This is a genomic window from Myxococcus sp. SDU36 (assembly GCF_030168875.1).
GTDB lineage: Bacteria > Myxococcota > Myxococcia > Myxococcales > Myxococcaceae > Myxococcus > Myxococcus vastator.
In genome coordinates this window covers 7,310,038-7,366,937 of record NZ_CP077414.1, presented here as the reverse complement: position 1 = coordinate 7,366,937, position 56,900 = coordinate 7,310,038, and the positions used below count along the sequence as shown (strand labels likewise).

Here is a 56,900-nt window from a genome sequence, read left to right as displayed (position 1 = left end):
AGATAAATAGGGCGCAATTGAATTGTACGCAATCAAATCGGACACGAAAAAGCTCCCGGCACCTGGGCACCGGGAGCGCTTCGCTGCGTCACGTCAGGGCTGGCTCAGCGCCCGGCGACCGTGGTGTCGTCCTCGGTGAGGGTGGCCTCGGCGGCGGCGACGGCGGCCGCGATGTCCAGCTTGCCGCTGGTGCTCACCTTGCCCTTGAGGTCGGCGTCCACTTCCACCGTCTGGACCAGCAGGTCACGCACCTGCGCGGCCGTCAGCTCGGGGTTGGCGGCGAACATCAGCGCCGCGGCGCCCGCCACCGTGGGGGTGGCCATGGAGGTGCCGCTCATCTCCTCCCAGCCGCCGCCCGGGACGGTGCTCAGCACGTCCTCGCCCACCGCGGCCAGCTCCACGACCTTGTCCCCGTGGGAGGAGAACCTGGCGAGCTTGTCGTTGTGCTTGTCCATGGACGCCACGGTGATGACGTTGGGCAGGTCGATGTTGGCGGGCATGTCCGGCACGTCGTTCAGGTTGCTGCCGTTGCCGTTCGCCGTGGCCGCGACGAGGAGGATGTCCGCGTCGGCCAGCTTCTGCACCGCGTCCGTCCAGCGCTTCACGTCCGCGGGGTTGCGGTACTCGTTGCCGAAGCTGGCGTTGACGGCGCGGATGTTCACGCCGTGCTCGGTCTTCATCTTCACCATGTAGTCGACGCCGCGCTCGAAGTTCGTGAGCAGGTCCGCGCCGTTGTACAGGCCGCCCAGGCTCATGATCTTCGCCTTGCCCGCGGCGACGCCGGTGTTGCCCTCGCCGTTGTCCTCGGCGGCGATGATGCCGGCCACGTGCGTGCCGTGGTCCGTGCCGCTGCCGCGCAGCACGTCGCCGCTGTTGTAGCCGACGTTGTAGCCGTAGATGTCGTCCTTGACGCCGTTGCCGTCGTTGTCGATGCCGTCACCCGCGATTTCGTTCGGGTTGACCCACATCGCGTCATCCAGGTCGGAGTGCTTGAAGTCCACGCCGCCGTCGAACACGGCGATGACCGGCGGGCCGGAGAGCGGCTTCTGCGGCTCCTCGATGGGGCCCGGGCCCGTCGTCTGGCCCGCGGCGTCCAGGCTCCAGCTCTTCAGGGTGCCCGTGTCGCGGCGCGCCTTGTCCTCGACGGAGAGCGTCCAGGTGCCCTTGGTGGACTCGCCCTTGAAGGCGGCCAGGTCGAAGCTGCCCTTGATGTTGTCCGCGCTGCCGCCCGTGCGGTTGTGGAGGGTCTCCGTCTTGCCGGAGGGGCTGGTCAGCTTGACGACCAGGTCACCCTTGTAGGTGTGCGCCAGGTCCAGGTTCAGCTTCAGCGAGTCCAGCTTCACGTCCTGGTCGAAGGACACGGTGGACGTCGTCGTCTGGAGGTCGTTCACCTTCGCGTTGGGCGTGGCGGACGCCTGCAGCGTCACGGGCGCGCGGGCCGCGCTCTCCGCGAAGGGCCGCACGGCGACGTGGCCGGAGCCGAAGGTGAAGGCCGAGGCCGGCAGCGCCGACGGGGTGCCCGGGGGCAGGCCCGTGGGGCGGTCCACGAAGTTGCCCTTCGGGCGGTCCACGAAGTTGGAGCCCCTCGCGCCACCCGTGGGCGCCGAGTCGAAGCCGTCCTTCGCCGTCTGGACCGGCGCCTTCTCCACGGGCCTGGCCGCGGCGGCCGGCTTGGCCGTCTCATCCGCGCGGGTGGACTGCGACACGGGCGACTTCGGCTTGCGAGAGATTTCCATGGTGGGGGTGCTCCGTGGGGGGCAGAAAAAAACGCCGATAAATGATTGTCGCATTGTGTCGGACAAAGTTTCCAGTGGTCGGCCATAAGCGGCGTCAGCGCCTCCCACCCCCGGCCGACATGCTACATGCCGCGACGCGGCCCGGCGCCCCTGGGACGGCGTCAGCGGAGAGGATGGGAGGTCTGGAATGCCAAGGACGGTCACCGCCACGCGCTACGTGACGCCATTGAGGGAGGGGGGCTCACTGCCCGCCATCATCGAAGCGGACGACGCGGGGCTCTACGTCGTGAAGTTCCGGGGCGCGGGCCAGGGCGCCAAGGCGCTCATCGCCGAGCTCATCGCCGGTGAGCTGGCCCGGGAGCTGGGACTGCGGGTGCCAGAGGTCGTACTGGTGGAGCTGGACCCGGCGCTGGGGCGCAACGAGCCGGACTCCGAGATTCGCGAGCTGCTCAAGGCCAGCGCGGGCCTCAACCTGGCGCTGGACTACCTCCCGGCGTCGGTGACGTTCGACCCGGTGGCGGACCCCGTGCCCACCGCGGCGGAGGCGTCCGGCATCGTCGCCTTCGACGCGTACATCACCAACGTGGACCGCACGCCGCGCAACCCCAACATGCTGACCTGGCACCGGAACCTGTGGCTCATCGACCACGGGGCCTCGCTGTACTTCCACCATTCTTGGGACGACTGGGAGGCGCGCAGCCAGGGCCGCTTCGCGCCCATCAAGGACCACGTGCTGCTGCCCTGGGCCACGGCGCTGACGGAGGCCGGAAGGCACCTGGGCGCGCGCATCACCCGGGACGGGGTGGAGCGAATCGTCGGGGCCATTCCGGAGGCGTGGCTCACGAGCACCGAGTCCCCCTTCCCCACCGCCGAGGCCCACCGCGCCGCCTACACCACCTGGCTGCTGCGCCGGCTGGAAGCAGTGCCCGCGTTCATCGAGGAGGCGGACCGTGCCCGCGCCCAGCTCGTTTGATTACGCCATCATCCGCGTCGTCCCGCGCGTGGAGCGCGAGGAGTTCATCAACGCGGGCGTCGTCCTCTTCTGCGCCACCCAGCGCTTCCTGGGCGTGCGCGTGGAGCCGGACGAAGCGCGGCTGAAGGCGCTGTGGCCCGACGTGGACGTGGACATGATTCGCGGCCACTTGGAGAGCTTCCACCGCGTGTGCGAGGGCGGGAAGGGCTCGGGGCCCATTGGCCGGTTGTCCCAGAAGGAGCGCTGGCACTGGGTGGTGGCGCCGCGCAGCACCATCATCCAGACGGGGCCGGTGCACTCCGGGCTGTGCACCGAGCCCCAGGCGGCGCTGGAGCACCTGCTGGACACGGTGGTGAGGCTGAAGCGCGCTACTCCGTCACCCGGCGGCCGGTGAAGCGGACGGCGGAGGCGCAGCCGGAGGCCAGCGTGGAGCCGGTGACGGGGTCTCGCTCGACGTGTTCGTTGCGGACCCAGAGGGTGCCCTGGATGGCGTCGTCCAGCTTCTTGGTGTCGATGGCGATCCGGAACGCGTGCTCGTTGCCCAGGGCGGACAGCTTGTGCTCCTCATCCAGGCGCGTCTGGATGTGGAGGAAGTGGTAGCCGCCGTCCGCGCCCACCGAGCCCATGAGGACGTCTGGCGCGCCGTCGCCGTTGATGACGTAGGCGTTGTTAGGCGTCTGGAAGTCGATGTCGGGGACCTCGAGGAACATCGAGTCCAGCTCCCCGCGGCGAATGGTCCACCGCTGCTGCGCTTCGAGGCCGACCGCGGGGCCTTGCGCCGGTTGGACGTACTCGGAGCACTCCGTGGGCACGTTGGCCAGCGTCTCCGTGTCCAGCGTCACGTCGTACACGTAGGTGTCATCGCCGCCGCAGGCCATCAGCCCCATCGCGGCGGCCATCAGGCGCCATGTCGCTCCGCGCATGCGCATTGCCTCTCATTCGAGAAAGACGGGTTGGGCCCGGGATGAAACCACATCTCCGGCTTGGGCAGGCGCTCTCTCGCTTGCACGCCGCCAAAGCGGCCGGGCAGGCAGGCCCCCGAAGTGTCGTCCGCCCGACGCCGTCCCAAGCCAGAGCGCCTGGCGGTTAGTAGTTTCCTCCCAAGGCCCACCGGAGGGAGCCTTCACGCTGCCCATGAGTCCATCCCCGCTGCGAATCGTCACCTACAACGTCCGCTACTTCGGCCACATGCTCCGCGGCCTGGCGAGCACCGTGGGCCCGAAGCGACGGGTCGCCGCGGCGTTGGCGTCACTGGACCCGCTGCCGGATGTCGTCTGCCTGCAGGAGGTGGAGACGTCCTCGCTGCGCAGCAACATCGTCGACCGGCCCAAGCAGCCGGGCGAGACGCAGCTCACCGCCTTCATGGGCCGGATGGTGGAGACGTTCGACATGTTGGGACGGGAGATGCCCTACGAGGCCTTCTACTTCCGCGCCCACCACTACAAGCTCGGCGAGGTGTCCCTCTACACCACCGGCCTGGCGGTGCTGGTGAACACGCGCAAGCTGGAGGTGGCCACGCACAACGTGGACGCGCCCCAGGCCATCACCCACCACCACGTCCAGCGGCTCAAGGACCGGAAGCAGAGCCGCATCTGCGCGCACATGCGCCTGCTGCGCCGCGAGGACGGGCACCCCTTCCACATCTTCAACACCCACTTCAGCCTGCCCACGCCCTTCGCCCGTGAGTTCTGGGCCACGCGCGACAAGATGGGCTGCGGCGTCAACCAACTCCACGAGGCCCGCAAGCTGACGGACTTCATGCACGGGCTCACCGCTGACGAGCCCTCCATCGTGTGCGGAGACTTCAACTCACCGCCCGCGTCGCCCGTGTATCGCTACCTCACCACCGACGGCCGGCTCACCTGCGCGCAGGCCGCCGTGGGACAGATTGACCCGAACGTGTCGCGCGGCTTTCCCACCGCCGGCTTCATGCACATGCGGATGCACCTGGACCACGTGTTCTCCGGCGCTGGCGTGCGCTGGCTCGACACGCAGGAGACGTCCCCTTTCGGGGACCTCCGCAGCCGCTTCCACGGCCTGTCCGACCACATGCCCATCGTCGCGCGCTTCGCCTTGGAGAGCGGCCGGTCGCTCATCACGCCCCCGCCGGGCTCGATGCCGCTGTAGTGGCGGGCTCACGTCCCTTCGGACAGTGCCCGCTCCACCTCGGCCCACGCGTCCAGGAGCTCTCGCGTGCGCAGCTCGGCGAGCGCGTGGAACTCCGGCGCCAGGTGCGCCACCTTGTCCGGGTGGTACTGCACCACGAGCGCCCGGAAGGCCTTGCGCGCCTCACCCAGGGGCGTCCCGGGCGCGATGCCCAGCACCGTCCACGGGTCCTTCTTCGGCGGCTCGGGCGGAGGCGCGCGCGTCCCGCGAGGCGGCGTGGTCTCATCGTCCCAGGCGGTCCGCTCCCGTGGGCCCGTGGCGCGGGCGTTCGTGCCGCTGGCGGGCCTGGGCGGTGAGCGGGGCGCGGGCTCCGCGCGGCGACGTCCCGGCCGCTGGGCCGGGTCCGGAGGGGGCACGCGCGAGCTGAGCTTGCTCAGGGCCTCCTGCAGGAACCAGAGGTCCTCGAACGGTGTCCCCTGCTTGCGCACGACCGCCGCCGGACGGCCGTCCCGAAGCAGCAGGTAGCCCGTGGCCGCCGCGTAGGCGTCATCCCGGCTGCCAGGATGGAGCCGGTCGCCCAGGTCCCCCAGCGGGTCTCTCCACATGCCATCCGTGGTGCCCTCGTCAGCCACCAGCACCTGCGACAGCACGTCACCGTGGAGCCGCTCCAGCGTGGCGAAGGGCTCGCGCGTCTCAGGAGGACGCATGGCCGCGCCGTGACGCACGCCCGTCACCAGCAACAACCCACGCGTCGCGTCCACCCGGGTGAAGAGCTGCTCACGCACCTGCCTGTCGGAGAAGAAGAGGACCCACTGCACGGTGGCCAGAGCCTACCCGGTCGACGCCGTTCCGCGTGGGTTCAGGTGCATGTCATGAACGCCCCAGTGGGGCGGAGCGCGACCCTGACGTCATCTTCATGACTTCGTCGATACACGACGCTCGTCGGCCCCCAGGTGCACTCCTCCTCGACGGTGGCGCGGGCTTGCGGAAGAGTCCCGATGCCCATGCGCTGCTGCCACCGTCACGCCTCCGAGTCCATCCCCTCCGGCCCCCGCCCGTTCTCCCTCCCTGGCGCCACCGAGCACTACGCCGCCGAGCGGCCGGTTCGCGCCGAGCACGTCCGCATCGAAGTCGACCTCGACTTCGACACCCACCGCATCACCGGCCTGTGCACCACCCGCGTCTCCGCCGTCCGGCCCGTCCACATCGTCACCTTCGACGCGGTGGACCTCGACGTGTCGGACGTGCAGGTCGACGGTCGCGCCGCGCGCTTCTCCAACTCCGGCGCCCATGTCCGCGTGGAGCTGTCCGCGCCGCTCGCCGCCGGACGGGCCTGCGAGGTGGCCATCCGCTACACGGCCCAGCCTCGCCGTGGCCTCTACTTCTGGGCTCCGGACGCCGCCTATCCCCACCGTCCCCGGCAGGCCTGGACGCAGGGCCAGGACATCGACGCGCGCGCCTGGTTCCCCTGCCTGGACACGCCCGCCCAGAAGGCCACGTCCGAGGTCATCGCCACCTTCCCGGAGGCGATGACGTCCCTGTCCAACGGCACGCTGGAGAGCGACCGCGTCCACGACGGGCGCCGCACCCAGCACTACCGGATGGCGCAGCCGCACGCGCCGTACCTCGTCACGCTCGTGGTGGGTGAATTCGAGGAGGCCACCGACACCGCGGGCACGGTGCCCCTGCGCTACCTCTTCCCCAGGGGCCGCAAGGAGGACGCGCTGCGCTGCGTGCGCCGCACGCCGGAGATGGTGCGCGTCTTCCAGGAAGTCACCGGCGAGCCCTACCCCTGGAGCAGCTACGCCCAGGTCTTCATCACCGAGTTCATCATGGGCGGCATGGAGAACACCTCCGCCACCAGCCTCACCGACACCGTCCTCCACGACGCGCGCGCCCAGCCGGACTACAACGCCGAGCCGCTCATCTCCCACGAGCTGGCCCACCAGTGGTTCGGTGATTTGCTCACCTGCCGAGACTGGCCCCACGGCTGGCTCAACGAGGGCTTCGCCACCTGGTTCGAGCTGCTCTGGAAGGAGCGCGCCGACGGGCAGGACGAGGCCGACCAGCACCGGCTGGTGGACCTGGAGGCCTACCTGGGCGAGGCGCGTGAGCGCTATGCCCGTCCCATCGTCGCGCGGCGCTTCCACGCCCCCATGGATGTCTTCGACCGGCACCTCTACGAGAAGGGCGGGCTGGTCCTCCACGAGCTGCGCCGCCGGCTGGGTGACGACCTGTTCTTCAAGGGGCTGCGCCACTACGTCGCGCGACACCGCCACGGCTCCGTGGAGACGGTGGACCTGGCCCGCGCGTTCGAGGACGCCACGGGCCACAACCTGGACGCCTTCTTCGACCAATACGTCTTCGCGCCCGGGCACCCCGAGCTGAAGGTCGACGTCCGCTACGACGCAGAGGAAGCGCGGCTGCGCCTCCAGGTGCGCCAGACGCAGTCCACGGCGGACGGCGTGCCCCTCTTCCGGCTGCCGCTGGAGGTGGCGCTCACCGTGGAGGGCCGCGACTCCGTCCACCGGCTGGAGGTGACGGACGCGGAGCACGCGTTCCACCTGCCCTGCGCCAGCGCGCCCTCGCAGGTGCGGGTGGACCCTCGGCGCGGGGTGCTCGGCACGCTGGCGGTGGACAAGTCCGCGGGCCTCTGGATGGAGGAGCTGCGGGCCGCGCCGGAGATGCGCGCACGCACCGAGGCCGCCGTGGCGCTGGGGCGCGACGGCAGCCCCCGCGCAGTGGACGCGCTGGGCACGGCGCTGGCGGACGCGCGGCTGTTCTGGGGCACCCGCGCCGCGTGCGCGAAGTCCCTGGGCCGTATCCGCACCCCCGAGGCCCGCGCGCGCCTCCTGGCCGCGCTGTCCACCGAACATCCCCGCGTGCGCCGCGCCGTGGTGGCCGCGCTGGGCGAGTTCCGCCGCGACGCGGAGGTGGCAGCCCGCCTGCGCGCCCTGGTGAACGGCGGTGACGCCAGCTACTTCGTGGAGGCGGAGGCCGCCCGCAGCTATGGCCGCGTGCGCGCGCCGGACGCGCTGGGCGTCCTGGAGGCCGCGAGCACCCGGCCGTCGTACCAGGACGTCATCGCCGTGGGCGCGGTGGATGGGCTCGCCGAGTCTCAGGACCCGGCGGCCTTCTCCGTGGTGCAGGCACGCACCGCCTACGGCCACGCGGCTCCGCTGCGCCGCGCCGCCACGCTCGCGGTGGCGAAGCTGGCGGAGGTCGCGGGGCGAAAGCGCGAGGCCGTGGACCTGCTCGCGGAGCTGCTCCGCGACCCGCTCTTCCGCGTGCGCATGGGCGTCTTCGAGGCGGCGCGCACGCTGGGAGACCCGCGACTGGTACCGGCGCTGGAGCAGACGCCCCTGCTGGATGCCGTCGCCCGGCGCGCGGCGCGCGAGACGGTGCGCTTCCTGCGCGAAGGTGAACCGCAAGCCCGCGAGGTGGCGTCACTGCGCGAAGAGGTGGACCGCCTCAAGGAGGAGACGCGGGCCCTGCGCGAGCGGCTGGAAGGGCTCGCGCTGAAGCCACCCGAGCCGCCGCGTGGTGGCGCGAAGCCCGTCGCTCGCAAGGCCAGCGGCCGGCCACGCAAGGCCACGCGCCGCTAGACGGGGGCCTGCCCGCTCGCATGCCCGTCGAACCTGGCGTCCGCGTGCCGACCACTGACGTGGAAGGCGCGGGCCGTGCCGCCAATGCCTACTTGTATAGAAAGGGACACGCCCTCCGCATTCCGCGTCGAGGCGTTTCGAGCGCCCATGTCCCGGGACGCTGGCAACGTCAGCCAGCGTGTTTCCGAGGAGAGCATGGCTTCAGGCATCGACGAGCTCAGCGCGTGGCTGGATGCCGCCGTGGACCCCTTCGTGGCCTGCGACGCCGGTGAGCACGTCTGCTTCCTCAACGCGGCCGCAGAGCGCCTGCTGGGATGGACGCGGGCCGAGCTCATCGGTCAGCCGGCGTCCCGGCTCTTTCCCCAGCGGCTGCACCGCCATGAAGGCGAGAGCCTGCTGCGCCACCTGCTCTCCCGGCGGACCGCGCTCGGAGGGCGAGCGACCCGAGTGCTCGCGCGTCGCAAGGACGGCGCTGAAATCATGGTGGAGCTGACGGTGGGCGCCTCCGGCCAGGGCCGCGATGAGCACATCGCCCTCAACTTCCGCCGCCTGCACGAGGTCGTTGGCATCCTGGCCGAGCCCGTGGAGCGCGCGCTGCGCGGACGCGATTCGGAGAGCGTTCCCGGCGACGCGCTCTTCCGCACCGTCGTGGAGAACGCGCCCCTGGGCATCATCTACTTCGACCGGAGCGCCATCGTCATCGCGTGCAACGAGCTGTTCGTCAGCATCATCGGCTCGCCCAAGCGCCTGTTGGTGGGCCTCAACATGCTGTCGCTCCGGGATGAGCGCATCCTCCACTGCGTCCGGGAGACGCTGGCGGGACATACCTGCGACTACGAAGGCGAGTACCGCGCCGTCACCTCCGGCAAGAAGACGCCGGTCCACGTCCGCTTCGCCCCCTGCTTCAACGCGGCTGGACAGGTGGAGGGAGGCATTGGCATCGTCGAGGACATCACCGAGCGCCGCCGCGCGGAGAGCGAGCGCGAGCGCCTGTACCGCGAGGCCCAGGAGGCCATCCGCGTGCGCGACGACTTCCTGTCCATCGCCTCGCACGAGCTGAAGACGCCCCTCACCCCGCTGAGCCTCCGGCTGGCCACGCTGGAGCGCCGGCTGGCGCACGGCGAGCGCGTGGAGCCCTCCACCCTGCGCCAGGCGCGCCTGCACCTCTTGCGCATCACCAGCCTCATCAATGACTTGCTGGATGCCTCACGCATCGAGGCGGGGCGGCTGGCCCTGCACCGGGAGGCCACCCGGCTGGACGGCCTGGTGGAGCACGTCCTCCACGCGCTCGAGCCCCAGCGCGGCGACCACACCGTGCGGTTCGATGCGCCCGAGCAGCCCGTGCAGGTGGACGTGGACCCCTTCCGGATGGAGCAGGTGCTCGCCAACCTGGTGGAGAACGCGTTCAAGTACAGCCCGAACGGAGGCGCCGTCCGCGTGCGCCTGCGCCAGCGCGGCGGGCTGGCGCTCCTGTCCGTCTCCGACGAAGGCATCGGCATCCCCGCGGACCAGCAGAAGCTGCTCTTCGACCGGTACTTCCGGGCGCGCAACGCCTCCGCCCGCTCCTTCGGCGGCCTGGGGCTGGGGCTCTACATCAGCCGGGACATCGTCGAGCGTCACGGTGGGCGCATCTGGGTGGAGAGCGAGCCGGGCCATGGCTCCACCTTCCACGTCGCCCTGCCGTTGATGGCGGGCACCCCCGCGCAGCCGGACGTCGAGGAACCCGGACAGCTCATCCACTGAAACTCCGCCACCCCGCCCTCCGCAAAAATGACAGGTGTGGGTGTCTTCCATTGGCCAGCAGGCCAGGGGAAGCGCCTGGATTCGCACGCTTCCAGCGCTGGCATGGCGGCTGCTCTAGCGAAAGGCGGAGGATGGACTTCGAGGGAGGATGACCATGATGACCGACACGCCTGCTTGGACTCGTGACAACGAAGGCTGGCTCGTCCGCGTGAAGGTGGGCGGACGCATCCAGGAGGTGCGCTGCACCACGGAGAGCCAGGCCCGCTACTTCGCCACCGTGCTGGCGATGAACCCGCCCATGCCGTCGAAGCTGCGCAACTAGGGCGGGTCCGGGGTTCAGGGATTGAGGCGGACGATTTCGGCGTTGAGCACGTTGGCGAAGCCCACCCAGCCCAGGTACGGCATCACCATCCAGGCCGCGGGGCGGTCCACGTCCTTGGTGACGGCGACATACGCCGTCACGCTGCCCAGCAGCGCCAGGTTGTCCGCCAGGGCGCGGCGAGGCTGATGCCTGCCGAAGAAGAGCCAGGACCAGGCGGCGTTGCATCCCATCTGGATGCCCCACCAGCCCAGGGCCTGGGAGCGGGCCGCGCCCGCGGGCGCCGTCCAGACACGCCAACCCGACAGGGCGATGAGGCCATACAGCACCGTCCACACCGGGCCGAAGACCTTCGGTGGCGGCTGGAACCCGGGCTTGCGCAGACGCCGGTACCAGCGCGTGTCCGCCGAGCTGACGCGAGCGCCCAGGGCCGCCGCGCCGAACGTCAGGGCGCCGAAGACGCCCAGCGCCACCACGGCCTCCTTGCGCAGCGTGGGGTTGAGCGCCGTGCGCAGCACCGGGTCAGGCATGCTTCGTGTCGTCGGCTCCAGCGTCCAGTCCATCCGCGTCCTCCCTTGGCGGAGCACCCGCCAGTGTCGGATGGAAGGTGGTACCGGAGGCCCCTGGCCGCCACCCCGGCTGGCGCCGGTGTACAAGGCGGATTCCCCTTATTGACGAAGAGGCGTCTCATGGCGAGCGCAGAGGAAATCCTGGGCTTCTGGTTCGGGCAGCCACGCGAGCGGTGGTTCCTGCGCGACGAAGACTTCGATGATGAATGCCGGCGCCGCTTCCTGCCCGCCGTCGAGCGCGCCGCCGAGGGCGACCTGGACGACTGGCGGAATGAGCCTCGCAGCTGCGTGGCCCTGCTCCTGCTGCTGGACCAGTTCCCGCGCAATCTCTTCCGCGGCACCCCCAAGGCCTTCGCCTCGGATGCGCGGGCGCGCCAGGTGGCCCGGCACGGCTTGGCGCGAGGCCTGGACATGTCCCTGCCGCCGCTGTGGCGGTGGTTCATGTATCTGCCCTTCGAGCACAGCGAGTCCGTCAACGACCAGCGGCTGTCCGTGGCCCTCTTCGAGGTGCTCGCGCTGTATCACGCGGACAGCCAGGAAGCGCTCGACTACGCCCGGCAGCACCGGGACGTCATCCAGCGCTTCGGCCGCTTCCCGCATCGCAACGTGACGCTGGGCCGGCCGACGACTCCGGAGGAAACCGTCTTCCTCCAGGAGCCGGGCTCGGCGTTCTGAGCGTGGGCTACGCCCGCGGCTGCGTGCCCGCGCGCTTCTCACCGGCAGGCGCCCCGCGCGCCTCCACGCTCACGCCCGCGGCCAGCCAGCCACGCACCCAGAGGAGGTGCTGCCCCTCCGAATCCAGCGCGAGCTGGAAGCGGTCCGCCAGCGCGTCATGGCCCAGGTCGCGGGCCAGCTCGATGAGCATCTCCCAGCAGGCGTTGTCCGTCAGCTCCGCCACCAGCAGCGCTTCCAGGGACTGGCGCAGGTTGGCTCGCGGGTCCGCGACGAGCATCGGGAGCCCCTGGGAAACCACCGCCGTGACTTCCGCGCTGGGCGTCACCGCCGTGGGGTCCGCGCCCAGTGACTTCAGGGCCTCGGTGAGCATGAGGAAGTGGGACAGCTCGTCGTTGTAGATTTTCTCCAGGCCCTCACGCGTGGGCCCGCCTTCCCAGGCGCCGTAGACGTCGAACTTGGCGAGCGCGCCTTCGTAGAGCCGGGTGCCGCTGCGCTCGAAGGCCAGCCGCTCTCCCAGCTTGTCGATGAAGACGGTGGGCTTGGAGCCCTTGAGCGCATCCACCGCCGTCTTCGCCACGCCCTTGAGGCTGGCCGGCGGCGGCACGCTGCCCAGGCCCTCGGATTCCCGCGCGTAGAGTTGCCGGACCTGGAGGAGGAGCGAGCCGTCTCCCAGGTGGCTGGGCTGGTGCTTCTCCGCCTCCTGGATGATGTCCGCGCTGTCGATGGGCGAGGTGGCCACGCCCGTCCGGTTGCGCCCCATGTCGCTGGTGGTCGTCTTCATGTCAGTGAACCTTCTTTCCCTCGAACGTGGAGCCCATGCGCGGCGTGCGCGCGGCGAGCTCCGTGCCCGGAATCCATTTGTAGCCAGCGGCCACTGTCTCGGACGGTGAGCCGTCGGAGTTGAGCTGGTCGCGCCAGATGTACGAGCGGTGGTCGCGTGGCAGGTCCGCCATCCGCACGTAGTCCTGCCCGTTGGAGGTCATGTCCTCCTCCTGATTCAGTGTCTTGCGAACGAAGTCGCGGTGTTCCTTGAAGCCGATGGGCTCCGGCAGCGTGCTGGGGAGCACCTCCGCCGCGTCACGCTTCTCCACGCGCTGGAAGATTTCCTTCACGTAGTGGAGCTGGCCCAGCTCGTAGTCCAGGAAGCGCTGCCATATCTCCTTGATGCGCGGGTTCTTCTCGAAGGCCACGCACGAGTAGAAGTTGTAGACCTCCATGGCCTCGTGCAGCAGCCACCGCTCCAGCATGGACTCGCCCGGGTCCAGCAGCGACTCGTACATGGAGGTGTGCTGCTCCTCGATGGAGGCAATCTCCGCGTAGAGCTGCCGCGCCACCGGGTCGCTGAAGAAGGGGCCCACCGTCATGTAGTAGTCGTGCGTCTGATTCTCCGACGCGGTGATGCTCATCGCGTGGAGCTTCGTCAGCGGGTGGGCCGTGCGCTTGTCGTAGGGGCGGCGCAGGTCATCCACCGGATGGCGATGCTCCACCGAGGTGGGCCGTCCGGGAATGATGTCCGTGTACGACTGGGTGATGGTGTTGGGGTCCTTGCCCTCGATGCGGTCGTAGAGCGCGGAATAGCGATACAGGTGGTCGAAGTCCTCGAGCAGACCGAACCGGTACGTCTGGGCCAGATAGGGGTCCGGCTCGCGCAGGGCCACGCTGGCCGTCACCTCGATGGCCACCTGTTCGAAGCCCAGGGTGGTCTCCAGCGGCGTCTGGTCAGGAGGGTTGAGCCAGTTGATGAGCGTCTGTTCATACTGCTCCAGCCGACGAATCATCGCCAGCGGCTCCCGCAGCTCGCGATTCATGCGCGCGAAGGCATGCTTGGTCCGCAGTGCGTCCGCCATGATGCCGTTCATGTAGATGACGCACACGCGGGTGAAGGCGTCGTCATCCAGCTTGCTGAAGGGGCGCCGGACCAGGTCCTTCCAGGTGAAGACCTGTTTGTCGAGCGGGACGCCTTTTTCTTGGAGGATATCCAGGGCCACGTCTGACTCCTTGATTGCGAAAGTCCGTGTCGAACCGAGTGCAAAGGTCCGGACGGCACCGTCATGTGGCAAACGGCCCACGGGTTTCCGGAAGGGTGACGTTGGAGGCTCCAGCGGCCCGTCTGGCTGCCTGCCGCGGGAGCCCTCTGAAAACTCAGTTTTCCCCGCGAATACACGGATGAGACATCGAAAGACGCGAGGTGACTGCCTTCTCCCCCGCCGCTGGGGTAGTGTTCACTCCAGCACGCTTCGCAAGAGGGGGACGTGGCAGGCGAGCGCTGGAAGACGGTCCGTTCACGGTGGAAGAACCACTGGCGGCTGATGCTGGGCGTGGCGGTGCTGGCCACCACGCTGGCCGCCGTCTGCCTTCACTTCGACGCGAAGCTGGGCGGCCTGCTGGAGGAGGCGGAGCGCTCCGCCTACGACACCGTCGTCACGCGGTTCACCGAGCGGCGCGAGGTGTCATCCCAGGTGGCGCTGGTCACCATCGACCAGCCGAGCCTGGAGCGCATCCGCGCCAACGAGCAATACGCGCTCAACTTCGGGAGCTGGCCCTACAGCCGCAACCTCTGGGCGCGCGTGGTGGAACAACTGGAAGCCGAGGGTGCCCGGGCCATCGTGTTCGACGCCGTCATGGACGAGCGCGGCACCGACGAGTCCATGGACCTGGCCTTCGCGCAGGTGCTCCAGGAGACGTCCACGCCGTTCTACCTGGGGGTCTCCACCCACGCGAACGCGCCGCTGCTGCCCCCCGCGGACTTCGGAGCAGCGGTGGTGGAGGTGAACACCCCCGCCCAGGAGGCGGACACCTTCCCGGAGGAAGCCGGCGCGGAGACGTTCGAGGACGGCGCCCCGGAGGCGGTCCTCCCCACTGTTGCCCCCGAGCAACTGGCCCGGGCCATCGCATTTCCGGTGCGCGCGAACGGACGGACGCTGCCCGCGCTGGATTACGCGACGTCCTCGGGGGAGCGGCTCCCCAGTCACCCGGTGCCGCCCATTCCCGTGCTGGTGGGCGCGGTGGATGGCTTCGGGTTGGTGGAGCCGGAGTCGGACGCCGACGGCTTCATGCGCCGCACGCGCTTCGTCTATTCGGATGGCCCCAATGCCTTCGCGACGCTGCCCGTGCGCGTGGCGGCGGACCTGCTGGGCGCCAGCGCCATCGAGTTCGCCGGGCGCACGCTGCGGCTGGGCTCGCGCACCTACGCCGTGGACGCGGATGGCAGCGCGGGCATCGACTTCGGTGGGCAGTTGCATGACCGCTTCACGAGCGTCCCGCTCATCTCCGTGCTCGACGCGTGGGTGCACCGGGGCCAGGGCCAGCCCACGGGGCTGCCGCCGGACGTCTTTCGCGGCAAGGTGGTCGTCATCGGCGGCAACGCGGTGGGGCTCAACGACGTCAAGGCCACGTCCTTCTCGTCGCATGAGCCCGGCGTGGTGAAACAAGCGGCGGTGCTGGACACGCTCCTGGGCAACGGCCGCTTCATCACCCGCGCGCCGCTGGGGGTGAGTCTGGCGCTCGTCTTCGGAGTGGCCTTCGCGTCGGTGGTGCTGCTGATGACGACACGCTGGACGCCGCTGGAGATTGCGTGGCCGCTGGGGCTCTACGCGGGCATGAGCTGGGTGACGGGCCCTGTCCTCGGACTGACGAACACCTACGTGCTCACCGCCCTGCCCGCGCTGGCGGGCGTGCTGGCCAGCGTCAGCGCGGTGGCCTTCAACCACCTGGTGGCCAACGAGGAGACGGCGTTCATCCGGCAGGCCTTCAGCCGCTTCATGGAGCCCAAGCTGGTGGAGCAGATGATTGCCCAGCGCGAGCTGCCTCGGCTGGACGGGGAGAATGTCGAAATCACCGCCTTCTTCAGCGACATCCGGGGCTTCTCCACCTTCAGCGAGCGCTTCAAGGACGACCCGCGCAACCTGGTGCGCCTGCTCAACACGTACCTGACGCGGGTGAGCGCGGCGCTGCTGAAGGAAGGCGGGTGCCTGGACAAGTACATCGGTGACGCCGTGGTGTGTCTCTTCGGCGCGCCGATGCGACAGGTGGACCACGCGCTGCGCGGCTGCAAGGGCGCGCTCGCGGCGAAGGCGGCGGTGGACCGGCTGCGCGACGAGTACCGCGCCCAGGGGCTGCCGGACATGTACACACGCATCGGCGTGAACACCGCGGTCAACTTCGTGGGCAACTTCGGCAGCGAGCAGCTCTTCAGCTACACCGCGATTGGCGACGGGATGAACCTGGCCGCGCGGCTGGAGGGCGCGAACAAGGCCTATGGCTCCGTCATCATGATTGGCCCGCGCACGTACGAGCTGGCGCGCGAGCACATCGAGGTGCGGGAGCTGGACCGGGTGCGCGTGGCGGGCAAGACGGAGGCCGTCACCGTGTACGAGCTGCTCGCGCTCAAGGGCGGGCTGGACGCGCGCAAGCGGGAGACGGTGGCGCGCTACCACGCGGCGCTGGCGCTCTACCGCGCGGCGCGGTTCGAGGAAGCAGCAGCGGTGCTGGAAGCGCGCCGCGCGGAGGACCCGGAGGACGGGCCCACGCAGGCGCTGCTGGCGCGCTGTCAGCGATATGCGAAGGCGCCGCCGACGGGCTTCGACGGCGTGGCGAACCTGGACAAGTGAGCGGTGCGGAAAGGAGTCGGGGAGACATGGGAATGAAGACGCGGGTGGCGTGGACCACCGCCCTGCTGGCGCTGGCGATTCCGGCGAAGGCGTCGGCCGTGAAGGTCGGCGAGCCGCTGTACGTGAAGGCGAAGAACACGCGCGTGCAGGCGAGCCCGTCCGGTTCGGTCAACGCCGTGGCGGTGCTCCAGCCCGGAGAGCAGGTGACGTGGGGCGGCGCGGACGCGAAGCACAAGCAGTGGCACAAGGTGACGACGTCCACCGGCAAGAAGGGCTTCGTGTTCCAGACGAACCTGTCCACCACGCCGCCCAACATGGAGCTGGTGACGCAGGGGAAGGACACCCGGCAGGTGGACCCGAAGAAGTTCGTCGCCAGCGGCGCCGCGGTGAAGGCGCTCAGCCCCGGCGCGGAGCAGTACGGCAAGGACAAGGGCGGAGACCACGGCAAGGCCGTGCGGGACATCCAGGCACTGGAGACGCTGGCGAAGTCCGTGTCCACGGCGGACATCGCCGCGCACGTGACGGCGGCGGGGCTCTTCCCGGTGGTGGGCGCCAGCGACACGGTCGCGAAGGCCGGGAAGACCAAACGGAGCGGCAAGCGATGATGCGAACGGGCTGGAAGGTGCTCGCACTGGTGGGCCTGGGCGCGATGACGGCGTCCTGCAAGGGCTTCAATGCGTCCTCGCTCACCCGGGGTGGGAACATCCTGGGGAAGCTGAGCGCCGCGTCCGAGGAGGCCAAGACGTGCCAGAAGCTGCGCGCCGACCCCAGCGTGCAGGAGGAGTACGCCCTGGGCGGAGCACTGGCAATCAACTTCGTGCGACGGGGTGACGGGCTGCTGCTGAGCGGCCCCGACGACGCGCTCCACCGCTACGTCAACGTCGTGGGGAAGAACCTGGCGGCGCAGTCCGCGCGGCCCACGCTCGAGTGGACCTTCGGCGTGCTCCAGGACACGTCCCAGTTCAACGCGATGTCCGCGCCCGGTGGCTACGTCTTCGTCACCCGGAAGCTGCTCCAGGGGCTGGAGAACGAAGGCCAGCTGGCCGGCGTGCTGGCGCACGAAATCGCCCACGTCACGCTCAAGCACGCCATCCGCCAGTACGGCGACGCGAAGGTGAAGACGTGCGAGCTGGTCACCTACGGCGAGGCCGTGCTCTCCCCCGCCGCGGTGAAGGTGCTCTCCGCGGGCCGCGATGGCGACGGGACGCTGGACTTGGACAACGAGCCGGGCCTGCTGGGCCACCTGAGCGAGAAGACCATCGACCTCATCGACAAGGGCCACGCCAAGGAGCAGGAGCTGGAGGCGGACCGGGTCGCCGTCGAGCTGATGCTCTCCGCGGGCTACACGCCGGACGACTACCTCGCCCTGCTGGCCAAGACGAAGGACGGGGGCAGCACCTTCGCCAACCACCCGGGCAAGGACGAGCGCCAGCGCAACATCCTCGCGCACGTCCAGGCGCTGAAGCAGCCCGCCGGGGCCTTCAGTGGACTGGCCACCGAGGGCCTCCGCTCGCCGCCGCTCAGCCCCGCCTTCGCCGCCGTGCGCGGCGCGGCGAAGGTCACGAAGTAGCCGGGCGGCTTCAGCGCACCGTGGCCTGACTCAGGGCCCGGTGCACCGACTCCAGGGCCTTGCGCGCCTCCAGCAGCTCGGCGCGCTCGGCGGTGAGCGAGGCCACCTGCTGGGCCAGCACGTCGCGCTCTCCCTGGAGCGCTTCCACCGCGCGGTGCAGCGACGTGGACTCGTCCTTGGCGAACTCCAGCTCACCGGCGAGCCGCTCCTCCTCGGCCAGGCTGTCCACCAGGGCCTGCTTGCCGCGGGCGACCTCTTCTTCCAGGGCCTCGCGCTCCTTGGCCGCGGCGTGGAGCGCCTGCCGCGTCTCCTGGAGCGACAGCAGCGCCTCGTCGCGCTCGCCCTCCAGCGCGGACAGCTCGCGCTCCAGGTCGGCCAGCAGCTTCACCCGGCCCTCCATCTCCGAGGACAGGCGGCGCGCCTCGTCCATGCGCAGGCGGGCCTCCTCCGTGGCCTTCTCCGCCTGACGGCGCGACACCTCCAGGTCCTGCGTGAGGGAGAGGTTGAGCGACTTCACCTTCACCAGCTCCGCCTGGAGGTGGGTGATGCGCTCCACGGCGCGCTGCCCCGCCTCCGCCACGGTGGCGGGCAGCGGCTCCGGGCGCGGATTCTCCCGCACCGCCTTGAGCCGGGCCTTCAGCCGCTCACGGCGGGCCGAGGAGTCCTGCCCGTCCTCGCGCGGCGGGGCCGGCCGCTGCACCTCCACCTCGGTGGGCGGCGCTTCGACACGGGCCACCGGCTCCGCGACGGTGGCGGTGACATGCGGCATGGAGACGGGAGCCGAGGCCTGCGTCATGGGGTGCGCCTCCGGAGGAGGACTGACGGCGTCGAAGTGCAGCGCCGGGGGCGGCGCGGCGAAGGTGACGGGCCCGGCGGACGGCTCGGTGTCGAGCAGCGCTTCGGCCTCCGGCGGAGCCCCGTACGTCACGGGCACGTCGGCGACCGCCTCGGGCTCCGGCGGGGGCTCCTCGTAGACGGGCGCCTCGTCCTGCTCGCGCTCGCGCAGGGCGGCGTCCATGGCCTGGGCGGCGCTGGGGCGCGGGGTGCGGGCGCGTTCGATGCGGGCGCGCACCTCGGCGGAGAGGTCGGGGGCCTCGGCGACGGGCTCGGGTGCCGCTTCGGCCTCGGGCTCGGAGGGCGTGGGCTCGACGGGGTCGACGAGGCCCGTCAGCGCGCCCAGGCGGAGGCGCGGCTTGGCGCGGGACACGTTCTGTTCAAAGGCTTTCTTCATGGTTCTCAGCCGGCCTGCTGGGTGCCCTTCGTCTGGGCGGCGGCTGCCGCGGCCACCAGCCGGGGCAGGATGTTGTCAATCATGGCCTGGATGTCGTTGGCCCCCTTGGACGAGGGGTCCGCGACGAACACCGGCCGACCCTCGCTGGAGGCCTGCGCGAACTTGGTGCACTGCCGGATGATGGTGGGCAGCAGGAACTCCGGATAGTGCGTCTGGAGCGCCTCCAGCGCCTCCTTCGCCAGCTTGAAGGTGGCGTTGAAGGAGTTGACCACGATGAAGACGTGGTCGAGCACGTGGTTCAGGTCCTCCTCCAGGCTCTGCACCGTTTCGAACAGCAGCTTGAGGCCGTGGAAGGACAGGAAGTCCGCGAGCACGGGGACGAACAAGTCGTTCGCCGCCATCAGCGCGTTGAGGTTGAGCAGGCCGAAGGACGGCGGCGCGTCGAAGACGACGATGTCGTACTGGGCCTCCACGTCCTTGAGGGCGTTGCGCAGCTTGAACTCGCGGCCAGCCATGGGCATCAGCGCGAGGTCCACCGTGGACATGGTCAGGTTGGACGGGACGAAGTCCAGGTTGGGCAGCGAGGACTTCTGGATGACCTTGGACAACGGCGTCTTGCGGACGAGTACGTCCAGCAGCGTCTTCTCGAAGTCCTCGCCTTCGTAGCCCAGGCACTTGGTGGCGTGGCCCTGGCTGTCCAGGTCGATGAGGAGCACCGCGTAGCCCAGCTCCGCCAGGCGCCAGGCGTAGGACGTGGACAGCGACGTCTTGCCGGTGCCGCCCTTGAAGTTCAGGAAGAGCTGGCGGCGGTGGCCCAGCCGCGCCGGGAAACGGTCGAGCGTGGTGCGCAGGTCCCAGATGTCGTCCGGCGTGTAGGCGTCCTTCCGCGATTCCTCCGGAATCTGCTTCGGGGACACGCCGAGCATCTCGGCGACCTGCTTGGAGCTGTACGTCGGCGCTTCCATGGACGACCCTTCGAAAGACGTGCGGGACGGCTACCTTGCCTCAAGCGGCGAAGTATTTGTGCCCCCTTCGAATCACCGCTCCCCGGGCGGACAACAGGGTGAGCGCCTCCTGGGCGAGCTCCGCGGGCGCCGAGAGCGCGACCGCCAGCTCGACGAGCGAGCGGCCCCGGACGGCGACGCGGACTTCGGTCAGCATCTGCGTGCAGAGGGCTTCCACCGGCGATGCACTGGGGCGCGCGGGAGCCGCCGGGCGGGACGGCGCCGCGGCGGCAGCGGGAACACGCGGCGCGGGGGCGGCCTGCCCAGGCACCGCGCCCATGGCCACCAGGGCCGCCTGGACGGGGGACAGGCGAGCGGCCGAGGCGCGCGGAGGCTGCGCGGGACTGGAGTCGCCTGGGGTGGCCTGCGGAGCCGGCGCGGGCGGACGCTGCACAGGAGCGGCGGTCTGCTGCGTCGGAGGACGCTGCGCGGAGGCGGCGGTCTGCTGAGTCGGCGCGGGCGTGGAAACCACCGGCGCTCCCGCGGGGCTCACTCGCACCTGCGCAGGCCCCACCGGACCAGCCCCCTGCGCGAGCCCGACAGTCATCGCCTGCCGATTCGCGGCGCCCACGGCCGCAACCGCGTGAGCGGGCTGCTCGACCGCCGCCACCGGCGCCTGAGCCGCCGCGGCAACAGCCACAGCCGACGCGACCGCCTGCACCGAAGCCGCCGCCGGACGAGGCTGCTCCAGCCGCGCCCGCACGGGCTTCACGGGCAGCGTCGCCAGCCGGCGGATCTCCCGGCGGCGGTGCGTCTCGTCCAGGTCCACCACCGCCGACACGTCCTGCCCCAGGATGCGCGACAGGCTCTGCGCGGCCGCCTTGCGCACGCGCTGCTCACGGTCACCCAGGGCGCCCAGCAGCAGCGTGCGCGCGTTCTCCCCAGCGCCCGCCCCGAGCGCCAGCGCGGCCAGCGCGCGCGCCTCCGGATCCTCGTCGTGGATGGCCTCCTCGCCCAGCCGCCGCGCCGTCTCCCCTTCCAGGCCCAGCGCCAGCAGCGACGCGCGGCGGCGCACCGAGCGGTCCGGGTCCTTCATCGCCTGCGCCAGGTGCGGCGCCGCGTCCGTCGGGGCCAGCGTCAGGAGCGCCTTGAGCGCGGCGATGCGCACCTCCGGCACCGGCGACGCGAGCAGCGGCGATACCACCGACGCGCCCTCTTCCTGGCACAGCGACGCGAACGCCTGGAGCAGCGCCACCTGCGCCGTTGGATCCGTCTCCGCGTGCAGCGCCGAAGCCAGCGCGGGCGCGGCGGCCGGCTGAGACAGGGCCTTCAGTCGCTCCGCGGCGCGCACCCGGGCCGCGCCATCCTGCGCGGACAGCTCGCGGACGGAGAACCCGAACAGCGTCTCATCCGTCGTCCCGCCGAACCCCGCGTGCGAGGACAGCTCCGCGTGCTGCGCCGCGCTCACACCCAGCCGTCCCGCATGCAGGAAGCGCTGCGCCTCACGCGCCACCGGGGACAGGCCGTCACCCTCGACGACAGCGGCCACGGGCGGCTCGCTCACCGGCGCCGGCGTCAGGGGAACACTGGCCGCCGTCTCACGCAGCGGCAACGACGAGCGCCGCGTGGGGACCACCAGCCCGCGGGCCACCGGCCCCGCCTCACCGCGCAGCAGCACCTCGCTGCGAAGCTGGGAGATGAACGACGCCAGGTCGAGCCCCAGGTCGTCGTCCTCGTCGTCACGCTCCTGGGAGGAGGCGCGGATGCGCCCCACGTCCAGCAGCTTGTCCATCATCTGGTTCCGCTCGCCGCGCAGGGCCTGGTTGAGCCGGGCCAGCTCCTCGCGTTCGGCCTGGAGCCGACCCGCGCGGACCTCCAGCTCGGCGACCTCACGGCGCAGGCCCAGCTCGCGCTGATGCGTCTGGGCCACCTCGCGCTTGAGGTGCTCCATCTCATCGCGTGTCGAGGACAGCTCGCTGTGGAGCTGTTGGGCACGCGCCTCGAAGTAGACGATCTTTTCGAGTGCGCTCTTGAGCAGCGCGTCCGGACGCTCGTCGCTCACGACCTCAACAGCCTCCCCGCGAGGCACGCGGCGCGGCCTGCGGATCCGAGTCACCGGGGGTTTGCACCGGATTCCCGGTACCTACCGGGGGGCCCACCCTACGTCAGACGTCCTCACTTCGTAAACCACGGAAACACCAGGGCTTTTTTCAGCGCGTCCCGGGCCGTCGTTGACAACGCCGCCCAGGCCGAATTTTCGGCTTCCGAGCGCTCGCGGGGGCCGCGCGAGCCACCTCCGCCTCAACGGGTTGAAGCGCCCGATTCCGGACGCTCCACCCCGCGCTCCCGGAAGCCCCGGAATGTCAGACCCCACTCGTAATCTGTGTTCCACGAGGCAGCCAACGGCCGTCACTTCTCCCCGGTGCCTCTCCGCCTGGATGCGGGGGGACGAAGCCCTCTTTTCGACAGGTTTTCCGCACGCCATGGAACAACGACTGGCAACCCTCATTGGAAACGCGGTCCGCGCGGCGCGACAACGGCTGGAGCTGACCCAGGCCGACGTGGCCGAGCGCGTTGGCATCGCCACCGAGGTGTATGGCCGCCTGGAGCGCGGCCACATGCTCCCCAGCGTCCGCACGTTGCGCAAGCTGTGCCTGGTGCTCAACTGCTCATCGGACGTGCTGCTGGGAATGGCGGGCGTGGAAGGCGCGCCCACGCTGGCGGAGGACCCGCCGGAATACCGCGAGCGCCCGGAGGTCCGCCGACTGCTGCGCACGGTGCGCAAGCTGGACGCGCCGCGTCTGCGCCTGCTCGGGCAGGTGGCGAACGCGCTCGAGACGTAGCGATACAGCGAGGACCCGGCCGGGGCGGTGGAGACCCTGACTGGGACCTGAAGGGGGGTGAGGGGCCGGACGGATTGCGCCCTGGCGCAAGCGCTTGGCGCGTGGAGTGAAGCAGCCGCTGCTGGGGGGGCGTACTGAATGCTTCATGACCCCCGCCCGCCCCTCGCCCCCTGCAGCCGACCTGCCGCAGCTCGCGGTTCATGCGTTGTGGTGGGGGTGGTTCCCAGCCTTCATCCTGAGCTGGGACGCGCTGCCCTGGGTGGGGCGGCTGGCCATGTGCCTGCTGGGCTGGGCCATCTGCTTCTGGAACTACGCCGTCCTGCACAACCACATGCACGTGTCCATTGCCCGGCCCCCCCTGGCGCACTGGGTGGTGTCCCGTTCACTGGGCATGGCGTGTGGGTTCCCCTACCGGGGCTACTTCATCCACCACTTCAACCACCACCGGTACGATGACGGCCCGGGCGACTGGGGCCGCCGCCGTCCCGAAGAGCGCGTCCTGCGCTACTGCCTGCGCTCGGCGCTGACGCCGTGGCTGTGGCCCTATGAGACGCTGGGCCAGGTCTGGCAGTGGGCGAAGAAGAAGCACCAGCGGCTGGAGCTGGCGGTGGACTTCCTGGTGGTGGACGGCGTGCTGCTGGCGCTCATCGTGTGGAAGCCCGCGCTGGGCCTGGCCTGGTGGGGGGTGCTGCTGGTGACGCAGTGCTGCATCCACTGGCTCAACCTGGCGGCCCACTTCGAGACAAACTCCGAGCAGAAGGACGCCCTGGGGACCACGTCCTACTCCGCCTTCTACAACCGGTGGTTCTTCAACGCGGGCTACCACCAGGCCCACCACCTGAAGCCGCAGGTGCCCTGGCACGAGCTTCCGGCCCTCACCGAGGAGCTCGCTCGGACGTCCAGGCTCCGTCCAGAGCTGACTACCGGGCTCTCCCCCATCAATCCGTTCTGGGTGCTCAGGGTGGCGAAGCGCTATTCTGCCAAACCGTGCGATCGGCAGATGGAGTCGAAGATTACCGCCGGGACCCCCACGGCCGTTACCTAGTCGGAGAGGGCTTCCTCCACTGGTACGCCACGGCGGACCTGTGCGGCTTCGTCCTCTGGGGACGCCCCGGAGAGGCCGAGGTGCGCCGGCTCGTCCAGGTGCTGGACGTGGAGCTGTCCCCCGCCAAGCCGCATGCCTCGCTGGTGGACGCGCGCCGGCTGGAGGCCGCGGACCCCATGGCGTTTGCCGCCCTGGTCAAATACATGCAGCCCCGCGAGAAGGACTTCAGCACCTCCGTGTTGAAGCAGGCGCTGGTGCGGCCTGAGGGCGTGGTGGGCGCGGTGGTGGGCGGCTTCTACACGCTGCTGTCCGGGGCCTACCCCAGCCGGGCCTTCACCGCCCCCGATGACGCCTTGCGGTGGTTGGGGCACCCGGAGGCAGAGGCCGCGGCGTTGCTGGAGGAGCTCAACGGCCTGGTCGCGGAGGCCACCGGCCAGTCGCCCCTGCTGCGCGAGCTGCACCAGGTGATGCGGGGCCGGCTGCCGGAGGTGAATCTGTCGGACGTGGCCCGGGAGATGGGCATGTCCGAGCGGACGCTGCAGCGCCGGCTGAAGGAGGCCAGCACGTCCTTCCAGGCGGAGCTCAACGCGGTGCAGGTGCGCATGGCGCAGTCGCTGCTGCGTGAGTCGAACATGAAGCTCACCGCGGTGGCGGTGGAGGTGGGCTGCGCCTCGCTCCAGCACTTCAGCAGCCTCTTCCGCAAGCTGGTGGGCGAGTCCCCCAGCGCGTGGCGAGACAGGCAGAAGCAGCCGCAGGGCAACGGCACGCCGCCACCCGCCGAGGCCCTGGTGAAGGAAGCGGCCGGAGCGCCCGGCAAGGTCCCCGTCGCGGCCACGTCCGACGTCCCCGAGTAGTCACGTCCCGGAGCCGGGAAGCCGCTGGCTCCCGGCAATCCCTGTCAGTCTGCACAGGCGCTCAACATTCCCATACGTCGTCAGGTGGGACGGGGCGACTCAGCGGGTGACGCGCAAGTCTTTGACACCTCGTGGGTCCGACACCTGTCGCGCGGGACTCCGGGAGTTCCGATGCTCAGCGGACTTTCAGACTGATTCCCGCACTCCGCGGCGATTTGACAATAATTATCCAAAGACACTACAAAACAAAAGAACGCGACGCCCACCTCACCGGCGCTTCCCGCCCTCGCATCGAGAAAGGAGCGCAGCGCCATGATTCAAGCCAGGAACCTGGGCGCCGGCTACGGCCCTCGCGCGGTGCTGGCGAAGCTCTCCTTCGATTTGCCCTGGCGGCGGGCCAGCGTGGTGCTGGGCCCGGGTGGCGGTGGCAAGAGCACCCTGCTGCGGACCCTCGTCAAAGGCCCGCTCGGAGACGGCGCGGACTTCTGGGTGCGGGGCCAGCTCACCCTCCCCGTGTCGGCGCAGGCGGTGGTGCCCCAATCCCGGCCCGCGGAGTCGCGCACCCTGGGCGAGCTGCTCGGCGCCGAGGCGCGCCAGACGCTGGAGTCCGTCTGGGCCTGCGCGCCCGCGGCGGCGGTGCGGCTGGACCGCCTGCGCGAGCGGCCCATCTCGCTGCTGCCCGAAGGGCTGTGGCGGCTGGCCCTGCTCACCGTCGCCATCGCGAACAAGGCGCCCCTGGTTCTTCTGGACGAGCCCGAAGTCGGGCTCACGGCGGACGGCGTCCGCTGGCTGGCGCGGCGGCTGATGATGCTGCGCGCCGAGCGCACCGTGGTGCTCGTCACGCAGCACCTCCCGCTGGCGCGCATGGTGGCCGACCACGTGCTGCTCATTGATGACGGGATGCTCGTGGACCAGGCCTCGCCCCGGGACTTCTTCGACGAGCCCGGGCTGCGTCGCCACACCGCCTGACGGGTCAGCGCGACACGCCTCGCCGTCCCACGACGCCGCTCGCGTCAGACGGGCGCGTGCAGCGGCGCCGGCTGCAGGTTGAGGACGAAGCGGGTGCCCCCGTCGGGACGGTGCTCCGCCGACAACGTTCCCCCGACGCTCTCCACCTGGTCGCGGCACACCGACAGCGCCAGCCCCGCGGCCTTGGCGCGAGGCACGGCGGAGAAGGGCTCGAAGAGGCGGGGAAGCACGGACTCTGGGATGCCCGCGCCGTTGTCCTCCACCTCCAGCCGCACCCCCTCCTGGAACGTCCGCGCGCGCAGGACGATGCGGCCCGGGCGCCGGGGCCGCGCGTCGTCCACGGCCTGGGCCGCGTTGAGCAGCAGCTTCACCAACACCTCCACCAGCCTGCCCAGGCCCATGCGCACACGGGGCAGGTCCGGCGCCACGTCCTCCACCACCTCGGTCAGGCCACGCAGCTCCGCGGACGCCAGCCAGCGCGCCTTCGCCAGGGCCTCCGCCACCGCGCAGGCCTCTTCGTCCTGGGCGTTGGCGCGAGAGAAGTCGCGCAGCTCCGTGACGATTTGCTGGATGCGCAGCACGCCCTGCTGCGTCTCATCCACCACGCGGCGCAGCTCCTCCACGTCCGGCGACGGCTCGCCCAGCTCCTCGTCCAGGTAGCCCAGGTTGGACTTCACGTAGGACAGCGGGTTGTTCACCTGGTGCGCCACGCCCGCGGCCAGCTGCCCCACCAGCGCCAGCCGCTCCATCTCCGCGCGGTGCAGGTCCGCCTGGGCGCGCAGCCGCTCGCTCTCCGCCAGGCGCTCCAGCGCCACCATCCGCTCCGCGTCCGCGTCCCGCTCCGCGTCCCGCAGCCGGCGGAACGTCTGCGAGCCGAGCACGGACACCCACGCCACGAACGCGAAGGACAGGCCCTGCGACACCGCCACCTGCGGCGACGCGCCCGAGGCCCAGCACGTCACCAGCAGACACACCCACGTGAGCGCGCAGGCCAGCTGCGTGGGACGGCGGTGCTCCGGCGTGAAGACGCAGATGATGAGCGGCACCGCGTACAGCGAAGGGAAGAAGGGGCTGTAGATGCCCCCCGTGAAGTGGATGTCCAGCGTGAGCCCCACCAGGCTGACGACGGCGGCGGCCAGGCCGATGGGGCGCGGAGACATCCACCGGGCCCCCACCGCCACGCCCAGGAAGATGAAGGCGGCGCACCAGCCCAGGTGGACCCAGAGCACCTGCGTGACGACCTGCCCCAGCGTCAGCGGGTGCATCACGAGCGACAGCGCGAGCCCCGCGGCGCACAGGAGGAAGTTGCGGCGCCGCAGCTTGAGCTGCGACTCCAGCTCGGGAGGAGAGGTGGCGGAGAGGGTGGCCGGGCGCACGGGGAGGCTTCCTGATGCGGGACGCGCAGCGCGCGAATAACGACGGAACGCTACAGCGGAAGGGCCGCGAATTCAGCCCGAGTCACGGACGCCTCCCATCCGTGCCGGGCGCACCCGACGCGCGGTGTGGCCAACCTAGCGTGGGGCGGGCTTCACGCCCCGCTGGAGACGGCGCGCCTTGCCCAGACGTGGGGCATCCGCGCGAGGACGGCGCGGCGCGGGCGCTCGCTTGCTCGCCGGCAGGATGGGGTCGGGGCACACCGCGCGGAGCTTGCACACCCTGCACTCGGCGCCGCTCCACACCGCTTCGTAGAGCGCCGTCACCCGGTCGATGACGTCGAAGTCCTCGGTGACGAAGCCCAGCTCGAAGTTGCGCGCGGAGTCGCCCTTTGCGCCCAGCCCCGCGCCGGTGAGGTTGGCGCTGCCCAGGTACGCCCAGGCCCCATCCACCACCACCGCCTTGAAGTGCACGCGCGGGCAGACCTTGAGCGACAAGCCCCCCGCCACCAGCCGCGCTCGCCGGTCGAAGGCGGCGCGAAAGGGCCGGCTCGGCAGCTCCGCGTGCAACAGCCGCAGCGCCACCCCACGCGCCGCCAGCGTGTCCAACACGTCCACCAGCGGGACGAAGCGGCCGCCGTGCTCCACGAACATCGCCTTCACGTTGGCCGTGGCCATCCACACCGACTCCCGGGCATGGAGCAGCTTCTCCAACACCACCTCCCGGTACAGCGCGCTGCCTGACAGGAGCTCCGCCTCGATGGGACGCATGGGACGCACTCCACCATACATATCCCCACCTGGCCACCCGGTGGACAAATGACCTTCAGTCACTTGACGAATGACCGCGGGTCATTCATCCATGCGTCATGGTCAGCACCCCAGCGGCGAAGGCGAAGCGGGCCCTGCCCCAGCGAGCCCGCAAGGACGAGGACAAGGAAGCGCGGCGGCGGCTCATCCTGGATGAGGCCCTGGCCCTGTATCAGGCGACGTCCTACGCCGAGGTGAAGATGGCGGACGTGGCCGGCCGGGCGCTGCTGGCCAAGGGCACGGTGTTCCTCTACTTCCCCACCAAGGAGGCGCTGTTCCTGGCGCTGCTGGAGGACCTGCTCTTCGCGTGGTTCGACCGGCTGGACGGGCTGCTGGCGGAGGACACCGTCGCCTGGTCGGGGCCCCGGCTGGCGCGCACGGTGGCCGAGTCGCTGGAGGGCGAGGAGGCCCTGACGCGGCTCTTGGCGCTGCTCCAGACGGTGCTGGAGCAGAACGTGACGGCCGAGCAGCTCCGCCCGTTCAAGGAGCGGCTGCTGGCGGCGCTGCTCCGCGCGGGCACGCGGGTGGAGCAGCGGTTGTCGTTCCTTCAAGCCGGAGACGGCCCGCGCTTCTTCATCCACCTGCACGCGCTGGTGACGGGCCTGCGGCAGATGGCGGACGTGGCCCCGGTGGCGCGCGAGGTGCTGGAGGTGCTGCCCCACCTGGCGCCGCTGCGCGTCGACTTCACCGCCGAGCTGACGGCGGCCCTCACCACCCTTCTTCGCGGGCTGGAGTCCCGCTGAGTCCCCCTTTCCCACCCCTGGAGAACCCCATGCTCGAAGCGACTGCTCAAGCCACCACGCAGCCCACCGCCGACACCGAGCGCATCCGCGCGGTGTTCGAGGCCCAGCGCGCGCACCGCTGGACGATGTCCCGCACCACGGCCGCCGAACGCATCGCCCGGCTGAAGCGGCTGCGCGAGGCCATCATCGCCCGCCGCGCGGCGCTGGCGGACGCCATCCACGCGGACTTCCGCAAGCCCGCGGTGGAGGTGGACCTGACGGAGCTGCACCCCACGCTGGAGGAGCTGAACCACACGGTGCGGCACCTCAAGTCGTGGATGAAGCCCAGGCGGGTGGGCACGCCGATGCTGCTGGCGGGCTCGTCCAGCCACGTGCGCTACGAGGCGCGCGGCACGGTGCTGCTGCTGTCGCCGTGGAACTACCCCTTCAACCTGCTGGTGTCGCCGCTGGTGGCCGCCATCGCCGCGGGCAACACCGTCATCTGCAAGCCCAGCGAGAAGACGCCGCACACCTCGCGCTTCCTGGCGCAGTTGGTGAAGGACGTGTTTCCGGAGAACGAGGTGGCGCTGTTCGAAGGCGGCGCGGAGACGGCGGAGGCGCTGCTGGAGCTGCCCTTTGACCACATCTTCTTCACCGGCAACACGCGCATCGGCCGCATCGTGATGGAGGCCGCGGCGAAGCACCTGGCCAGCGTGACGCTGGAGCTGGGTGGCAAGTCGCCCGTCATCATTGATGAAACGGCGGACATCGCCGTCGCGGCGGAGCGCCTGTGCTGGGGCAAGTTCGTCAACGGCGGCCAGACGTGCGTGGCGCCGGACTACGTCTTCGTGCACGCGTCGAAGGAGCGGGCGTTCCTGGAGGCGCTCAAGGCGGCCATCACCCGCTTCTACGGCGGCACGGAGCAGGAGCGGCAGGCGAGCCCTGACCTGACGCGACTGGTGGACCCGGTGGCGTGGCGGCGGGTGAAGGACCTGCTCGAGCGCTCGGTGGCCGCGGGAGCGAAGCTGGAGGTGGGCGGGGAGGCGGACGGGCCCTCGCGCTACATCGCGCCCACCGTGCTGTCTGGCGTGACGGCCCTGAGCCCGGTGATGGAGGGCGAGATTTTCGGCCCCGTGCTGCCGGTGCTCACCTACCAGTCCCGTGAAGAGGTCTACGCGCACATCCGCGCGGGCGGGAAGCCCTTGGCCCTCTACGTGTTCAGCCAGGACAAGCGGGCGGTGGAGGACATCTTCCAGAACACCACGTCGGGTGGCGCGGTGGTGAACAACGTGCTCGTCCACCTCGCGAACCCCAACCTCCCGTTCGGAGGGGTGGGCACCAGTGGCCTGGGGAACTACCACGGCCATTTCGGCTTCAAGACGTTCAGCCATGAGCGGGCAGTGATGGTTCAGTGGATGAAGTCGCTGGCTTCGGTGTTCTTCCCGCCGTATCGCGGGAAGGCGCAGGAACTGGCCTCCCGCGCGACCCGGCTGCTGGAGTAGGCACCCCAGGCCGGGGCACCTCCGGAAGGAGCCAGGCGATGCGCGTGGTGAAGTTGGAAGAAGCACGGATGCCGGATGGCGTGCAGGAGGCGTTCGACCGCCTCCATGCGCATCGCTGGGAGGTGGCGCGCCGCGGCATGAAGGAACGGCTGGCCCGGCTGGAGCAGCTCAAGACGCTGCTCGTCGCCCGGCGCGAGGCCCTGGCCGAGGCGCTCCACGCCGACTTCCGCAAGCCGCGCGCGGAGGTGGAGGCCACCGAGGTCCTCCCCGTCCTGATGGAGCTGGCCTCCATCCAGAAGCACCTCAAGACGTGGATGAAGCCTCGGAAGGTCTCCACGCCCCTGCTGCTCACCGGCACGTCCAGCCTGGTGCGGTCCGAGCCTCGGGGCGTGGTGCTGGTGATGGCCCCGTGGAACCAACCCTTCCACCTGCTGGTGTCGCCGCTGGTGGCCGCGGTGGCCGCGGGCAACGCCGTGCTGTGCAAGCCCAGTGAGAAGACGCCCCACGCGGCGCGCTTCATCGCGGAGCTGGTGAAGGACGTCTTTCCCCCGGAGGAAGTCACCGTGGTGGAGGGCGGCCCGGAGGTGGGCGAGGCGCTGCTGCGGCTGCCCTTCGACCACTTCTTCTTCACCGGTGGCGCCCGCGTGGGCCGGCGGGTGATGGAGGCCGCGGCGAAGCACCTGGCCAGCGTGACGCTGGAGCTGGGTGGCAAGTCGCCCGTCATCGTCGATGAAACAGCGGATGTGGAGGCCGCCGCCGAGCGCGTGGTGTGGGGCAAGTTCCTCAACGGCGGGCAGACGTGCATCGCCCCCGACCACGTCTGGGTCCATGCGTCGAAGGAAGAGGCGCTGCTCGAAGCGATGAAGGAGGCCCTGGAGCGGTTCTACGGCCGCACCGAGGAGGCGCGCCGCGCGAGCCTGGACCTGTGCCGCATGGTGGATGACGGCGCCTTCACGCGGGTGCGCCAGTTGATGGACCGCACCGTGGAGGCCGGCGCGCGCGTGGTGGCTGGCGGCGGCGTGGACGCGGAGTCGCGCTACATCGCGCCCACGGTGCTCGCGGACGTGACGCCCGACACGCCCATCATGGCCGAGGAGATTTTCGGGCCTGTGCTGCCGGTGCTGCGCTTCGAGTCCCTGGACGAGGTGGTGTCGCACGTGCGCGAGGACGGCAAGCCCCTGGCGCTCTACGTGTTCAGCAACGACGAGGCCACGGTGGAGCGGCTGCTGCGGGAGACGCGCTCGGGCGGCGCGTGCATCAACACCGTGGTGCTGCACCATGTGAATCCGAACCTGCCCTTCGGCGGCGCGGGCGCCAGCGGCGTGGGCGCGTATCACGGCGAGACGGGCTTCCGGACCTTCAGCCACGAGCGCGCGGTGCTGCGCCAGGGGCGCACGTCCCTGCTCCACCTGTTCTTCCCGCCCTTCACCGGCAAGGCGCAGAAGCTGGCGCGGTTGGCGGGGCGGCTGTTCGAGTAGGGCCGGGCCGCCCTGGCGCAAGTCTCCCTTTTTCCGGGATAACTGTGCCCATGACCAAGAACGGACGACGGTTCGCCAGGCTCTGGCTGGGAATGGCGCTGGCGCTGGGGGCCTGCGACAGCGACGACGGCCCCGGGGAAGGCCCGGAGGATGCCGGCGTCACGGACGGAGGCAGCGGCGACAGCGGAACGCCGGATGCGGGTGCTCCGGACGCCGGCCCCGAGCCCACCTCCGAGCAGGGCGATGGCGTCTCTCGCGAGACGACCACGGTGGCGGGAATCCCCGTGGACCGCTACGCCTGGACGGACGCCCAGGGACGCCCTCGCACGGTGTCCCTCAAGCGGCAGTCTCCCGCTGGCAACGGCGGCTACGCGGTGCAGATGACCTACCAGGTGCCCGCTGGCGCGGAGTGGCGCACGGTGACGGTGGATGGCACGGCGGGCGGCGAGGCGGGCTTCGGCTACTTCGTGGCCCACGAGCTGTACCGCACCTTCGACAACGGCACGTCCGGCACCATCGCGGGGCGGCATGGCGAGGATGACTCGCCGCTGGGGCTGGGCTTCCCGGTGGAGGCCTCGCGCTCGGAGATAACGCCAGCGTCCACCTCCGCCAGTCACCGCTTCACGCTGCGGTATCCCAAGTGGGGCACGCGCGCCGCCATGGCCAACGTGACGGAGGCGACGGCGGCGGCGGACGCCGCGCATCAGAAGTTCATGGTGCCCGTCACCATCCAATGGGTCTTCCAGAAGGGCACGGACTTCCCGCGCATCGACACGCGGATGGACCTGGGTGAGGCCACCGCGGGCCAGCTGTCCTTCGACATGCGAGGCCCCTACGGCGTCGTCGAGTTCGCGGACGCCGCCGCCAGCGCCACGCTCAACAACGTGCAGTGGGGCGACTCCCTCCACCACTTCACGACCGGCGTGGCCGCCGCGGGCGCGCTCACCACCGAGGCGAACTGGACGTGGAACGAGCCCATCGGAAACACGCGCAAGTACCACGCGCTGCTGGCGCGGCACCCCGCCTCCGGCGTGCTGTATGAGCTGGGGCTCGTCGAGCTGAAGCTCGGCCAGGACGCCGGGCTGGTGTACGGCGGCTACAGCCTCAACACCGGGACGACGCGGGCGGCCTCGGGGCGGGCGCTGCTCAGCGGGGGCTTCTCCGCGGGCGAATGGCCCTTCCAGTCCGCGCAGTACAGCGGGCTGTCGGCCGCGACGCCGGTGACGGGCAAGAAGTTCGCGTGGGGCAGCAGCCCGTTCTACGGCTCCGCGCTGGGCTCCGTGTACTTCAACGCCGGCGCCTCGCTCCCCATCACCGCGTTCCCCGAGAGCCGCGCGCTCGTGTACCGGACGTGCCTGGTGCTCGGCGTTTCGCCCTACACGGACGCGGCCCCGAAGTCGCTCGCCCGGCTGACCGCGGAGAGCGGCGCGCCGAGCTGCGCCACGGACGCCCCGCTCTGAGTCACCGCCGGCAGGTACGCCTGGGAGGGGGGTGGCCGCTCCCCTCCCCCTGAGCGCAGAATCGCGGGCGGGCCGGTGCAATCGCGCTGGCGCCCGTCCGTATCACCACCACCCTGCACGGCCGCCCATGACCGACTCGCCCCACGCCCTCACAGCCGTGCCCCGCGACGGGGGCTTCCTGTCGCGCCTGCCCACGGTGCTGCAGCCTCACCGAAGCCTGCTCACTTACTACCTCGTCAGCGCGCTGCTGGCCGGGCCCGGCTTCCCCATCCTCGGGCTCATCCGCTACTTCAAGTTCCAGACGCTGCGCTACACGCTGGACGACGAGGGCATCACCGTCCGCTGGGGCATCCTCTTCCGGCGGGAGGTGTCCCTCACCTACGCGCGCATCCAGGACATCCACCTGTCCAGCAACCTGCTGGAGCGCTGGCTGGGGCTGGCGCGCATCCAAATCCAGACGGCGAGCGGCAACTCGCAGGCGGAAATCACCATTGAGGGCGTTCCCGCCTACGCGGCCATGCGGGACTTCCTCTATTCGAGGATGCGCGGGAGCCGCGAGCGGCCCACACCCACGCAGGAGCACGCACGCACCATGCCCGCTGGTGACCCTGACGCGCTGGCGGCCACGCTCCGTGAGGTTGCCGAGGAGGTGCGTGCCCTGCGGCTCAGCCTGAACAGCGGCGCCACGCGGGAGAAGCAGGATGTCTGACACGCGTCACGTCTGGCTGCTGCGCCTGCTCAAGGTCCCACCCGCGCCCCACATCCCCGAAGGAAGAATGGTGCGCGTCTTCCGCGCCGCGCCCCGGCATCGACAGTACCAGTTGCTTCACTGGGCACTGAAGCAGGTGGGGCTGACGGCGAGCTTGCTCTTCGGCTGGGTGGCGCTGAGGCGGTTCGTCCCGCACCTTCCCTTCCGCTGGGCAGAAGAAGTCGTGTGGGTCGTCGAGTCCTTCGCCTGGCTCGCCTTCATCGTGCAGCTTCCCATCAGCTTCCTGGTGGCGTGGCTCGACTACGAGTTCCGCTGGTACATCCTCTCCGACCGGAGCCTGCGCATCCGGGAAGGGCTCGTCTCCCTCCAGGAGAAGACGATGACCTTCGCCAACATCCAGCAGGTCTCCATCCGGCAGAACCCGCTCCAGCGGGTGCTCGGCATCGCCAACGTGAAGGTGGAGACGGCGGGAGGCGGCGGACGCGGCTCGCAGGAGGCGGACGCCGCGCACACCGAGGGCCTGCACGAGGCCCACTTCCGAGGCGTGAACAACCCGGAGGAGATTCGCGACGTCATCATGACGCGCGTGCGCATGCACCGGGACGCGGGGCTGGGCGAGCCGCAGCATCCCGAGCCGGCCCTCCCTGCGTCGGCTCCACCCTCGGCCACCACGCACGCCGCCGCCCAGGAGCTGCTGGCCGAGGTCCGTGCGCTCCGAAGCACCTGGTCCGAGCAGGGCCCAGCGGAGTCCTGAGCCGCGGGGCACGCGCCCTCGGCCCGTGGCCCCGCTCCCAGCAGCCGCGCGGTGCCTCAGCTCCGCAGACCGGGCGCTTCCTGGCCGGTGCGGGCCACGTACTCGGTGTAGCCGCCGCCGTACTGGTGGATGCCCTCGGGCGTCAGCTCCAGCACGCGGTTGGACAGCGCGGCCAGGAAGTGACGGTCGTGGGAGACGAACAGCATCGTCCCCTCGTAGCGGGAGAGCGCCGTAATCAGCATCTCCTTCGTGGCCATGTCCAGGTGGTTGGTGGGCTCGTCCAGCACCAGGAAGTTCGGCGGGTCGAAGAGCATCTTCGCCATGACGAGCCGGGCCTTCTCACCGCCGGACAGCACGCGGCACTTCTTCTCCACCTCGTCACCGGAGAAGCCGAAGCAGCCGGCCAGCGCCCGCAGCGAGCCCTGCCCCGCGCGGGGGAAGGCATCCTCCAGCGCCTGGAACACCGTCCGCTCGCCGTCCAGCAGGTCCATGGCGTGCTGCGCGAAGTATCCCAGCTTCACGCTGCCACCCAGCGCCACGTTGCCCGTGTCCGGCTGCGTGGCGCCCGTCACCAGCTTCAGCAGCGTGGACTTGCCCGCGCCGTTGACGCCCATGACGGCCCAGCGCTCCGTGCGGCGCACCAGGAAGTCCAGCCCCTCGTAGATGGTGCGGCTGCCGTAGGCCTTGTTCACGTTCTTCAGGCTCACCACGTCGTCGCCCGAGCGCGGCGCCGGCTGGAACTCGAAGAGCACCGTCTGACGCCGCTTGGGCGGCTCCACGCGCTCAATCTTCTCCAGCTTCTTCACCCGGCTCTGCACCTGCGCGGCGTGCGAGGCGCGCGCCTTGAAGCGCTCGATGAACTTCAGCTCCTTGGCGAGCATGGCCTGCTGGCGCTCGAACTGCGCCTGCTGCTGCTTCTCGTTCATCGCCCGCTGCTGCTCGTAGAACTCGTAGTTGCCGGTGTACGTCGACAGCGAGCCGCCGTCGATTTCGACCACCTTGTTCACGATGCGGTTCATGAACTCGCGGTCGTGCGACGTCATCAGCAGCGCGCCGTCGTAGTTCTTGAGGAACTCCTCCAGCCAGATGAGGCTCTCGATGTCCAGGTGGTTGCTCGGCTCGTCGAGCAGCATCGCGTCCGGGCGCATCAGGAGGATGCGGGCCAGCGCCACGCGCATCTTCCAACCGCCCGACAGCGCGCCCACGTCGCCGTCCATCATCTCCTGGGTGAAGCCCAGGCCCGCCAGAATCTCCCGCGCGCGGCCCTCCAGCGCGTAGCCGCCCAGCTCCTCGAAGCGCCCCTGGACCAGGCCGTAGCGCTCCACGAGCTTGTCCATGTTGTCCGCCTGGTCCGGGTCGGCCATGGCCGCCTCCAGTTCCTTCAGCTCGGCGGCCACCGTGCTCACCGGGCCCGCGCCGTCCATCACCTCGGCGGCGGCGCTGCGGCCCTCCATCTCACCCACGTCCTGGCTGAAGTAGCCAATGGTGACGCCCCGGTCGACCGCGACCTGGCCCTCGTCGGGGTGCTCCTGGCTGGTAATCATCCGGAACAGCGTCGTCTTGCCGGCCCCGTTGGGACCGACGAGGCCCACCTTCTCCCCCTTGTGGAGCGCCGCGGAGGCCTCGATGAAGAGAATCTGCTGGCCGTTCTGCTTGCTGATGTTGTCGAGACGAATCATGTGCGTGCGGGGGGCCCGGAAGCGGGTGCGGCGCCCTTATGCCACGTAGCGCGCCCCGGGAAGAATGTTCCGAACCCCTGGAAGGCGACTTCTCTTGCACGGGAGCGGACAGGCAGGGAAGCCCCCAGCCCCAGGCTGGAAGTGGGACCTGCCCCTACGGGCGCCGTGGCATAGAATGCCTCGCCGTGCTGACCGTCGACGCCCACCCCTCCCTGGACACGCTGGCCTTCACCACCATCTTCCCCGGGCCGCTGGGCGAGCTGCCCTCCTCGGAGTGGCTGGTGGCGCTGCTGAAGCCCGACGCCACCGCGCCCCTGTCCAGCGACGACACCGTGCGCGGCGCCATCCGCGACATGCTCCGCCACGGTGGCTACAAGCCCACCGGGCGTGGCAAGCCCGCGTCGGAGTACCTGGTGCGCGCCTCGGGTGACGGCTCGCTGGGCGCCATCAACCTGGCCGTGGATGTCTGCAACGCGGTGTCCCTGCACAGCGGCTTGCCCATCAGCGTGGTGGACCTGGACCGGGCCATTGCCCCCTTCCGCGTGGGCGTGGCTCCGGAGGGCGCGCAGTACGTCTTCAACGCGTCCGGGCAGAGCATCGACCTGGCGGGCCTGCTGTGCCTCTTCGACGCGGTGGGGCCCTGCGCCAACGCCGTCAAGGACGCGCAGCGCACCAAGACGAACGCGGACACCCGCCGCACCCTCACCGTGCTCTGGGGCGCCAAGGCCCTGGGAGCGCGCACCGCCCGGGCCTTCGACTGGTACCGGGAGCTGCTGGAGCGCGCGGGGGCCACGGTGGAGCGCCTGCCCTGAGATGCGCCGTCGCCCTTGAAACATGCAGGCCGACGGTGCAGACCCGGGGCATGTCGGAACTGAAATCCAGCAGGTGGGCGCTGCTGCTGCTCGCGTGGCTTCATGCGACAACGGCGGCGGCGCAAATCATCAACGTCCAGGCGCTGTTCGACGAGAACACGGCCCGGGGCGCTCGGCCGCCGTGGACCTGGGCGCGGACTGGCGCACGGGCAGCATCGACCTCTTCAGCTTGCGCGGCGCCCTGGTGGGCCAGTGGCGCACGGAGAATCACACCTGGATGGGCGTCGTCCGGGGGGAGTACGCCTTCGCCGCCGATGAGGTCATCGTCAGCAAGGTGCTGGAGCACGTCCGCTACCGCTACCAGTTCACGGAGCGGCTCTCCGGCGAGACGTTCCTCCAGCACGAGTTCGACGAGTTCCGCCGCATCCAGTTCCGGGCCCTGCTGGGCGCCGGGCCCCGGGTGAAGCTGCTGACGGACAAGAAGACCAAGCTGGTGGTGGGCGTCGCCCTGATGCTGGAGCACGAGCGCATCCGCCGGGACGCCGAACCCGACGCCGGGACGTTCCGCACCGACCCCCGCCTGTCCAGCTACATCCTGGGGCGGCTGGAGTTCATGGAGAACGTCGCCCTGGTACAGACGCTCTACGTCCAGCCCCGCGTGACGAACTTCGCTGACGTCCGCCTGCTCAACGACACCATCTTCGAGGTGAAGCCCAACGAGCGGCTCACCGTCAGCATCGGCTTCAACGTCGCCTTCGACAACTCCCCGCCCCTCACCGTCCCCAAGCTCGACACCCAGCTGCGGACCTCGGTGGGCATCCGGCTGTAGCCCCTCCACGGGCCCCGCTCCGCCCAGGGAGATTGTCACCCCGGCGACAGCAGCCAGCGCTCACCCGCCTCCCCGCCCCCGCCCGGAGGCGCCCCGGTTGTTGGCAACCGTCTTGCTACCGTGACTCGCAGGGCAACAACAGGGTGGCGAGGCCGGCGATGACGGAACTGGATGTGGAGCGCAAGGACACGGTGGCGAAGGCAGTGACCCTCTTCCCGAAGGACACGGTGGTGAGGGCCCTGTCACTGATGCAGCGGTATGGCTTGAGCCGACTGCCGGTGGTGGACGACGTGCACGGTGAGCTCATCGGCGACGTGACGGCCGACGACCTCACCCGCATCTGGGAGCACGCGCCCCTGGCCTGTATGTCGGAAATTCTTTCACTGAAATCCCTGCGGGAGGAGGACCTGGAGGACGCCACCCGCTGGGGGCCGCGCATCACCCTGGTCTCCCCGCTGGTGGACGTGTACCAGACCAGCAAACGCTGGGTGCAGTAGGCGCGGAGGCATGGATGAAGGCGCTCAGCCGATGACAGGCGTGAGCGCCTTCATCCACACCACCACGGCGGCGGCGCCCGCGTCCGGCACACCGACGGCGCGCGCGCCCAGGTAGCTGGCGCGGCCCAGGCGCGGCTGCATCCGGGACGTCGCCTCCTCCCCCGCCTCGGCCGCCTGCACCGCCAGGGCCCAGGCCTCGCGAGCCCCCTGCCCGCCGCGCACCGCCTTCGCGAACGCATCCGCGGCGGGCCGCAGCGCATCGAGCATGGTGCGATCTCCAGGCCGCGCACCGCCCAGCTCCGACACGGCGCTGACGGCCAGGTCGAAGGCCTCGGCCCACGCGGAGGCCTCCGCGGGCCCTTCCGCCAGCCGCCGCGCGGCACGCAGCAGCGCCGTCGCATAGAAGGGCCCCGAGCTGCCGCCGATGCTGCGCCGGAACGCGTCGCCAAGCGCCGTCAGCGCGCGCGCGGGGCGTGTCCACGCGTCCTCCGGCAGCGCGCGAATCGCCTCGGCGCCACGCACCAGACTGAGCCCCAGGTCACCATCGCCCGCGGCGCTGTCGAGCGCTGTCAGCCGGGGTTCGGACAGCTCGAACGCATCCGCCACCCGCAGGACTGCCTTCCGGAAGCGGTCCATCCCTGGCAGCGGCGCCTCCGCCGGGAGGGATGCCGACGTCGAAGCAACTGAAGGCCGGTACACCCCCGGCTCCTTCGGCAGCCGTCCCGCGCCGGGCCACGCGGGCGCATCCGCGGGCGCATCCAGGCGGGCCAGCCGCGCGTCGTCCACCTTCAGCAGCGTCAACGAGCAGCCGGGCATCTCCAGCGCGGAGAGGAACGTCCCGCACCACGCGCGCTCCACGCGGATGCCGCCCTGGCGCAGCACGGCCAGCGCGTGCCGGGCGACGATGGCCAGCTCCATGGGCGGCGTGCCGCCCAGTCCGTTGACGAGCAGCACCACCCGGTCTCCCGAGCCAATGCGCCGGTCCTCGATGATGGTGGTGAGCAGCGTGTCCACCAGGCGGTCCGCCGTCTGCATCGGCACGCGCCGCACGCCCTGCTCGCCGTGGATGCCCAGGCCCAGCTCGATTTCGTCCTCTTCCAGCGTGAAGCCCGGCTTGCCCGCCGCGGGCACGGTGCAGGGCCCCAGGGCCACGCCCATGGTGCCCAGCGCCTCCGCCGCCGCGGTGGCCTCGCGGAGGACGTCCCGCAGCGACGCGCCCGAGGCCGCCGCCGCGCCCGCGACCTTGTGGACCAGCACCGTGCCAGCGATGCCCCGGCGCCGCGCGGGCTCCACCGTGTCGTGCAGGGACACGTCGTCCGCCACCACCACCAGCTCCACGGGGATGCCCTCGGCGCGCGCCAGCTCGGCGGCGAGCCCGAAGTTGAGCCGGTCCCCGGTGTAGTTCTTCACGACGAGCAGCGCGCCCGCGGGCCCCGCGACGGCGCGGATGGCGGCCAGCACGGCGTCGGTGCCAGGCGAGGTGAAGACGTCACCCGCCACCGCCGCGTCCAGCATGCCCGCGCCCACGTAGCCCGCGTGCGCCGGCTCATGGCCACTGCCACCGCCGGAGAGGACGGCCACCTTGCGCGCGTGGACGTCGGACGGCGTGTCGGCGCGGAGCACCACCGACTCCCCTTCCAGCAGCACCTGTCCGGGGGCGAGCGAGACCAGGCCCTCCAGCATCTCCCGCACCACCGCGCGAGGGGCGTTGACCAGCTTCTTCATGAACGTGTCCTCTCTCAGACGCCGTCGAAGAAGTCGACCACGCCCGTCTCCAGCGAGTACTCGGCGCCGACGATGCGCATGCCTTCCTCCCGGCACAGCCGCTCCAGCAGGCCGCTGCCATGGCGCAGATGGTCGCAGGAGTTGCGGACGTTGGCGCGGACGGCTTCCTTCAGCAGGAACTCCGGGTCCGCCTTCGGCCCGGCGGCGCTCACCACCGTCGTCACCGGCTCGCGGCAGCGCTCCACGATGTCGCGGATGTTGTCGGACGCCGCGCCCGTGCCGTCACGCACGTAGTCCAGCGTGGCCTGGATGGCGCCGCAGTGCGAATGGCCCATCACCACCGCCAGGCGCGTGCCGAACTTCGCCGCCGCGAACTCCACGCTGCCCACCAGCGACGGCGCGACGACGTTGCCCGCCACGCGGATGACGAACAGGTCGCCCAGCCCCTGGTCGAAGATGTACTCCGACGGCGCGCGCGAATCCGAGCACGAGAGGATGATGGCGAAGGGACTCTGCCCCGCCACCAGCGCCTGCCGGGCGGAGCGGCCGAGCGGGTTCTCCACGCTGCGCACGTTCATCACGAACCGCTGGTTGCCCTCCCGAAGCCGCGCGAGGGCGTCCTGGGCGGAGATGGGTGGCGTCGGAATGGTGGACATGGCGTGGTCCTCGCGGGCGGGTGAAGGGAAACGTGGCAACCCAGCGGAGCGCTATACACCAGCCAGGCGGCCAGGGGGCGGGCCGCCCCACCGCTTCGACACGGGAGTTCGGCTGTCAGACACCGAGCGCGTCGCGGATGTGCTTCACGATGTCCGCTGGCGGCGGCGTCACGTCCACGCTGAGCGCGCGCGAGGGCAGCTCAATGGTCGCCATCTGACTCTCCAGCAGGGACGCGGGCATGAAGTGCCCCTGGCGCTGCGACATCCGGCGGGCGAGCACCTCATGCGGCGCGTGCAGGAACACCCACCTCACGTGCGCGGGGTCCAGCTCCTCCAGCAGCGTGCGGTAGGCCTGCTTGAGGCCGGAGAACGCCATCACCACGTCCTCGCCCCGCGCCAGCGTCCGCGCCACTTCATCGCGCAGCTTGCGCAGCCAGGGGGCGCGGTCCTCGTCCGTCAGCGGCGCGCCCGCGGCCATCTTCATCACGTTGGAGCGCGGGTGCAGGTCATCCGCGTCGACGAAGCGCCAGCCCAGCTCGGCCGCCAGGGTGCGGCCCACCGTCGTCTTCCCCGCTCCGGACACCCCCATGACGATGACGACCATTGACGCGACTCCTCCTGGTTCCTGGGCCCTCTGACACATCGTGGGGCGCCCGGTGGCCTCGCGCCACCCCTTCCGACTCGGAATGCCCACCGCATCACGTCCCGGAACGTCGGACCCAGGGGGTATGCTTCATCCCATCGCCGCCTGGGATGCGGCGCGGAGGGTCGGTCATGGCGGACATCGCGGACGGGGAGCAGGTCTCGGTTCAGGGCTCGGGTTCCAAGCCCTACATCCTCAAGAACACCGGCGGTGTGTATTCGTGCTCGTGTCCCGCCTGGCGCAACCAGTCGGTGGGCATCGAGCGGCGCACCTGCAAGCACCTGCGCCGCGTGCGCGGAGACGACGCGGAGAACGCGCGCATCGGCGGTGACGCGTCCGGCGCTCCCGCGGTCCCCGCACGCCCGGCGAGGAGCACGTCGGCCGGCGACGCCCCCCAGGCCCCGCCCCTGCTGCTGGCCCAGTCGTGGGAGAACGACGTGGACCTCACCGGCTGGTGGCTGAGCGAGAAGCTGGACGGCGTGCGCGCGTACTGGGACGGGAAGCAGTTCTGGTCGCGGCTGGGCAACGCGTTCCTCGCGCCAGAGTGGTTCACCGCGGGGCTGCCGGACTTCCCGCTCGACGGGGAGCTGTTCGGCGGGCGCAAGCGCTTCCAGCGCACGGTGAGCATCGTCCGCCGGCAGGACCGCGGCGACGACTGGAAGGAGCTGGCCTTCGTCGCCTTCGACGCGCCCGGCGTGGAGGGCACGTTCGAGGCGCGGCTGGAGCGCTGCCGGCAGTGGATGGAGGAGGCGAAGCCCCCGTATGCGCAGTGGCACGCCCATGCGCGCTGTGACGGCACGCCGCACCTGCGCGCGGAGCTGGCGCGCGTGGAGGCGCTGGGTGGAGAGGGCCTCATGCTGCGCCAGCCCGGCTCGCGCTACGAGGCGGGCCGCTCCCACACGCTGCTCAAGGTCAAGAGCTTCAAGGACGACGAAGCGCGCGTGGTGGGACACGTCGCGGGCGCGGGCCGCCACAAGGGCCGCCTGGGCGCGCTGGAGGTGGAGCTGCGAAACGGCACGCGCTTCAGCGTGGGCACGGGCCTGTCGGACGCGGAGCGCGCAGCGCCGCCGCCCGTGGGAGCCATCATCACCTTCCGCTACCAGGAGCTGTCCAACGACGGCGTGCCACGCTTCCCGTCGTACGTGGGTGTGCGCGTCGACGCGGCTCCCTTCGCCGCGCGCTGAGGCCAGCCGTCCCACGGCAGGAGTCACCGGTCCGCTGGTCGACGGAGCGGCGCCGCATTGCCACCTGACAGACGGTGCGTGCCCGGGGTGATGCGCGCCCAGGCGCCACCCTGGTGTCTGCTTCAGGGAACCATGCACTGCGAGCTCTGTCTGACCGAGCATCCCTACGAGGTGGCGTGTGGCGGCGAGCCCTGGACGCAGGTGTACCTGTCCACGGGCGACGCGGAGGCCCCTCCCGTGGACCTCACGGGCCAGACGTTGGGGAGTTACCGGCTGGTCCGCCGGCTGGGCGCTGGAGGAATGGGCACCGTCTACCTGGGCGAGCAGACGCGCATTGGCGCGCGGGTGGCGGTGAAGGTGCTGCACCCCCACCTGGGCCGGGACGAAAGCCTGCGCGCGCGCTTCTACGCGGAGGCACGCACGGTCAACGTGGTGGGCCACCCGAACATCGTCCACATCTTCGACATCAACGAGGCGCCCGGCGGCCTCCACTACTTCGTCATGGAGTACCTGGAGGGCGTGCCCATGTCGCACCTGCCCCGGCCCATGGTGCCCGCGGCGTTGGTGTCGCTGCTGGCGCAGGCGTGTGACGCGCTGGACGCGGCGCACCGGTGCGGCGTGGTGCACCGGGACTTGAAGCCGGACAACCTCTTCGTGGTGCGGCACGCGGGGGAGCCGCCGTCGCTGCGCGTGCTGGACTTCGGCGTGGCCAAGGCGCGCCGTCCCCACCCGGGCGAGGATGAGACGGCGGCGGGCATCGTCCTGGGCACGCCAGCGTACATGGCGCCCGAGCAGTCCGCGGGGCAGCCGGTGGACGGCCGCGCGGACATCTACGCGCTGGCGGTGACGGCCTACTACCTGTCCACGGGGCAGCTCCCCTTCGAGCGGGGGCAGATGGTGGAGTTGGCGCTGGGCACGGGCCCGGTGGGCGCGCCGCCGCCGCACCTGCTGGTGCCCGGGGTGCCGCCCGCGCTGTCGGAGGTGCTGCTGCGCGCGCTGTCGCGCCGCTGCGAGGACCGCTACGCCACCGCGCTGGAGTTCAAGGAGGCCCTGCTGCTGGCCGCCGCCCAGCCGCTGGCGGACGCCCTGTCACCCCAGACGCCGCCGCCGCGCAGCCACACGCCGGTGCCGTCCCTGGCGTGGCTGGACTCCGAAGGCCCGGCGACGGAGCCCAACATGCTCACCCCGCCGCTGACGTGGGTGGCGCGGGTGCGGCGCCGCTCCGGCACGGGCGACGTGGAGGTGCTGTGCACGGAGCTGACCCAGGGCGGGCTCTTCATGTGCTGCGCGGACCCCTTCCCGCGCCTGTTCAACCGGCTGGAGTTCACCCTGCTGCTGGCCGGCGAGTTGGTGGAGTGCGCGGGCGAGGTGGTGCGGCACGTGGACGCCGCCCAGGCCCAGACGTGGGGCATGTTGTCCACGGGCGTGGGCGTGCAGTTCATCAACCCGTCCGCCCGGCTGTGCGAGCTCATCCGCCGCGTGCAACCCCACCGGCTGACCACGCCCGCGTCCACGTTGATGCGCGCGGAGGTGGTGCTCTGACGCGGGCCCGGCGTCACTTCACCGTGAAGGTCCGCGACGCGCCGGAGTAGGGCCGCACGTTGCCGTCCCAGCCCGACTTCCAGTGGCCTTCGTGGACCAGCCGGTAGGTGCCCGGCGCCGCGTCGTCGGGGATGCGCCACGTCACGGTGACGTGGGAGCACGCCAGCGTGGGCACGCAGTTCTCGCGCTTCCATTGGTAGCGCGTGGCCGGGTCCGCGTCGGTGGCCACGTCCGTCCAGGTGCCGTCCGGCTCGCGCCGCTGCACGAGCAGGAAGGTGCCCTCCAGCCGCAGGTCATTCTTGGGGTGCCCACCCCAGAAGGTGGCGCGCGCCGTGTCGCCGCGCGAGTACGCGGGCTGTGCGTCGGTGACGACCTCGCCGAAGTCCACCCACAGGAGCTTGTCGTCGAACACCACGCCGGGCTGGAGGCTGAGCTGCTCCTGGCGCAAGTCCCTGGGCGTGGGCCCGGGCGGCACACCGGCGTCGTCCCGCAGCGAGGTGGCCAGCAGGTGGAAGTGCTGCTGGAGGGCCGCCAACGTCCACGGGCCGAAGTGCGTGGAGGCGCCTTCATAGTCCTGGCGCGCGTACTCCTCGCGGGTGGCCACGTAGCCTGAGTAGGCATTGGACAGGCCCGCGATGACGACGTCTGTCACCCCCGTGGGCGCCAGCGCCGTCTCCACGGTGTCGCGCAGGCGGCGTCCCGCCATGGTCGTCAATTCGAAGGGCACCGCCACCAGCGCCAGGTTGCCGAGGGTGACCAACTGCAGGGGCAGCACCTCCGGCGTCCACGGAGCGGGCCGCATGCTGCCCGTCTCCAGGACGATGGGCTTCTCAGCCTGGCACGGCGTGGTGGCGAGCGAGCAGCTGAACTGTCCCCAGGCATCCTGGCCACCAGCGCAGGTGACGCCCTCCACGCCGACGCCCGGCCCGTCCTCCGCTCCCGCCAGCATGGACAGGCCGATGGCGGCCGGGCAGGTGGCTCGCGGCGCGCCGTCCGCGAAGGATGGCGCCACGTCCACCGCGTCCATCTTCACGTAGACGTGCCGGTAGTCCACGCCGCCCGTGAGGGGCGTCTTCGCCTGTGCCCACAGCTTCGCGGCGAAGTCGTACTGCTTGCGGCCGGAGAGGTCCGTGTCCTCGAAGTCGTCGGCGCCGCCGCCGTGGGTGCCGCCCAGGATGTTGGGCGTCACGTCGCCCTCGTTGGCGTTGGCGAAGGCGGCGACGAAGGCGTCACTGTCTCCGTCCCCGTGCGCCTGCTCGGCGAGGGACGAAGCCAGGCCCTTGTTGTCGCCGCTGATGAGCGTGTTGCCATTGCCCATGGACGTGGCGTGCACGGCGAACCAGTTGATGAGCCCCACGTCGGTGCCATCCGCGCGGGTGAGGCGCAGCAGCGTCATCCGCGTGTCCACGTCGTGTGCGTAGCGGGCGCGCTCGTCGGCCGGGTTGAGCAGGTAGGCGTTGGGAGAGCGGTTGCGGCTGGCCCCGAGCAGCTCCCCCGAGGACAGGCGCAGCGTGCCCCCGGCGAGCCGCTCATGCGCCTGGACGATGGAGGCGACGACGCCGGAGACGATGGCCTCGAAGTTCCGCGGCGAGAAGCCCAGCGTGGTGAGGTTGTAGAAGGTGTAGTGCGAATACCCCCCCGGCCCGGAGTGGGTGTGGGTGGCGCTCAGCAGCACGTTGTCATCGGTGTACAGGTCGCCATAACGCGCGCGCAGCCGCTCCACGACCTGCTGCTTCACCGCCTGGAACACCATGCCCAGGTCCGCGCTGACGAAGGCCACCCGCTTGCCGTTGCAGGGCGAGGCGATGACGAACGCGCGCGAGCGCAGCCGCTGGTGGATGCCAGTGGTCTGCTGCTCCACCATGCCGTAGCCCATCATCCCCACCTCGGCGGCGGGGCCGGTGATGTCGGCGCGGCCCGTGCCCAGCAGGAAGTCGCGCGCGTCCTCGCACGCGCCCGTCAGGCCGGACGCGGAGGACTCGGGGTGCGGAGAGGTCCGCCAGGGCGGGTGGGCCGCCTGGGCGCCCGTCGCGAGCACGAGCAAGAGCGCCAGCAGGTGCCGGACGAAGTAGGTGCGCATGGCCTGCCTCCAAGGCGCCAGGGGACATCCCCCCGGAGTGGAAGTGGATAACGCTTCAGGGCGGACGCGCAGTACCGGAAGAACGAGCCGTCGAGCGGGCCACAGTCCGCGCGAGGGCCGGAGGTGACGCCGGCCCCCCCAGCGCTCACGCGCCCGGCCGGTTCGCCGGGGCCTTGGACGGCGCGGCGCTGAGCGCCACGCGGAAGGTGGTGCCCGCGCCCACCGCCGACTCCACGGAGATGTGGCCGCCCAGCGCCGTCACAATCGTGTCGCAGATGGACAGACCCAGGCCGGTGCCCAGGCCGGAGGACTTGGTGGTGAAGAAGGGGTCGAAGATGCGGCGCAGGTGCTCCGGGGGGATGCCCTGGCCCGTGTCGCTCACCACCACCAGCACCCGGCCGCCCACCTCCGCGCGGGTGGTGAGGCGGATTTCGTTCGTCTCCGAGTTGCCCTCTTCGATGGCGTGCGCGGCGTTGATGAGGAGGTTGAGGAACACCTGGAACAGCTTGCCCTCGTTGCCACGCACGAGCGGCACCTCGCCGTAGTCCTTCACCAGCCGGGCGCGGGCGCGCACCACGCTGGCGGCCATCTGCGACACGGATTCGAGCACCGCGTGGACATCCACCGACTCTTCCTTGCCGTCCTCCACGCGGGAGAAGACGCGCAGCTGGCGGACAATCTGGCGCATGCGCTCGGCGCCCTCTCGGGCGTCGTCGAGCACCTGCCGCAGCTCCACCAACTCCTCCGGAGAGAGCATCCGGGGGCGCACGCCGCCCACGGCGCTGTGCAGGTAGTCCAGGTTGGACAGCACGTAGGCCAGGGGGTTGTTCAGCTCGTGGGCGATGCCGGCGGCGAGCAGGCCCATGGAGGCCATGCGGTCAGTCAGCATCAGCTGCGCCTGGGTGCGCTTGCGCTCGGTGAAGTCGCGCGCCACGGTGATGCGCGCGGGCGAGCCGTCCAGCACCACGGCCAGCGTCACCAGGTCCGCCACCACCACCTCGCCGTCGCTGCGCACCAGCGGCATCTCCACCACGCGCGCCGCGCTCTTGCCCTCCAGCGCCTGACTCAGGTGGAGCTGCGCGGCGCCCCGGTCCTCGGGACGGACCAGGTCCAGCATGTGGCGGCCCACCAGCTCCGTGGCGTCGCGGAAGCCCAGGTACTGCACCAGCGCCGGGTTGACGGAGAGCAGCACGCCGTCGCCCACGTGCACCAGCACCGGGTCCGGGAAGGCCTCGATGAGCAGGTGGACGCCGGCCTCGGTGCGCCGCAGCGTCGTCTCCGTGCGCATGCGCAGCGCGTTGGCCGTGCGCTGCTCCAGCGCCAGGGACAGCGCGCCCGCCGCGCCCGACAGCAGGTTCACCTCCATGGGGCCCCAGGACTGGGGCTCGCGGCAGTTGTCGAAGCCGATGACGCCGAAGAGCTGCCCGTGGACATGCATGGGCAGCAGCAGCACGGAGCGGACGCCCTGCGCCTCCAGCATGGGCGCCAGCAGCTCCGTGAAGTCGCGCGGCTGGCCCTGCACCGGCTCGCCGCGCTGCAACTGTTCGGACTGGTGGGGCCGCAGGGCCTCGCCGAAGGGCAGGCCGTGCATGTTGGGGTCCTCCAGGTTGGGAGGAATCCCCGGCGCGCACCACTCCGCGCGCTGCGACGCCAGCAGCGCGCCGTCCTCGGAGGAGTGCATCTCGAAGACGTAGACGCGGCTGGCGGCGGAGACGTGGCCCAGCGGCTCGACGACGGCGCCGTACAGGTCGTCCGGCAGCTCGTGCCCCATCATCCGCCGCTGCACCTGCACCATGGCGTCCAGGTAGCGCTCGCGGGTGGTGACGGCCTCCTCGGCGGTGCGCCGCGACGTCACGTCCAGGAGCGTTCCCATCACCTCGCCTGGAACGGTGGTCAGGGCCCGGGCGGACAGCTCCACCCAGCGGACCCCCTGGCCGCCGCCGGCGTCCACGCGCAGCTCCTGGCGCGAAACGGGGGTGCCGGGCACGTACGCCAGCAACGCCTGGGCGCGCTCGCGGTCCTCCGGGGGGATGGCGTCCAGCAGCGCGCGGCCCCGCCACGCGGCCACCGGCGTCCCGGTGAGGCGCTCCCAGGCGCCGCCCAGCACCGTGAGCCGCCCCTGGGCGTCGAGCTGGAACACCACCTCGTGCAGCAGCTCGGACAAGTGCTGGAAGCGCTCGGACTCCACCTGGCTCCCGGCGTGCGCCGCCCGCGCCTTCATGGGAGGGAGCAAGTCACACGCCACGTCGGCGGGTGCTGTCCCTGAAGCCTCACCGGGAGCGTCAATGACGGCCGCGTCCCGTTGCTCGTCTGCCACGTGCTGGCCTCCCTCAGCGCCTCATCGGAGAGGGGCCGGAGGCCCAGACAGCACCTACGGCTGCCGGGAGCGAATCCAGACCCTGCGGTTCCCCTCCCGTGGCGACGTCGACCCGAAGCATATCGGGTCTCAATAACTGGAAGTCAATGAAGGCGGGAGAAGTTCACGCTCCGTCTTCGGGCTCCCATCCACCCGGAGCACCTGAGCGGGGCCGCTGCCGCCGGTCCCCCACGACGCGGGCCGGCACGCCCGCGACAATGGCCCACTCCGGCACGTCCCGGGTGACGACGGCGCCCATGGCCACGACGGCGTGGTCCCCCACGGTGACACCGTCGGTGATGCCGGCGTTGGCGCCCACCCACACGTCCGCGCCAATGACGAGCCCTCGCGAGGTGACGGGCTGCTCGCGCACGGGCCGGTCCGGGGCGATGCCGTGGTCGAAGGCGTAGAGGGTGGCCCCGGTGGCGATGCGGGTGCCCTCGCCGATGCGGATGCCCGCGGCGCCGCCGTCCAGGCTCGCCCGGGCGTTGATGCTCACCCGGGGCCCGAGCGTCACGGGGCCATGAAGGAAGACCTCCGCGGCGATGCCGCACCCGGGGCCAATGGACACGGTGCGTCCGGGCTCGGCGAAGATGCGCGCCTCCGGGGCGATGAAGCACCCCTCCGCGATGTCCACCGTCTCCAGCTCGCGCAGCAGCGCCTGCACCTCGCGCTGCCAGGCCTCCGCCCATCCACGGTGGCGGGGCTTGAGGACGAAGTAGAGCCACGGCATCCAGGAGAGCCGGCGCTTGTGCTGCTCACGGCGAAGCGCGTCCAGGTCCACGCCCCTTCCCTATCATGCTCCGGTGGCGCGCCGGGTGGGTTCCCAGGTGAAGCGGCAGCGCTCGCGCTCCAGGGCAACGGCCTCCGCGTCTCCGGCCGCGGGCTCCAGGCGCGACACCATGTCGCTCGCCTCCCACGCGTAGGGCTGACCGTTGAGCAGGACGTGGCCGTCCACCACCGCCTGGGAGGCCTCCAGCATGGGCAACCGCCCCAGGTCGCGCAGCAGCGCCTCGAAGCGCCCCTGCCGCGCCGGGTCCAGGAAGCGGAAGCGCGCGCGCGCCAGCGCCGCCAGGTGGAACCACATGGGCCGGAAGGCCACGCCCGCCAGGACGAGGCGCCGGGCCATCACGAGCAGCATCTCCGTCGACTCGCGCGCCAGCCCCAGGCCCGGCACGTCCTGGCCAGGGAGCCGCGAGCGCCCCTCGCTGAAGCGCGCGCGCGGGTGACGCAGGCTGAGCCAGTTGACGAAGAGGAAGGGCTCCCCCGCCAGCACGCGGCGCTCCACGACGCAGTCCACCAGCAGGTGCTCCTGGCCCGCCGCGCAGCCGTGCACCTCCATCCGGTCTCCCTCTCCCACCGAGCCCACCTCCACGCGCAGCCGGCTGTAGCCGAGCCGCTCCACGTAGGAGAGGAGGCCGTAGCGGAAGAAGGCGTACTCGAGCGCCTGCGCCGTGTAGTAGCCGAGGATGCGCGGCTGGCGCTGGCCGCCGCTCAGGCCGAGCGAGCCCTCCAGGTCCTCCTGGGTGATGGGCTCGTCCCATGGCGTCGCGCCCTCGCGCGTCAGGGAGCGGGCGATGCGCTGATAGCGCGCGCTCAGCGGGTCATAGCGCGCCTTGATGCGGCGGCGGCCCTGCCCCGCCAGGACGAGCACGGTGCCCGCGAACACCTTCCACGCGTCGCGGTGATAGCCCCCGCCCGGCAGCCAGACGCTGGGGATGCCACGCAGCGCGCGCGCCAGGGCGCTGTCTCTCCGGCGGGCGCCTTTGAGGGACAGGCCCACGCGGCCAAAGCGGTCTCCCGCGAGCACGTCGCTGCCCGCGATGACGAAGGCCACGTCCGGCCGGGGCATGCGCTCCAGGAGGTCGTCGAGCAGGGCCAGATAGGTCCTGTCGTCCGTGTCCTCGGGGACGCGCGTCTCGTCCACCTCGGGCGACAGCGCGCCCCAGTCGCTGCCGGACAGCGAGCCAATCCAGGCCCGCTGCTGGCCCGCCAGACACTCCGCCGTCCCATCCGGTGGGTGGGCATCCAAGTCCAACACCACGGCCTGTCCGTCGAAGCCGTCCGCGTGGAGGGCGGCGAGCGCTATCGTGATGTCGTTCACCGCGCAGAAGCCGCCGCCGCGCGCCGGGCCGGCGTGGTGGAAGCCGCCCGCCATGTTCACCACCGGGCCCTTGCGCGCCACCGCGAGCCGCGCCGCGCCCAGCGTGCCGCCACACACCCGCCGCAGGCTGGACAGCAGCGCGTCCACCGGCACGTCGGCGGGGTCGGTGGCGAAGATGCGCGCCAGCGTCTCCGGCTGGCCCAGCGACTCCAGGTAGGCGGCGTCATGCACGCGCGACAGCTCGGCCAGGCTCACCGGCCGCGGGTGGTGCACGTCCTGGGAGCGCAGCGCGCGGGCCTCCAGGAGATACCAGGTGGTGAAGTCCACGCCGCGCGGCTCGATGCCCACGGAGGACTCGATGCCGGTGAGGGGCAGCCGGTAGGACTCGTCGTAGAAGGCGGGCACCGGCGCGCCGCCCCCGCTCCATCGCGACAGCCAGTCCCACAGGCTCATGGGCCCATGTCTCTCACGGCGGTCGGTCTGGGACCAGGGTCCAACGGGATGCCCAGACACGACGGCACAGTGGAGCTTCGCGCAGTGAACGGCGCCATGGGCGCAGACGGGCATGACGCGGGCCGCCAGGGGCCTGGGGGGCGGGGCCTTCGAGCAAGGCGCACCGCTCGCCGCGCTTCACTCCATGGGGCGCCGGCCCTCCGCACGCAGCGCGGGGCTCCGTCGGCGGAGCGTCCGCGCGCAGACCGCCATGAGCAGCGCCCACGCCAGCCCGGCCACCCAGCCACCCAGCACGTCCGTGGGGTAGTGCACGCCCAGGTAGACACGCGTCAGGCCCACGAGAAACGGCAGCAGCAGCGCCACGGTGAGGACATAGAGCTTGAGCCGCTTGCGCTCGGCGAGCTGGGCCAGCAGCGCGCCGAGCGTGAGATACACCGTGGCCGACAGCATGGCGTGGCCACTGGGGAAGCTCTGGCTGACCACCTCCGTGAGGTGCGGCACCACGGACGGCCGGGGCCGGGCGAAGAGCTGTTTCAGCAGGACATTGAGGCCCGCGCCGCCCAGCGTCGCGCCCAGCACGAGCAGCAGCGTCCGGTAGCGCCGCACCAGCAGGAGGAAGCCGCACACCGCCACGGTGGCGAGCGTCAGCACGGGGATGCCGCCCAGCGCCGTCACGTCCTCCGCCGTGCGCCGCAGCCACCAGGGCCCCCAAGGCCGCGCCGGGTCCTCGGGGTCGCGCAGCGCCAACAGCATGCGTTCATCGAGCTGCTGCGTCTCGCCCTCGGCCACCTCGTCCGACAGGGCGATGAAACCCAGACAGCAGACCAGCAGCAGCAAGAGCAGCCCCAACAGCCGCGTCACCGCCACGTCCCATCCCGACATCCACTGCCAGAGCCTCCGCCACATGACGGTGACTGTATGCACTCTGGCGTCCGGCGGGACGTCTCCCGCGCGGAACGTCGGCTATCCGGGCAGACGGATGCGGTCGCTGCCAGCGCTGCCGAAGGCCGCGCCGAGGATGCAGAAGCAGTGCAGGACGATGCCTGGAATGACGAAGAACCAGTAGCCGGCCCCCACCATCAGGAACCACAGGATGGCGCGTAGGAACTGGCCCTTGTAGAGCTGCCCCAGCCCCGGAATGACGAGGGACAGCACCCCAGCGATGAGGAAGTTGAAGCGGCGCTCGCGGATGATGTCGGCCATGGCAGTCTCCAGTCCTGCCCCCCATATAAAGGAGGGGCCGGGGCGATGAAAGCCCTGGAGTGAACGGCCGGACGCTCATGCCACGAGCGGCACGGTCTCCCCGCGCCTGGCTGCTATCACAGGGCCTCAAGGAGGCACTCGCATGGCCATCTCCACCATCGACCCGGCGACCGGCAAGACGCTGCGCACCTTCACGCCCCTCTCCGCCGAGGAGCTGGAGGCGAAGCTGCAGACGGCCGCCGACACGTTCCGCGCCTACCGTGAGACGACCTTCGCCGACCGCGTCACCTGGCTGCGGCGCGCGGCCGACCTGCTGGAGGCCGAGGCCGACCGCTACGGCCGCATCATGACGCAGGAGATGGGCAAGCCCTTCGAGGCCGCCAAGGCCGAGGCGAAGAAGTGCGCCACGGCCTGCCGCTACTACGTGGACCAGGGCGAAGCGCTGCTGCGCGACAGGCTCGTCGACATGGGCACCGGCCGCGCCTTCGTGCGCTACCAGCCCCTGGGGCCCGTGCTGGCCATCATGCCGTGGAACTTCCCCTTCTGGCAGGTGGTCCGCTTCGCCGCGCCCGCGCTGATGGCGGGGAACGTGGGCCTGCTCAAGCACGCCCACAGCGTTCCTCAGTGCGCGCTGGCCCTGGAGGAACTGTTCCTTCAGGCGGGGTTTCCGCGCGGCGCCTTCCAGGCGCTGCTCATCGAGACAGCCGACGTCAACCGCATCATCGAGGACCGCCGCGTGCGCGCGGTGACGCTCACCGGCAGCGAGGGCGCGGGCCGGGCCGTGGGCGCCGCCGCGGGCAGGGCCATCAAGAAGGTGGTGCTGGAGCTGGGCGGCAGCGACCCGTTCATCGTCATGCCCAGCGCGGACCTGGAGAAGGCGGTGGAGACGGCGGTGACCGCGCGGCTCATCAACAACGGCCAGTCCTGCATCGCCGCCAAGCGCTTCGTCGTCGCCGACTCCATCTACTCCGAGTTCGAGCGCCGCTTCGTGGAGCGCATGAAGCACGTCACCGTGGGCGACCCCATGGACGCGAAGACGGACCTGGGCCCCCTGGCGACGCGCGGCATCCGCGACGGGCTGCACGCCCAGGTGGAGGCGAGCGTGAAGGCCGGCGCGAGGCTGCTCCTGGGCGGCAAGCCCCTGGAGGGTCCGGGGAACTTCTACCCGGCCACCGTCCTGGCCGAACCCCCGCCCCAGGCCCCCGCCTTCCACGACGAGCTCTTCGGCCCGGTGGCCACGCTGCTGCGTGCGCGCGACGTGGACCACGCCCTGGAGCTGGCGAACGCGACGCCGTTCGGCCTGGGCGCCAGCGTGTGGACGCGGGACGAGGCCGAGCAGCGGCGCTTCATCGACGGCATCGAAGCGGGCATGGTGTTCGTCAACGCGCTGGTGGCGTCGGACGCCAGGCTTCCGTTTGGCGGCGTGAAGCACTCCGGCCACGGGCGCGAGCTGGCGGACGTGGGCATCCACGAGTTCGTCAACATCAAGTCCGTCCGCATCGCCGCGGCGGAGGACACGGCGCGGCAGCCTCCACCCCGCGCCGCCATCAGCGAGTAGCGACGGGGCTCCCAGGTCCGGAGTGATGGGCCGTCTCCTGACCTGGCGCCAGGCCCACGAGGCGGTCCAGGCATCGCGCGGCTCAGCTCCCCGCGCGCTCCACCCGGCACGCCGCCTTGCACGGGTTGACCTGGGTGGTCGTGCCCAGACAGGGCGTGAGGCTTTGCTCGACGGACGCGGGCTCGAATCCCGCCCGCGCATGTTTTCGAGCCTGATTCCGCATGGCGAGGTGACTGCCGTAGGTGTGGCGCAGCAGGGAGCAGGCAGGCGCGGAAGGAGACTCCCAGTGTGAAACTGAGCCACATCGACAGAAAAAGAAGTCTCAGGGGTGAGAAATCCACGCCTTCACTGCTAGGCTCAATCTACCAGTTCACCATGGTCCTCCTCCTACTTGCCTTCATCTGATGCAACACATGAAGCATGACAGGGTCGACTCCTCTCACATCTGAAACTCAGGAAATAGAACATGTCGTCATCTTCTTCATCCCGTGGTCGCTGGACAGATGAGGTGCTCGAACCCTTTCGCGCCATGGGAGAGCCCCTGGCGGATGCGGTCATCCAGAATGTCTTCGCCAACAACGAAGTGGATACCGTCAACCGCATCATGCGGAGCATCCATTCGAACGCGCACATGGTTCCCGCTGAGATGCCTGATACAGTGGAAGACTATTTGAACCAGACGGATGATTGGCCCGAGTGGGCCGATGCGGAGAAGGTCCTTCTGGGCCAGAGGCTCTTCCATCGCTATGGCATGCAGATGACCCTGGCGTACTTCACCTGGTCCCTGCCGTGTTGCTATGCCTGGGCCAAGGCGGCCAAGGTGCTGACCTGGACGAGCGGCATCGACAAGCACGTGCACCGCCGCATCATCGAGACGGCGCAGTTCGTCCTGGATGTGATGGCGGAGGGCGGCCTTGGGCCGAATGGGTTTGGGGTCCGTACGGCGCAGAAAATCCGTCTGCTCCACGCCACCATCCGATACCACGTCGGGCGAGACCCCAAGTGGCAAGCGTCCGAGTGGGGCACGCCGGCCAATCAGGAAGACCATGTTGCGACGCTTTTGACGCTGGCCCTGGTCCCCCGAGTGCTGACCAAGTTCGGCATGGACTTCACCCCGGAGGAAGAGGACGCCTATTTCCATTGCTGGAGGGTGATTGGACACTACCTGGGTATCCACCCTGATTTGCTGCCGCGCGACCTGGAAGATGCCCAGCAACTCTGGGAGGCCATCCAGCAGCGCCAGGTGAGGCCTTCGCCGGATGGGGTCGCGCTGACCAAGGCGCTGGTTGAGTACCTGAAGCTGCGCATGCCCGGCACGATGATGGACGGCATCGTGGTGGCGACGATGCGCGAGTTGTGCAGCGAGGCGGTGGCCGACGCCATCGGGCTTGAGCAAACCGACTGGACCCGCCACCTGCTGGGCCCGATGCGCTGGATGTTCGCCCTGTCGGACGAGGCGCAGGACCAATCGGGCTTCGCGGCGAAGATTTCCGCTTCCCTGTCGCGCAAGCTGCTGGAGGGACTCCACTCTTCAGAAACGGGCGGCAGCCGGGTGACGTTCCGCGTTCCCGTGTCGCTTCAGGAGTCGTGGAACCTCGAGAGCCCTGGGGAGAAGAAAGCAGGCCAGGTCGACCCGGCCACTTGAATCCGGGGGCCGCATAGGCCACGGACACGGAGGGCCCCGCACGGCTGCGCAGTGCGGGGCGAGCCGCTGAGCGGCTTTTGCCTGAGCCGCCCGTGACTCCTCCCTGGACTCATTTTCCTGGGGTCATCATGTCGAATCCACCCGCTTCTTCCAATCCACCCCCCGCCCCCGGAGTCATCGAACCCTGGGAGTATCATGACACCGAAGGCTTCAATGCCGCTGCGCGGCTCCACTCCAAGAGCGTGCAGGAGATTCTCGCCCCCTGTGCGACCCAGCATGACGCTGGCTTCGAGCTGCACAGCGCCATCGTTGAGCTGCACCGGACAATGCGACAGAACTACCTGCGGATGGTCCACCGCGTGGGTCGCAACATCCATCCTTTGATTATCGCGCGGGACACCGAGCCCGAGATGGATAGGGCCGACCTCGGTCGCCAGGGCGTGGGCGGTAGCTACACGCTGTATCTGGAGAATGGCGAGACATACTCCGTGCGCCCGACGCCCCGCGCATACGAGCTGCTCAAGTGTCTTGCTCACATTCCGCTGGGACTCTTCACCCTCCTGAGCCCCTACTTCCAGAACGCGACCGCCACCTCGTGGATGGAGGCAACGCGGCTCTATCAGCGACAGATAAGAACTGCGATTGAGTCCTTCACGCACGGCGCCGAGTCCCTGGATGCCTCGTACCGACCCTGGGTCCAGTCCATGCTGGAACTCACGGACGCCTATGTGGAGCAGACGCTGCGCAAGCGCAGCGTCACCGTGGAGGATTACGAGGCCTACACCACCTCGATGCGGCCCCACATCCGGCTGACCATGGACACCGCCGCAAAGCTGCAGGTGGACGCGGTGATGGCGGCCATGCTGCGGTGGAAGCAGATGCTGGGACCAGCCGAGTGGAAGAAGCTGTACGTCGTCGTTCCCACCATCTGGCCCGTGGCCGAATACAACCCTCGCTGGCAGATCTTCCGCAGCATCATGGACCCCGCGGAGGTGGAACTTCGGCTGCTGGTGGCCAATGGAGTCACGGGCCCGAACATCGAGGAGCAAATCCGCGACCTGCTGGGCCGCATCGTGGCCGACCGGGCGTCGGGGCGGCTCGTCTTCGGCATTGAAGACGAGCGAGGCCGGCGGATGACCCAGGGGCTTTCGTCGCCAACAGACGTGCTCGCAGACTCAGCCCATGAGGCACTCCAGGAGTTCTCCGCGCGCTTCAGCAGAGGGTGCCCGGTGGCGCATGGAATCAAGGACGGGAGCGGCCGGTGAGTGCCGTCCTGATTCACGCCTCGGCTGATGGGGGGGGCTCCGGGCGAGCCTCGGAGCTTGAGCACCTGC

49 protein-coding genes are annotated in these 56,900 nt (G+C 70.6%); 28 read left to right on the top strand and 21 right to left on the bottom strand.

The window, feature by feature from the left end:
* Positions 1-104: 104 nt before the first annotated feature.
* Complete coding sequence (locus KGD87_RS30040) at positions 105-1,736, bottom strand: S8 family serine peptidase (protein WP_284664380.1); 1,632 nt, start codon at positions 1,734-1,736, stop codon at positions 105-107.
* Positions 1,737-1,923: 187 nt separating this feature from the next.
* Between KGD87_RS30040 and KGD87_RS30035 the strand changes: the two genes are divergently transcribed.
* Both KGD87_RS30035 and KGD87_RS30030 read left to right on the top strand, forming a co-directional pair.
* Entirely contained in the window at positions 1,924-2,709 is a 786-nt protein-coding gene (locus KGD87_RS30035; protein WP_284664379.1) for a HipA family kinase, read from the top strand.
* Positions 2,687-3,103, top strand: coding sequence for a DUF3037 domain-containing protein (locus KGD87_RS30030; RefSeq protein ID WP_284664378.1), 417 nt, complete (start codon positions 2,687-2,689; stop codon positions 3,101-3,103). The genes KGD87_RS30035 and KGD87_RS30030 overlap by 23 nt, the downstream gene beginning before the upstream one ends.
* Here the strand turns inward: KGD87_RS30030 and KGD87_RS30025 are convergent.
* Positions 3,078-3,632: a hypothetical protein gene (locus KGD87_RS30025; RefSeq protein ID WP_284664377.1), complete on the bottom strand. Its 555-nt coding sequence runs from the start codon at positions 3,630-3,632 to the stop codon at positions 3,078-3,080. The genes KGD87_RS30030 and KGD87_RS30025 overlap by 26 nt on opposite strands.
* Before the next feature lie 211 nt (positions 3,633-3,843).
* Here KGD87_RS30025 and KGD87_RS30020 point away from each other — a divergent pair, with 211 nt between their 5' ends.
* A complete protein-coding gene (locus tag KGD87_RS30020) occupies positions 3,844-4,836 on the top strand; it encodes an endonuclease/exonuclease/phosphatase family protein (RefSeq protein WP_284664376.1) in 993 nt (330 codons plus the stop codon).
* An 8-nt stretch (positions 4,837-4,844) separates the two neighbouring features.
* Here the strand turns inward: KGD87_RS30020 and KGD87_RS30015 are convergent, their stop codons facing one another.
* Complete coding sequence (locus tag KGD87_RS30015; protein ID WP_284664375.1) at positions 4,845-5,633, bottom strand: J domain-containing protein; 789 nt, start codon at positions 5,631-5,633, stop codon at positions 4,845-4,847.
* 180 nt (positions 5,634-5,813) lie between these two features.
* Between KGD87_RS30015 and KGD87_RS30010 the strand changes: the two genes are divergently transcribed.
* The 3 genes from KGD87_RS30010 (at position 5,814) to KGD87_RS30000 (ending at position 10,485) form a co-directional block, all read left to right on the top strand.
* Complete coding sequence (locus tag KGD87_RS30010) at positions 5,814-8,420, top strand: M1 family aminopeptidase (RefSeq protein WP_284664374.1); 2,607 nt, start codon at positions 5,814-5,816, stop codon at positions 8,418-8,420.
* Between the two features lie 147 nt (positions 8,421-8,567).
* A complete protein-coding gene (locus tag KGD87_RS30005; RefSeq protein ID WP_284664373.1) occupies positions 8,568-10,163 on the top strand; it encodes a sensor histidine kinase in 1,596 nt (531 codons plus the stop codon).
* A 154-nt stretch (positions 10,164-10,317) separates the two neighbouring features.
* Positions 10,318-10,485 carry a hypothetical protein gene (locus KGD87_RS30000; RefSeq protein ID WP_163782960.1) on the top strand — a complete coding sequence of 56 codons (168 nt, stop codon included), beginning with the start codon at positions 10,318-10,320 and terminating at the stop codon, positions 10,483-10,485.
* Positions 10,486-10,499: 14 nt separating this feature from the next.
* Here the strand turns inward: KGD87_RS30000 and KGD87_RS29995 are convergent, their stop codons facing one another.
* A complete protein-coding gene (locus tag KGD87_RS29995) occupies positions 10,500-11,012 on the bottom strand; it encodes a TspO/MBR family protein (RefSeq protein WP_284664372.1) in 513 nt (170 codons plus the stop codon).
* 159 nt (positions 11,013-11,171) lie between these two features.
* Here KGD87_RS29995 and KGD87_RS29990 point away from each other — a divergent pair, with 159 nt between their 5' ends.
* Complete coding sequence (locus KGD87_RS29990) at positions 11,172-11,726, top strand: DUF924 family protein (protein ID WP_284664371.1); 555 nt, start codon at positions 11,172-11,174, stop codon at positions 11,724-11,726.
* Between the two features lie 7 nt (positions 11,727-11,733).
* Here KGD87_RS29990 and KGD87_RS29985 read toward each other — a convergent pair whose 3' ends face one another.
* Together KGD87_RS29985 and KGD87_RS29980 are read right to left on the bottom strand one after the other, a co-directional pair.
* On the bottom strand, positions 11,734-12,507 hold the full coding sequence (locus tag KGD87_RS29985) for a ferritin-like domain-containing protein (protein ID WP_284664370.1): 774 nt from the start codon (positions 12,505-12,507) through the stop codon (positions 11,734-11,736).
* A 1-nt stretch (position 12,508) separates the two neighbouring features.
* Positions 12,509-13,714: a hypothetical protein gene (locus tag KGD87_RS29980; RefSeq protein WP_284664369.1), complete on the bottom strand. Its 1,206-nt coding sequence runs from the start codon at positions 13,712-13,714 to the stop codon at positions 12,509-12,511.
* Positions 13,715-13,978: 264 nt separating this feature from the next.
* Between KGD87_RS29980 and KGD87_RS29975 the strand changes: the two genes are divergently transcribed.
* From KGD87_RS29975 to KGD87_RS29965, 3 genes are read left to right on the top strand one after another with little or no spacing between them, the layout of a single operon-like run.
* Positions 13,979-16,336 (top strand): CHASE2 domain-containing protein, encoded by a 2,358-nt coding sequence (locus KGD87_RS29975; RefSeq protein ID WP_284664368.1) that lies wholly within the window; start codon positions 13,979-13,981, stop codon positions 16,334-16,336.
* Between the two features lie 26 nt (positions 16,337-16,362).
* Positions 16,363-16,941, top strand: coding sequence for an SH3 domain-containing protein (locus KGD87_RS29970; protein WP_284664367.1), 579 nt, complete (start codon positions 16,363-16,365; stop codon positions 16,939-16,941).
* Positions 16,938-17,906, top strand: a complete 969-nt coding sequence (locus KGD87_RS29965; RefSeq protein WP_284664366.1) for a M48 family metalloprotease — start codon at positions 16,938-16,940, stop codon at positions 17,904-17,906. The genes KGD87_RS29970 and KGD87_RS29965 overlap by 4 nt, the downstream gene beginning before the upstream one ends.
* A gap of 10 nt (positions 17,907-17,916) precedes the next feature.
* Here KGD87_RS29965 and KGD87_RS29960 read toward each other — a convergent pair whose 3' ends face one another.
* From KGD87_RS29960 to KGD87_RS29950, 3 genes are read right to left on the bottom strand one after another with little or no spacing between them, the layout of a single operon-like run.
* On the bottom strand, positions 17,917-19,137 hold the full coding sequence (locus KGD87_RS29960) for an extensin-like protein (RefSeq protein WP_284664365.1): 1,221 nt from the start codon (positions 19,135-19,137) through the stop codon (positions 17,917-17,919).
* Positions 19,138-19,142: 5 nt separating this feature from the next.
* A complete protein-coding gene (locus tag KGD87_RS29955; RefSeq protein ID WP_284664364.1) occupies positions 19,143-20,102 on the bottom strand; it encodes a ParA family protein in 960 nt (319 codons plus the stop codon).
* A gap of 40 nt (positions 20,103-20,142) precedes the next feature.
* Positions 20,143-22,143: a HEAT repeat domain-containing protein gene (locus tag KGD87_RS29950; RefSeq protein WP_284664363.1), complete on the bottom strand. Its 2,001-nt coding sequence runs from the start codon at positions 22,141-22,143 to the stop codon at positions 20,143-20,145.
* 421 nt (positions 22,144-22,564) lie between these two features.
* Here KGD87_RS29950 and KGD87_RS29945 point away from each other — a divergent pair, with 421 nt between their 5' ends.
* The 4 genes from KGD87_RS29945 (at position 22,565) to KGD87_RS29930 (ending at position 25,792) form a co-directional block, all read left to right on the top strand.
* Positions 22,565-22,924, top strand: a complete 360-nt coding sequence (locus KGD87_RS29945) for a helix-turn-helix transcriptional regulator (RefSeq protein WP_026114223.1) — start codon at positions 22,565-22,567, stop codon at positions 22,922-22,924.
* 145 nt (positions 22,925-23,069) lie between these two features.
* Complete coding sequence (locus KGD87_RS29940; RefSeq protein ID WP_284664362.1) at positions 23,070-23,969, top strand: fatty acid desaturase family protein; 900 nt, start codon at positions 23,070-23,072, stop codon at positions 23,967-23,969.
* An 80-nt stretch (positions 23,970-24,049) separates the two neighbouring features.
* Positions 24,050-24,823: a helix-turn-helix transcriptional regulator gene (locus tag KGD87_RS29935; RefSeq protein ID WP_284668709.1), complete on the top strand. Its 774-nt coding sequence runs from the start codon at positions 24,050-24,052 to the stop codon at positions 24,821-24,823.
* A gap of 312 nt (positions 24,824-25,135) precedes the next feature.
* Entirely contained in the window at positions 25,136-25,792 is a 657-nt protein-coding gene (locus tag KGD87_RS29930; RefSeq protein ID WP_284664361.1) for an ATP-binding cassette domain-containing protein, read from the top strand.
* Between the two features lie 44 nt (positions 25,793-25,836).
* On the opposite strand, the gene KGD87_RS29925 is transcribed toward KGD87_RS29930, so the two are convergent.
* A complete protein-coding gene (locus KGD87_RS29925; RefSeq protein ID WP_284664360.1) occupies positions 25,837-27,168 on the bottom strand; it encodes a sensor histidine kinase in 1,332 nt (443 codons plus the stop codon).
* A 135-nt stretch (positions 27,169-27,303) separates the two neighbouring features.
* On the bottom strand, positions 27,304-27,936 hold the full coding sequence (locus KGD87_RS29920) for a phospholipase D-like domain-containing protein (RefSeq protein ID WP_284664359.1): 633 nt from the start codon (positions 27,934-27,936) through the stop codon (positions 27,304-27,306).
* A 98-nt stretch (positions 27,937-28,034) separates the two neighbouring features.
* On the opposite strand from KGD87_RS29920, the gene KGD87_RS29915 reads away from it, so the two are divergent.
* The 6 genes from KGD87_RS29915 (at position 28,035) to KGD87_RS29890 (ending at position 34,600) form a co-directional block, all read left to right on the top strand.
* Positions 28,035-28,718 (top strand): TetR/AcrR family transcriptional regulator, encoded by a 684-nt coding sequence (locus KGD87_RS29915; protein WP_284664358.1) that lies wholly within the window; start codon positions 28,035-28,037, stop codon positions 28,716-28,718.
* Between the two features lie 29 nt (positions 28,719-28,747).
* Positions 28,748-30,199, top strand: a complete 1,452-nt coding sequence (locus KGD87_RS29910) for an aldehyde dehydrogenase family protein (RefSeq protein WP_284664357.1) — start codon at positions 28,748-28,750, stop codon at positions 30,197-30,199.
* Positions 30,200-30,237: 38 nt separating this feature from the next.
* Entirely contained in the window at positions 30,238-31,677 is a 1,440-nt protein-coding gene (locus KGD87_RS29905) for an aldehyde dehydrogenase family protein (protein WP_284664356.1), read from the top strand.
* 50 nt (positions 31,678-31,727) lie between these two features.
* Positions 31,728-33,137, top strand: a complete 1,410-nt coding sequence (locus KGD87_RS29900; protein ID WP_284664355.1) for a hypothetical protein — start codon at positions 31,728-31,730, stop codon at positions 33,135-33,137.
* 127 nt (positions 33,138-33,264) lie between these two features.
* Positions 33,265-33,846: a PH domain-containing protein gene (locus KGD87_RS29895; protein WP_284664354.1), complete on the top strand. Its 582-nt coding sequence runs from the start codon at positions 33,265-33,267 to the stop codon at positions 33,844-33,846.
* Complete coding sequence (locus KGD87_RS29890; protein WP_284664353.1) at positions 33,839-34,600, top strand: PH domain-containing protein; 762 nt, start codon at positions 33,839-33,841, stop codon at positions 34,598-34,600. The genes KGD87_RS29895 and KGD87_RS29890 overlap by 8 nt, the downstream gene beginning before the upstream one ends.
* A 56-nt stretch (positions 34,601-34,656) precedes the next feature.
* Here KGD87_RS29890 and KGD87_RS29885 read toward each other — a convergent pair whose 3' ends face one another.
* Complete coding sequence (locus tag KGD87_RS29885) at positions 34,657-36,279, bottom strand: ABC-F family ATP-binding cassette domain-containing protein (RefSeq protein ID WP_284664352.1); 1,623 nt, start codon at positions 36,277-36,279, stop codon at positions 34,657-34,659.
* Between the two features lie 185 nt (positions 36,280-36,464).
* Between KGD87_RS29885 and KGD87_RS29880 the strand changes: the two genes are divergently transcribed.
* From KGD87_RS29880 to KGD87_RS29870, 3 genes are all read left to right on the top strand, one after another.
* Positions 36,465-37,091: a phenylalanine--tRNA ligase beta subunit-related protein gene (locus KGD87_RS29880; protein ID WP_284664351.1), complete on the top strand. Its 627-nt coding sequence runs from the start codon at positions 36,465-36,467 to the stop codon at positions 37,089-37,091.
* A gap of 181 nt (positions 37,092-37,272) precedes the next feature.
* A complete protein-coding gene (locus KGD87_RS29875; RefSeq protein WP_284664350.1) occupies positions 37,273-37,920 on the top strand; it encodes a DUF481 domain-containing protein in 648 nt (215 codons plus the stop codon).
* A gap of 158 nt (positions 37,921-38,078) precedes the next feature.
* A complete protein-coding gene (locus tag KGD87_RS29870) occupies positions 38,079-38,417 on the top strand; it encodes a CBS domain-containing protein (RefSeq protein ID WP_284664349.1) in 339 nt (112 codons plus the stop codon).
* 24 nt (positions 38,418-38,441) lie between these two features.
* Here the strand turns inward: KGD87_RS29870 and KGD87_RS29865 are convergent, their stop codons facing one another.
* The 3 genes from KGD87_RS29865 to KGD87_RS29855 all read right to left on the bottom strand — a co-directional run bounded on the left by KGD87_RS29865 (position 38,442) and on the right by KGD87_RS29855 (position 41,402).
* Positions 38,442-40,142, bottom strand: a complete 1,701-nt coding sequence (locus tag KGD87_RS29865; protein WP_284664348.1) for a dihydroxyacetone kinase family protein — start codon at positions 40,140-40,142, stop codon at positions 38,442-38,444.
* A 14-nt stretch (positions 40,143-40,156) separates the two neighbouring features.
* Positions 40,157-40,798, bottom strand: coding sequence for a carbonic anhydrase (locus KGD87_RS29860; protein ID WP_284664347.1), 642 nt, complete (start codon positions 40,796-40,798; stop codon positions 40,157-40,159).
* A gap of 115 nt (positions 40,799-40,913) precedes the next feature.
* Complete coding sequence (locus KGD87_RS29855) at positions 40,914-41,402, bottom strand: gluconokinase (RefSeq protein WP_284664346.1); 489 nt, start codon at positions 41,400-41,402, stop codon at positions 40,914-40,916.
* Between the two features lie 170 nt (positions 41,403-41,572).
* Here KGD87_RS29855 and KGD87_RS29850 point away from each other — a divergent pair, with 170 nt between their 5' ends.
* Together KGD87_RS29850 and KGD87_RS29845 are read left to right on the top strand one after the other, a co-directional pair.
* Positions 41,573-42,625 (top strand): DNA ligase, encoded by a 1,053-nt coding sequence (locus KGD87_RS29850; protein ID WP_284664345.1) that lies wholly within the window; start codon positions 41,573-41,575, stop codon positions 42,623-42,625.
* 132 nt (positions 42,626-42,757) lie between these two features.
* Positions 42,758-44,167, top strand: a complete 1,410-nt coding sequence (locus KGD87_RS29845; RefSeq protein WP_284664344.1) for a serine/threonine-protein kinase — start codon at positions 42,758-42,760, stop codon at positions 44,165-44,167.
* Between the two features lie 13 nt (positions 44,168-44,180).
* Here KGD87_RS29845 and KGD87_RS29840 read toward each other — a convergent pair whose 3' ends face one another.
* The 6 genes from KGD87_RS29840 to KGD87_RS29815 all read right to left on the bottom strand — a co-directional run bounded on the left by KGD87_RS29840 (position 44,181) and on the right by KGD87_RS29815 (position 52,363).
* Entirely contained in the window at positions 44,181-46,247 is a 2,067-nt protein-coding gene (locus tag KGD87_RS29840) for a neutral/alkaline ceramidase (RefSeq protein ID WP_284664343.1), read from the bottom strand.
* 145 nt (positions 46,248-46,392) lie between these two features.
* Complete coding sequence (locus KGD87_RS29835; RefSeq protein WP_284664342.1) at positions 46,393-48,564, bottom strand: ATP-binding protein; 2,172 nt, start codon at positions 48,562-48,564, stop codon at positions 46,393-46,395.
* Between the two features lie 163 nt (positions 48,565-48,727).
* Positions 48,728-49,387 carry an acyltransferase gene (locus KGD87_RS29830; protein WP_284664341.1) on the bottom strand — a complete coding sequence of 220 codons (660 nt, stop codon included), beginning with the start codon at positions 49,385-49,387 and terminating at the stop codon, positions 48,728-48,730.
* A 12-nt stretch (positions 49,388-49,399) separates the two neighbouring features.
* The gene (locus KGD87_RS29825; protein WP_284664340.1) at positions 49,400-51,160 is read right to left on the bottom strand and encodes a histone deacetylase family protein; all 1,761 of its coding nucleotides are present in this window, start codon (positions 51,158-51,160) and stop codon (positions 49,400-49,402) included.
* Between the two features lie 177 nt (positions 51,161-51,337).
* Entirely contained in the window at positions 51,338-52,042 is a 705-nt protein-coding gene (locus KGD87_RS29820) for a phosphatase PAP2 family protein (RefSeq protein WP_163783460.1), read from the bottom strand.
* 81 nt (positions 52,043-52,123) lie between these two features.
* Positions 52,124-52,363: a DUF5683 domain-containing protein gene (locus tag KGD87_RS29815; RefSeq protein WP_284664339.1), complete on the bottom strand. Its 240-nt coding sequence runs from the start codon at positions 52,361-52,363 to the stop codon at positions 52,124-52,126.
* Positions 52,364-52,505: 142 nt separating this feature from the next.
* On the opposite strand from KGD87_RS29815, the gene KGD87_RS29810 reads away from it, so the two are divergent.
* The 3 genes from KGD87_RS29810 to KGD87_RS29800 all read left to right on the top strand — a co-directional run bounded on the left by KGD87_RS29810 (position 52,506) and on the right by KGD87_RS29800 (position 56,831).
* Positions 52,506-53,921, top strand: coding sequence for an NAD-dependent succinate-semialdehyde dehydrogenase (locus tag KGD87_RS29810; RefSeq protein WP_284664338.1), 1,416 nt, complete (start codon positions 52,506-52,508; stop codon positions 53,919-53,921).
* 466 nt (positions 53,922-54,387) lie between these two features.
* A complete protein-coding gene (locus KGD87_RS29805) occupies positions 54,388-55,566 on the top strand; it encodes an oxygenase MpaB family protein (RefSeq protein ID WP_284664337.1) in 1,179 nt (392 codons plus the stop codon).
* A gap of 128 nt (positions 55,567-55,694) precedes the next feature.
* Entirely contained in the window at positions 55,695-56,831 is a 1,137-nt protein-coding gene (locus KGD87_RS29800) for a hypothetical protein (RefSeq protein WP_284664336.1), read from the top strand.
* Positions 56,832-56,900: the final 69 nt, after the last annotated feature.

Excerpts from the sequence above, each read along its gene's own strand:
- KGD87_RS30040 (WP_284664380.1), bottom strand. The coding sequence starts at position 1,736 with ATGGAAATCTCTCGCAAGCCGAAGTCGCCCGTGTCGCAGTCCACCCGC.
- KGD87_RS30035 (WP_284664379.1), top strand. The coding sequence starts at position 1,924 with ATGCCAAGGACGGTCACCGCCACGCGCTACGTGACGCCATTGAGGGAG.
- KGD87_RS30025 (WP_284664377.1), bottom strand. The coding sequence starts at position 3,632 with ATGCGCGGAGCGACATGGCGCCTGATGGCCGCCGCGATGGGGCTGATG.
- KGD87_RS30020 (WP_284664376.1), top strand. The coding sequence starts at position 3,844 with ATGAGTCCATCCCCGCTGCGAATCGTCACCTACAACGTCCGCTACTTC.
- KGD87_RS30010 (WP_284664374.1), top strand. The coding sequence starts at position 5,814 with ATGCCCATGCGCTGCTGCCACCGTCACGCCTCCGAGTCCATCCCCTCC.
- KGD87_RS30005 (WP_284664373.1), top strand. The coding sequence starts at position 8,568 with ATGTCCCGGGACGCTGGCAACGTCAGCCAGCGTGTTTCCGAGGAGAGC.
- KGD87_RS30000 (WP_163782960.1), top strand. The coding sequence starts at position 10,318 with ATGATGACCGACACGCCTGCTTGGACTCGTGACAACGAAGGCTGGCTC.
- KGD87_RS29995 (WP_284664372.1), bottom strand. The coding sequence starts at position 11,012 with ATGCCTGACCCGGTGCTGCGCACGGCGCTCAACCCCACGCTGCGCAAG.
- KGD87_RS29990 (WP_284664371.1), top strand. The coding sequence starts at position 11,172 with ATGGCGAGCGCAGAGGAAATCCTGGGCTTCTGGTTCGGGCAGCCACGC.
- KGD87_RS29985 (WP_284664370.1), bottom strand. The coding sequence starts at position 12,507 with ATGAAGACGACCACCAGCGACATGGGGCGCAACCGGACGGGCGTGGCC.
- KGD87_RS29970 (WP_284664367.1), top strand. The coding sequence starts at position 16,363 with ATGGGAATGAAGACGCGGGTGGCGTGGACCACCGCCCTGCTGGCGCTG.
- KGD87_RS29965 (WP_284664366.1), top strand. The coding sequence starts at position 16,938 with ATGATGCGAACGGGCTGGAAGGTGCTCGCACTGGTGGGCCTGGGCGCG.
- KGD87_RS29960 (WP_284664365.1), bottom strand. The coding sequence starts at position 19,137 with ATGAAGAAAGCCTTTGAACAGAACGTGTCCCGCGCCAAGCCGCGCCTC.
- KGD87_RS29955 (WP_284664364.1), bottom strand. The coding sequence starts at position 20,102 with ATGGAAGCGCCGACGTACAGCTCCAAGCAGGTCGCCGAGATGCTCGGC.
- KGD87_RS29945 (WP_026114223.1), top strand. The coding sequence starts at position 22,565 with ATGGAACAACGACTGGCAACCCTCATTGGAAACGCGGTCCGCGCGGCG.
- KGD87_RS29940 (WP_284664362.1), top strand. The coding sequence starts at position 23,070 with ATGACCCCCGCCCGCCCCTCGCCCCCTGCAGCCGACCTGCCGCAGCTC.
- KGD87_RS29930 (WP_284664361.1), top strand. The coding sequence starts at position 25,136 with ATGATTCAAGCCAGGAACCTGGGCGCCGGCTACGGCCCTCGCGCGGTG.
- KGD87_RS29920 (WP_284664359.1), bottom strand. The coding sequence starts at position 27,936 with ATGCGTCCCATCGAGGCGGAGCTCCTGTCAGGCAGCGCGCTGTACCGG.
- KGD87_RS29915 (WP_284664358.1), top strand. The coding sequence starts at position 28,035 with ATGGTCAGCACCCCAGCGGCGAAGGCGAAGCGGGCCCTGCCCCAGCGA.
- KGD87_RS29910 (WP_284664357.1), top strand. The coding sequence starts at position 28,748 with ATGCTCGAAGCGACTGCTCAAGCCACCACGCAGCCCACCGCCGACACC.
- KGD87_RS29905 (WP_284664356.1), top strand. The coding sequence starts at position 30,238 with ATGCGCGTGGTGAAGTTGGAAGAAGCACGGATGCCGGATGGCGTGCAG.
- KGD87_RS29900 (WP_284664355.1), top strand. The coding sequence starts at position 31,728 with ATGACCAAGAACGGACGACGGTTCGCCAGGCTCTGGCTGGGAATGGCG.
- KGD87_RS29895 (WP_284664354.1), top strand. The coding sequence starts at position 33,265 with ATGACCGACTCGCCCCACGCCCTCACAGCCGTGCCCCGCGACGGGGGC.
- KGD87_RS29890 (WP_284664353.1), top strand. The coding sequence starts at position 33,839 with ATGTCTGACACGCGTCACGTCTGGCTGCTGCGCCTGCTCAAGGTCCCA.
- KGD87_RS29885 (WP_284664352.1), bottom strand. The coding sequence starts at position 36,279 with ATGATTCGTCTCGACAACATCAGCAAGCAGAACGGCCAGCAGATTCTC.
- KGD87_RS29870 (WP_284664349.1), top strand. The coding sequence starts at position 38,079 with ATGACGGAACTGGATGTGGAGCGCAAGGACACGGTGGCGAAGGCAGTG.
- KGD87_RS29865 (WP_284664348.1), bottom strand. The coding sequence starts at position 40,142 with ATGAAGAAGCTGGTCAACGCCCCTCGCGCGGTGGTGCGGGAGATGCTG.
- KGD87_RS29860 (WP_284664347.1), bottom strand. The coding sequence starts at position 40,798 with ATGTCCACCATTCCGACGCCACCCATCTCCGCCCAGGACGCCCTCGCG.
- KGD87_RS29855 (WP_284664346.1), bottom strand. The coding sequence starts at position 41,402 with ATGGTCGTCATCGTCATGGGGGTGTCCGGAGCGGGGAAGACGACGGTG.
- KGD87_RS29850 (WP_284664345.1), top strand. The coding sequence starts at position 41,573 with ATGGCGGACATCGCGGACGGGGAGCAGGTCTCGGTTCAGGGCTCGGGT.
- KGD87_RS29845 (WP_284664344.1), top strand. The coding sequence starts at position 42,758 with ATGCACTGCGAGCTCTGTCTGACCGAGCATCCCTACGAGGTGGCGTGT.
- KGD87_RS29840 (WP_284664343.1), bottom strand. The coding sequence starts at position 46,247 with ATGCGCACCTACTTCGTCCGGCACCTGCTGGCGCTCTTGCTCGTGCTC.
- KGD87_RS29825 (WP_284664340.1), bottom strand. The coding sequence starts at position 51,160 with ATGAGCCTGTGGGACTGGCTGTCGCGATGGAGCGGGGGCGGCGCGCCG.
- KGD87_RS29820 (WP_163783460.1), bottom strand. The coding sequence starts at position 52,042 with ATGTCGGGATGGGACGTGGCGGTGACGCGGCTGTTGGGGCTGCTCTTG.
- KGD87_RS29815 (WP_284664339.1), bottom strand. The coding sequence starts at position 52,363 with ATGGCCGACATCATCCGCGAGCGCCGCTTCAACTTCCTCATCGCTGGG.
- KGD87_RS29810 (WP_284664338.1), top strand. The coding sequence starts at position 52,506 with ATGGCCATCTCCACCATCGACCCGGCGACCGGCAAGACGCTGCGCACC.
- KGD87_RS29805 (WP_284664337.1), top strand. The coding sequence starts at position 54,388 with ATGTCGTCATCTTCTTCATCCCGTGGTCGCTGGACAGATGAGGTGCTC.
- KGD87_RS29800 (WP_284664336.1), top strand. The coding sequence starts at position 55,695 with ATGTCGAATCCACCCGCTTCTTCCAATCCACCCCCCGCCCCCGGAGTC.